This window comes from Pseudoxanthomonas sp. 97-1-1 (genome assembly GCF_057773125.1).
The window spans coordinates 1,292,301-1,349,971 of record NZ_JBYMTJ010000001.1 but is presented as its reverse complement, the minus strand read 5'-3'; the positions used below and the strand labels follow the sequence as shown (position 1 = coordinate 1,349,971).

Genomic DNA, 57,671 nt, shown 5'->3' with positions numbered 1-57,671 from the left:
AGTGCTGGCCTCGGTTTCGCCGTCGCCATCGGCCTGGTCGCCGACCTGATGTTCGGGACTCTGCTGGGCGAACAGGCGCTGCGGCTGCTCATCATGGCGTTCATCCTGCAGCGCTTCCGCGCGCGGTTGCGTTTCTTCCCGATGTCGCAGCAGGCGCTGGCCATCGGTGGCCTGCTGCTCAACGATCGCATCGTGACCACGGTGGTGCACCTGGCGTTGGGCGAACCGACGCTCCCGTGGGAATACTGGTGGGCGCCGCTGCTGGGCATGTTGCTGTGGCCGCCGCTGTTCGTGCTGATGGACGCGCTGCGGCTGGGTCGCCGCAAGCGGGGCTGAGCGATGATCGGGCCGCGCCGGCGCAGCAAGAACCCGCATGCCGAAGCCGACCAGTTCCGTCGGCGCGCGGTGACGGGCTTCGTGGTGGTGGCGCTGTGCCTGATCGGCCTGGGTGCCTGGTACTTCAAGCTGCAGGTGGTCGACCATGACGACTACGCCACGCGCTCGGAAGCCAACCGCATCCGTCCGCGCCCCGTCGTGCCCGGCCGCGGCGCCATCTACGACCGCAACGGACTGCTGCTGGCGGAAAACGTGCCGGCGTTCCGGCTCGATGTCACCCCGGACAAGGTGAAGGAACCGGCGAAGCTGGTGGCCGAGCTCGGCAGGATCATCGAACTCTCGCCCGAAGACATCGAACGCTTCGAGGCCACCCGCAAGACCACGCGCGGGTTCCGCCCGATCACGCTCAAGCTGCGCGTGGGCGAGGAGGAAATGGCGCGCTTCGCGGTGGACCGCTGGCGTTATCCGGGCGTCGAGCTGGTGCCGTACCTGACCCGGCGCTATCCCTACGGCGACCTGTTCGCGCACATCGTCGGCTATGTCGGCCGCGTGGACGAGAAGGACCTCGAGCAACTCGGCGAGATCAATTCCGCCCTGACCCACATCGGCAAGACCGGCCTGGAGCGCTACTACGACGAGCAGTTGCGCGGGAAGATCGGCTACGAGAAGGTCGAGACCAACGTGGAAGGGCGCGCGCTGCGCGTGGTCGGCCGCGTGCCGGCGCAGGCGGGCACCGACCTGCGCCTGAGCGTGGATGCGACGCTGCAGCAGGCCATCGTCGATTCGTTCGGCGAGCTGGAAGGGTCGGCCATCGCGGTCGATCCGCGCACGGGCGAGGTGCTGGCGATGGTCAGCCTGCCCAGCTACGACCCCAACCTGTTCGTCAACGGTATCTCCAGCAAGGATTTCAGGGCGCTCAACGAGAATCCGTCGCGGCCGCAGTTCAACCGGCTGGTGCTGGGCGGCGTGGCGCCGGGTTCCACGCTGAAGCCGCTGATCGCGCTGGCCGGCCTGGACAGCGGCAAGCGCAAGCCGGAGGACACCGTGGTCTCCACGGGCATGTTCTACCTGCCCGGTACGAGTCGCGGCTGGGGCGACGCGAGCCGGCGCGGCCACGGGGTGACCGATCTGCGCAAGTCGATCTCGCAATCCGTCAATACGTACTACTACCGTCTCGCGCTGGATCTGGGCATCGAACAGTTCGACCGGTACATGGAGCATTACGGGTTCGGCGAACCCACGGGCATTGACCTGCGCGGCGAGATCGGCGGGATCCTGCCGTCGCCGCAGGCCAAGCTCAAGGCGCGCAAGGAGCGCTGGTATCCGGGCGACACGGTGAACGTCGCCATCGGGCAGGGCGACTGGAAGGTCACGCCGCTGCAACTGGTGCGGGCCACGGCCGGCATCGCCAGCGGGCAGATGCGGCGGCCGCACCTGGTCAGACAGACGCGCGTGGGCTTCGATCGGCCATGGGAACCGACGCCGCAGCCTGCGCCCATCGCCATCAGTCCCAACCCGGCGAACGTGGAAGTGGTGCGGCTCGGCATGCAGGACACCATGCAGCCGGGCGGCACGGGCTGGCGCGTGGCCCAGGGTGCGTCTTACCTCATGGCCGGCAAGACCGGCACCGCGCAGGTGATCAGCCGTCGCGGTACTGCCGCCGTCGATCCGCGCAGCCTGCCGATGCACCTGCGCCATCGCTCGCTGTTCGTCGGCTTCGCACCGGCCGACAACCCCACGATCGCCATCGCCATCGCGGTGGAAGGTGGCGGCTACGGCGGCAGCACGGCGGGACCGATGGCGCGCAAGATCTTCGATGCGTACCTGCTGGGGAAGATGCCGGAGAAGGAAGCGGTGGAGGGCGGGGAACCGGGAACGGGGAACGGCAACGCTTCACCGAGCCCACCCGTGCCGCAGGCCACGCCCGCGGTGCCCCCTTCACCGGTGTCGCCGCCGGCGGGAGCGCCCGCTCAAAGCCCCTCTCCCGCCAGGAGAGGGGTAAGGATCGGCGAAGACCGGATGGGGGGAGACCTTCACGGGGTGGCCGCGCTCGCACCCGTTCTTTCGCGCATGCACGCCGCCGCGCCTGTCCCGACCCTCACCCCAACCCCTCTCCCGGCGGGAGAGGGGCTTGAAGCGGTGTCGACGGAAAGGCGTCCAGCATGACCGACCTGCTGCGCTGGGGCTTCGACCTGCTGCGCCATCTGCTGCGCACGCTCGATTGGCCGTTGCTGGGTGCGCTGGTCGCCTTGATGGCGATCGGCCTGGCGGTGCTGTACAGCGCCGGTGGCGAAGCGTTGGGTGCGCGCCTGATGCTGGCGCAGGGCGTGCGCTTCGGCGTCGGCCTGGCCGCCATGTGGGCACTGTCGCGCGTCACGCCGGTGCGGTTGCGCGCGTGGACACCCGGCGTGTTCGCGGTGGCGCTGGTGCCGCTGGTGCTGGTGCTGTTCATCGGCACGGGCAAGCACGGTGCGCACTGGATCGACCTGAAGGTCTTCTACCTGCAGCCCTCCGAACTGTTGAAGATCGCGTTGCCGATGATGCTGGCGTGGTACCTGCATCGCGAGCCGCTGCCACCGGGCTGGCGAACGACCTTCGTGTCGGCGCTGCTGATCGGGTTGCCGACCGGCCTGATCCTGATGCAGCCGGACTTCGGCACGGCGATGCTGGTCGCTGCGAGCGGCGTGTTCGGCCTGTACCTCGCGGGGCTGTCGTGGTGGTGGTTCATCACGGCGGGCGTGCTGGGCGGCACGGCGGTGGGCCTGGTGATGTTCGCGCCGATCTCGTGGTTCTCGTTCCTGCGCGAATACCAGCAGAACCGCATCCTGACCTTCCGCGACCCCGAGAACGATCCGCTCGGCGCGGGCTGGAACATCCTGCAGTCGAAGATCGCGATCGGCGGCGGCGGCTGGACCGGCAAGGGCTGGGGGCAGGGCTCGCAGTCGCACCTGGATTACCTGCCGGAGCACACCACCGACTTCATCTTTTCGGTGCTGTCCGAAGAATTCGGCTGGGCCGGCGTGGCCACGGTGCTGGCGCTCTATCTGTTCGTGGTGGGGCGCTGCCTGTGGATTGCGATGGACGCGCGCGACACGTATTCGCGCCTGCTCGCCGGTACGCTGGGGATGGCGCTGTTCGTCTACGTCATCGTCAACGGCGGCATGGTGTCCGGCCTGTTGCCTGTGGTCGGCGTGCCGATGCCGCTGCTGAGTTACGGTGGCACGTCCGCGGTATCGTTGCTCGCGGGCCTGGGACTGGTGATGGCGGTGCGCGCACACCGGCCCGTGCACGGGTATTGATGCCGCATCACGACGTGCTCTGTTCACCCTGCACGCAAAATCGCGTGCTACCCTCGCGCCGATGATGCGACACGCACTTTCCTCTCTGCTGGTGCTGGGCCTTGCGTCCTGCGCCACACCGCAACCGCCGCCGGCTTCTTCGGCGACTCCCTCCGCTCCTGCTCCGACGACGCCCGCCGAAACCTCGGTCGAGCGCGTCGCCGAGGTGCCCGCCGAGGTGCTGAAGCCGGTCGACTTTCCCACCGCGCGCGCGCAGTTCGTGCGCGATACCGCGGCGAAGTACGGCATCGCGCCCGCCGAGATCGAGGCCACGCTGGCCAAGGCACAGTTCCTGGACAGCGTGGTAGCCGCGATGTCGCGTCCTGCCGAACGCGTGAAGCCGTGGAGCGAGTACCGGGTGGGCTTCCTCACCCAGACGCGCATCGACGGTGGCCGCACGTTCATCGCCGAGCACCGCGACGAACTGGCCCGCGTCGAACAGCAATACGGCGTGCCTGCCGAAGTGATCGTGTCGATCATCGGCGTGGAGACCAACTACGGCGGTTTCACCGGTCGCCACAAGGTGCTGGATGCGCTGTACACGCTGGCATTCCGCTATCCGCGCAGCGGCAATCCCGAGCGCGCGGCCTATGAACACCGTCGCGAGCAGTTCTTCCGCGACGAACTGGCGCAGCTGTTCGCGCTGGGTCGCGAGGAGAAGCTCGACATCGCCTCGCTGACCGGCAGCTATGCCGGCGCGATGGGGCTGGGCCAGTTCATGCCATCCAGCTACCGCGAGTTCGCGGTGGATGGCAACGGCGACGGTCGTCGCGACCTGTTCACCACGTATCCGGATATTTTCGCGTCCATTGCCAACTACTTCCGCAAGAAGGGCGGCGAACGCGGCGGCTGGGTGCCGGGCGGTGCAGTGGTCGCACGTGCGCAGTTGCAGCCGGGCTTCGCCGAGTTCAATCCGGAAACGTGGACGCCCGACTACACGCTGGCGCAGCTGGCGGAGAAGGGCTATCGCCCGCTCGATCCCGTCGCCCCCGACGCCACCGCCACGCTGGTACAGCTGGATGGCGCCGACGGCAAGCAGTACTGGCTGGGCTTCCAGAACTACTACGCGATCACGCGCTACAACAATTCGAAGATGTACGCGATGGCCGTGCACCAGCTGTCGCAGGCCATCGCGGGCCGAGAGATCCCGTCGGCATGAAGTGGCTGGCATTGCCCGTGCTGGCAGTGGCCCTGGCCGCGTGCGGCACGGCGCCGAAGAAGTCCCCGTCGCCTTCCGCAACCGGCGGTGCGGTCCGGCCGTCGCCAACGGCGCCTTCGCCCACCGTCGCCGGCAAGGACTGCTCGCGTTACGCCCCGGCCCAGGAAAACCTGGCCACGCGCGGCGACTACACCGCAGGCGGTCTCTACAAGCCGGGCGTGTCGGATACCACGCCGGATCATGTGCCGGACCTGGACTGCATCCGCGAACCCGTCGTCACCGCCGAGGCGCGCTCGCGCGTGGGCAACAAGTCGCCCTACTCGGTGCTCGGCAAGCAGTACCGGGTGCTCGACCGCGTCGATGGCTACGTGGAGCAGGGCACGGCGTCGTACTACGGCAACAAGTTCCACGGCCGCCGCACCTCCAACCAGGAGGTGTACGACATGTACGCCTACAGCGCGGCGCACAAGTCGCTGCCGCTGCCCAGCTTCGCCCGCGTCACCAACCTGGACAACGGCAAGTCGGTGGTGGTGCGGGTGAACGATCGCGGGCCGTTCCACGAAGGCCGCGTGATCGACCTCAGCTATGCAGCGGCCGTGCGCCTGGGCATCACCCAGCGCGGCACCGGACGTGTCGAGGTGCGCGCATTGACGCCGGACGACAGCACGCTGGCCACCGCGCCCGCGCCTTCCGCGATGGATCACCTGGTCGGACGTTTGCCGCAGGACACCGCGCGCTACCACGTGCCTGCCAAGCCGGGTGATGCGCCGAGTGCGGCCGGCTTCGAAGCGTGGATGAAGGCCAACGGCGTGCGCGTGGCGTCCGGCAAGCCCGGGGCACCGGTTGCATCCCCGGTTTCCAGCGTCGCGCCGCCGCCGCAGCCGGTACAGGCCGCGACAGCACCATCTGGTGCCGCCGCGGAATCGGCATCACCGCCTTCCGCCCTGCAACTGCAGGTCGCCAGCTTCTCGAGCCGCGACAACGCGGACCGGGCACTGGCACGTCTCGCGGCGGCCGGCATCGTCGATGCGCGGCTCAGCGACGTCCCCGGCCAGGGCCGCACGCTGTGGCGCCTGCGCGTGGGCGCACCCGATGTCGCCACGGCGGAGGTCCTCGCCGGCCGGATCGCGAGCCTGGGTTTCGACCGCCCGCAGGTGGTCCGCGAGTAACCCTGCAAGCCGCCTGTTCGCCGGTTTTTACGTCTTTCCAACCCAACCCGCGGCCGGCCTCCCTACAATGATCGCCTTGAATCGTCAGGCCCACGGCCTCGCCAGGAGTTTTCCGCCGATGAAGTTCCGTTTCGTCCTTGCCGCGCTCGCGACCACCGCCATGGGCCTGGCCATCGCCCAGACCCCGGCGCCGACCCCGCAACCCTCCGCCGCACCGGCGTCCGCCGCCGTGGCCATCCCGCCCGCGCCCACGCCCACCGCTACTGCCTGGGTGCTGATGGACTACATCACCGGCCAGGTATTGGCGGGCGAGAACTACAACGAGCGCGTCGAACCGGCCAGCATCACCAAGGTCATGACTTCGTACGTGCTGGCGGCCGAACAGAAGAACGGCAAGATCAAGCCCACCGACCAGGTGATGATGAGCGAGCGCGCCTGGCGCGAGGGCGGCGCCGGCACTGATGGCAGCTACAGCGGATTCGCCGTCAACAAGACCGCATCGTTGCTGGACATGGAGACCGGCATGGCCGTCCAGTCCGGCAACGACGCCGCCATCGCGCTGGCCGAACATGCCGCCGGCAGCCAGGAAGCCTTCGCGGCACTGATGAACAACTACGCCGCGCAGATCGGCATGAAGGGTTCGCATTTCGCCAACGCGCATGGCCTGTCGGCACCGGAGCACTACTCCACCGCGTACGATCTGGCCCTGCTGGGGCGCGCGCTGATCCGCGAATACCCCGAGCAGTACGCCTTCAACAAGATCAAGGAATTCACGGTTGGCGCCATCACCCAGCCGAACCGCAATCTGCTGCTGTGGCGCGACCCCAGTGTCGACGGCATCAAGACCGGCCACCATTCCGCTGCCGGCTACTGCCTGATGAGCTCGGCCAAGCGCGGCGACCAGCGCCTGATCGCGGTGGTGATGGGTTCCACGTCCGAGAAGCAGCGCGCCGACGACAGCCTGGCGCTGTTGAACTGGGGCTTCCGCTTCTACGAGACGCACCGCCTGTACGAGCCCGGGAAGGCCATCGCCACCCAGCGCGTGTGGAAGGGCAAGACCAAGGACGTGCAGCTGGGTGTGGCGCAGCCGATGCTGGTCAGCGTGCCGCGGGGACGCTACGACGACCTGAAGCCGACCATGGACGTGCCGAAGACGCTGGTGGCGCCGATCACCGCAGGCCAGGCCATCGGCACGGTGAAAGTCACGCTGGACGGCAAGGTGGTCGCGCAGTCGCCGCTGGTGGCGATCACCGCCATCGAGGAAGCCGGCTTCTTCAAGCGCCTGTGGGACGCCTTCTGGATGTGGTGGGAGTCGGAGTGATCCGCCACGCGCCATGACGACGAAGAAGCCGGCGGAAGCCGGCTTCTTCATTTTCCGCTCAGCGCATGCCTGCGGCGATCAAGCCTATCGCCAGGATGGCCAGCGGGATGGCCAGTAGATTGAGGCGGCTCAGACGTTCGCCGAAACCGAGCGTGCCCACCAGCGTGCCCAGCAGCACCACGCCGATGTTCATCATCGAGAACACCACCGCCGGGTTCTCCGGCAATGCGCGGTGGGCCTTCACGTAGAACAGGATGTTGGCGAAGTTCAGTGTGCCCAGCAGCAGGCCGCTGGCAAGCGCAGCACCGGTCAGCGCGATCCGCCCACGCCAGGCACGCAGCATCTGCACGGTCAGCATCACCACGAAAGCCGCGACGAAAGCCACCTGCAGCGAGGCGGCAAACGGCGTGCCCGCTGCGGAAAGACGCTTCAACAGCACGTCGACGCTCGCGTAGCCCATCAGCACGAGAAGCGGCAGCGCCCAGCCGGTCCAGCCCGCGTCTGCATCGTTGGCCGGCCCGTGTCGCGGGCGCAGCACCAGCATGACGATGGCCGCCACGCCGAGGACGAGGCCGATGATCCTCAGGCTGTCCACGCGTTCGCCGAACCACAGGAACGCCGCCAACAGCGACAGCACCAGCGACATCCGTTGCGCCACGTCGGTGCGCACGATGCCCGCGGCGCGCACGGACGCCGACAGCGCCAGGAAGATGCCGGGCAGCAACAGGGCCAGCAGGGCCAGTTCCACGTGCGGCGCGCCGGCACGCGACAGGGCTGCCAGCGGCGGGTCCAGCAGCGCGAAGCACAACAACGACGCGGCCAGGTAGTTCCAGGTGATGCCCTGGGCGATATCGATGCCACGCCGCTGCATCAGCTTGAGCAGCACCGAGACCAGGACGCTGCAGACGACGCTGATGAGCAGGTAGGACACGGCCGGACTCGCGGGAGGGGAGCGGATTATGGCGCAAGGCGCGCATCGGCCATCACGCCGCGCGGCTGGCCGCAGCCAGTCACATTTCTCGTGCCTACCGGGGAACATGGCCGCCATGGCCTATCATCGAGGACGGGGACAACGGCACACGTGCCGTGGCGCCCCTGCATCGACGGAATGCCCTCGCATGGGGCGACAACCTTTCAAGGAGATAGACGAGTGAACAGGGGAACGAACAACACGCTCCGCATCGCGGTGGGCATGCTGGCCATCGCCGCCACGCTGCCTGCCTTCGCGCAGCGGCAGAGCGCGCAGGACCAGCGCAAGCAGCAGATGGCCGAGATCCCGACCTGCAGCAAGCCGCTGGGTTCGATCTCGGTGATCGAACCGGAGGACGGCGTGAACTGGTGGAGCGGCCAGCAACTGCCGGCGCCATCGAAGCTGATCAAGGTCTTCGTCAACAAGTCGCGCTGCTTCACCCTCGTCGATCGCGGCGTGGGCATGGGCGCCGCGATGGCCGAGCGCGACCTGGCGGCCAGCGGCGAGCTGCGCAACCGCTCCAACATCGGCAAGGGCCAGATCCGCGCCGCCGACTACGTGCTGGTGCCCGACCTGATCTCGCAGAACAGCAATGCCGGCGGCAACGCGATCAGTGGCCTGCTCGGGGGTCTGGTGGGAGGCAACCTCGGCCGCGCCGTGGGCGGCCTGGATTTCAAGAAGAAGACCGCCGACGTGGTGCTGACGGTCACCGACGTGCGCTCCTCCGAGCAGGTCGCCATGGCCGAAGGCAGCGCGAAGAAGACCGACATCGGCTGGGGTGCGGGTGGCAGCCTGTTCACGGGCAGCCACTGGGGCGGCGGCGGTGCCAGCGGCTACGCCAACACCGAGATCGGCCAGGTGATCACGCTGGCCTACCTGCAGGCGTACACCAACCTGGTAACCGAGCTGGGCGGCCTGTCCGGCAATGCGTCCGCTTCCAACGCCCAGCAGGCAGTGGAAATGACCAAGCCGGGTCGCCTGTTCGCCAATCCCAAGGGCACCGGCAAGGCCGTGCGCGACCTCGACCCGGGCATGCTGCTGTACCCCACCGGCAACAAGGACGGGATGATGTGGGAAGTGGAAGACGAACTGGGCAACAAGGGGTGGGTGTCGTCCAGCCTGGTGCAGCTGGCGCGCTGAACCGCCTGCCGGATGTGCACGAAGGGCCGCGAAAGCGGCCCTTCCTCGTTCCGGGATGCCCACGGCTTGGCTTTCCCGCCCGCCATCCCAATAATTCCCGCATGGAAATCAAATCCGACAACCCCGACCACGGCTTCCAGTTCCCCGGCACCTTCGAGCTCAGCGCCATGGGCACCGCCGGCACCGGCCTGGAGACCGAACTGCCCCGTCTGCTGGAAGCCTCCGGCGTGCCGGTGGTGCATGAAGACATCACCTGGAAGCACTCGGCCAACGGCAAGTACGTATCCGTGCGCATCCGCTTCCAGGCCAATGACCGTGCGCAGTACGACGCCGCCCATGAAGCGTTGCGCGGGCATCCCGAAGTGAAGTGGACGCTGTGACGTCGCCCTGCGTCGTCCGCGAACTGGGACGGCAACCGTATGAGCCGGTGTGGCGCGCCATGCAGCGCTTCACCGACGCGCGGACCGATACCACCCGCGACGAACTGTGGCTGGTCGAACACGACCCGGTGTTCACCCTCGGCCAGGCCGGCAAGCCCGAGCACGTGCTGGCGGCGGGCGACATTCCCGTCATCCACGTCGACCGCGGCGGCCAGGTGACCTACCACGGCCCCGGCCAGATCGTTGCGTACCCGCTGTTCGACCTGAAGCGCCTGAAGGTGGGCGTGCGCGACTACGTCTGCAAGATCGAGCAGGCGATGATCGACACGCTGGCCGAATGGAACCTCCATGCCGAGCGCAAGGACGGCGCCCCCGGCGTGTACGTGGCCGGTGCCAAGATCGGTGCGCTCGGCATCCGCGTGCGGCGCGGCTGCACGTTTCATGGCCTCGCGTTCAATATCGCGATGGACCTGGAACCGTTCCGCCGCATCAACCCCTGCGGCTACCAGGGCCTGCAGGTGGTTTCGCTCGCCGACCTCGGCGGCCCTACCGGCATGGACCAGGTGAAGCCGGTATTGCTGAAGCACATGGCGGACCAGTTCGGCCTGTCGCTGCAGCACGAAGCCGCGCTGCCGGACCTGTCGCAGGCAGCGTAATCCGCTTGTTGTAGGAGCGACGTCAGTCGCGACCGCACGGCCGGCTCGCCAGCGAGCGTGGAAGGAGTGCAAAGCATGCCCCCTGACATGAAGCGTCCTGACCAGGGTGCAATGCCGAGTCGTGGTCCGCGGTCGCGACTGACGTCGCTCCTACAACAGTCGTTGGCCCATGCCACAATCGGCCGCGATGAACGACGCGCCCCTCTCCCTCGATGCCGAGCTTGAAGCACTGACCGAACGCGGATTGGCGCGCCTGCGCACCGCGTCGCCGGACCTGGATGCCCTGCTCGGCGACGCGCGCAATGTCGATCGTGTGTCGCGCGTGATCGCGACCAGCGACTTCGCATTGGAAACGCTGCGCCGGCAGCCCGACCTGCTGGCGGCACTGCTGCACGACGATGGCGCCGCACCGTGGCCAGTGCCTGCGCTGGTGGCGGACAACGCCGTGCAATGGCCCGAGTTGCTGCGTCGCTACCGCACCGCCGAATCCACGCGTCTGGTGTGGCGCGATGTGCATGGCCTCGATACGGTGGACGACACGCTCGCGGGCACCACGCGATTGGCCGAAGTCTGCCTGCAGACCGCGCTGGAGGCATTGGAAGCCGAGTTCGCGCAACGCCATGGCGTCGTGCGCGCACGCGACGGCAGCGTGCAGCGGCTGGTCGTGTTCGGGCTGGGCAAGCTGGGCGGTGGCGAACTGAACTTCTCGTCGGACATCGACCTGGTCTACGCGTATCCGCAGGGCGGCGAGTCGGACGGTGCGCGATCGCTCGCGGCCGAGGACTACTTCATGCGGCTGGGCCAGCGGTTGGCGAAGTTGCTGGACGAGCCCACCGTCGATGGCTTCTGCCATCGCGTCGACCTGCGCCTGCGGCCGTTCGGCAACGCCGGGCGGGTGGCGCTGTCGTTCGCCGGCATGGATCAGTATTTCCAGCGCGAAGGCCGCGACTGGGAGCGCTATGCGTGGCTGAAAGCGCGCGCCGTGGCCGGTGACATCGAGGCGGGCGAGCGCTGGCTGGAATCGCTGCGCCCGTTCGTCTATCGGCGCTACCTGGACTACACGGCGCTCGACGGGCTGCGCGAGATGAAGGCGGCGATCGCCGCCGAAGTCGCGCGCCGCGAGTTGGCCGATGACATCAAGCGCGGACCCGGCGGCATCCGCGAGATCGAGTTCCTGGTGCAGGCGTTGCAGCTGATCCGCGGTGGGCGCGAAGCCGCGCTGCGCGAGCGGAGGCTGCGCATGGCCTTGCCCGCGCTGGTCGCCACGCGGCAGATGTCCGAAGAGGAGGGCGATGCGCTGGCGCAGGCCTACCGTTTCCTGCGCCGGCTGGAGAATCGCCTGCAGATGCTGCGCGATGCGCAGACGCATGCGCTGCCGGAGGACGCGATGGACCGCCACCGCATCGCGCGTGGCCTGGACTGTCCGGACTGGGATGCGTTGCGCGTCGCACTGGACCTGCAGCGTGCGCGGGTGTCGGCCGAGTTCGCCGAACTGCTCGCACCGCGCCAGCGCGATGCCGCGCCGGATGCGCTGGCGCTGTACTGGCGCGCGCTGCCCGATGGGGGCGATGTCCAGACGCTGGCCGCATCCGGGTTCGCCGACGCGGGCAGCGCCGACGGTGCGCTGCGCGAGTTCGCCCAGTTCAGTGGCGTGCGCGCGCTGTCCGATGGTTCGCGTGCGCGGCTAGATCGCGTACTGCCGGCCTTGCTCGACGCCTGCGCACGATCGTCGCAACCGGATGCGGCATTGCGGCGCGTGTTGTCGCTGCTGCAGGCGATCCTGCGCCGCGCCAGCTATCTCGCGCTGCTCGACGAACAGCCCAGCGCACTGGCGCGGCTGGTCAACGTGCTGGCGCGCAGCGCGCTGCTGTCCGAGCGGCTGGCGCAGTACCCCTTGCTGCTCGACGAACTGCTCGACACCCGCGTCTCCGGCCCGATGCCCGATCGCGACGAACTGCGCATGGAGTGCGAAGCGGCGCTGGTGGAGGACGACCCGGAAACCTGCCTGCGTGTCGTGAACGAGCGGCGGCTCGCGCTGAGCTTCCGCGTGGCGCTGGCCGCGCTCGATGGTCGCCAGGCGGCGCGCGACAGCGTGCGCCAGTTGGCGTGGCTGGCCGACGAGGTCGTCCGGGTCGTCGTGCAGGTCGCCGCGCGCGATGTCGCGTCGGCACATGGCGGTGTCGCAGGCGGCCGGTTCGCGGTGATCGGTTACGGCAGCCTGGGCGGCGAGGAGCTCGGTTTCGGTTCGGACCTGGACCTGGTGTTCCTCTTCGATGCGCCCGCCGATGCCGAATCCGATGGCGCGCGGCCATTGGAGGCGGGTCGCTGGTATGCGCGCCTCGCGCAGAAGATCGTCGCCCTGCTGGGCGCAGTGACGGCGGCGGGACGCCTCTACGATGTGGACGTACGCCTCCGCCCCGACGGCGCCAAGGGTCTGCTGGTCTCGTCGCTGGCCAGCTTCGGCGATTACCAGCGCGAGCGCGCCTGGACCTGGGAGCACCAGGCCCTGGTGCGTGCCCGGGGCATCGCCGGCGATGCCGGCCTGCTGGCGGCGTTCGAACGTATCCGTGCGCAAACGCTGTCCTCTCGGCGCGATGCCGCGAAGCTCCGGGACGACGTGATCCACATGCGCGCACGCATGCGCGGCGAACTGGACCGCAGCGATGCCGCGCGCTTCGACCTGAAGCAGGGCGCGGGCGGGCTGGTGGATCTGGAATTCCTGCTGCAGTACCTGGTGCTGCGCGACTCCGCCACGCACCCGGCGTTGCTCGCACCGCGCGACAGCAGCGGATTGATCATCGCGATGGCGGAGGCCGGCGTGCTGCCGCCCGAGGAAGCCGAGGCACTCTGCCGGGTGCATGCCACCTTCGTGGCCGAAGGGCTGGCCTGCACGCTGGACCGGCGGCCGCGACTGGTGGTCGAGAATGCCGCGCTGGCGACCGCCCGCGCGCTGGTCGTCCGTACGGCGGAGGCGCATGGACTGGTGTTCGCCCCGTGAAGGGCGCTTGCCTGTCGCGCGCGTCCGCCGCTAACCTGCACCCCCGCGTGACTGGCGCCTGGAGGGAGCACCCTCGGGAAGCGCGGGCATCGCCGCCGCGCGCCTGGGCATCCTTTCCTCCACCAGGAGATGCTGCGTGCCCGACGCTTCCCCGCTACTCGCATTCGCACTGATCGCGCTCGGCATGGTCCTGACACCGGGGCCGAACATGATCTATCTGGTGTCGCGCTCGATCAGCCAGGGCACGCGTGCCGGACTGATATCGCTGGGCGGTGTTGCCGCCGGATTCGTGGTCTACATGCTGTGCGCTGCCTTCGGCATCACGGCGTTGCTGATGACGGTGCCCTATGCGTACGACGCGCTGCGCATCACCGGCGCAGCCTACCTGCTCTACCTGGCCTGGCAGGCGGTGCGACCCGGTGGCCGTTCGCCACTGCAGGTGCGCGACCTGCCGGCCGATGGCCCACGCAAGCTGTTCCTGATGGGACTGCTGACCAATCTGCTGAATCCCAAGATCGCCGTGCTCTACCTGTCGCTGCTGCCGCAGTTCATCGACCCTGCGCGCGGTGGCGTGCTGGCGCAGTCGCTCGCGCTGGGTTCGGTGCAGATCCTCGTCAGCCTGGTCGTCAATGCGCTGATTGCGGTATTCGCGGGCAGTGTTGCCGCCTTTCTGGCGCAGCGGCCCTTCTGGGCCACGGCCCAGCGCTGGCTGATGGGCACGGTGCTGGCGGCGCTGGCGGTGCGGATGGCGACGGAAGCGCGCCGTTGACGTCAGGGCGCGAGGCGGTCGCGGAGTGCCGCAGCCACGCGCGCTGTTTCCCGCAGTGGTTCGACATCGAAGGCCTGCATTGCGCCATCCATCACGCGGATGCGCCCGCGTTGCAGCAGGGCGTCCAGGAACCGGCGCGGCCGGCCACTGACGCGGTGGGGATCGAAGACGTGCACGGGCACCCTGGTCGCACAGGCTTCGGACAGCATGTTGACCGAGTCCGGCGTGCAGACGATGCGGTCGGCCCAGGCCAGCAGGCCGGGGTAGGGGTTCGGGCCATCGTGTTCGCCGCACCAGACAATGCCGGGCGTGGCTGCATAGCGTTGGCGCACTGCGTCGATCACCTGGCGCGGCGTGCGCCGCGAGGTGGTCACCAGCACGCTGCCGCCCTCGCGCGCCAGCACCGCGTCCAGGTCCGCGGCCAACGCCAGGAAGTCCGCAGGGTCGAAGCGCGCATGCGCGCTGTCGCCGCCCAGCAATACGGCGGTGCGCGGCGATGGCAGCTGGGCGAAGGTCGCGAACTGCAGGCGCGCGTCCGCCAGCCAGGCATCGTCGACCGGGTTCAGGCTGCCTGTCAGGGTGATGACGTTGCGGCCATGCAGGCCGTCATGTGCCGGCGCGATGACCACGTCCCAGTGCATGGGGTCGATGCGAGGGGCAAGGATCTGCACCGCCTTGCTGCCGCGCCCGCGCAGCAGCCGCGTCGCCAGCGCAGCCTGCCGGCCACAGCCGACGGCCAGCGGAGGGGGGGTGCGTAGGGCAGCGGCGAAAGCGCTTCCGAAGGCCTGCGCGGATCCGGGCCAGAGGCGAGGGGCCGCCCAGCGCCACGGCGCACGCGGTTGCAGCACCCACTCGCACGCTTCACCGGCATCCAGCTCCTTCATCAACGCCCGGGCCTGCCGCACATTGCCGGCGTGGCCATCGGTCAGGGTCCAGGGGCGCGCCGAATCGGTCGTGGGAGGGCTCGTTCGTTCCACTGGTTAAAACAATCCGTTCCGGGTCGGTTGGATGTTGCCATAGTCAGGACACCCTACACTGCCCGTCCGATCCGCCGGCCCAGGCCGGCCGCTGCGGATGCTGTTTCCCTCTTCGCGACAGGTATGCCATGCCCCACGTTCTCGACGCCGCTTCGCTCGACCAGTTGTTCCGCACCGCCCGCACCTACAACGCGTTCGGCGGTGACGTCAGCGACGACACGCTGCGCCAGCTGTACGACCTGCTGAAGTTCGGTCCCACCCAGGCCAACACCACGCCGGCACGCTTCGTGTTCGTGAAGTCGGCCGAAGCCAAGGCCAAGCTGGGCCCCGCGCTGGACGAGGGCAACTACGCCAAGACCATGGCCGCCCCGGTGACCGTCATCATCGGCCGCGACGAGGACTTCCACGAGAAGCTGCCGTTCCTGTTCCCGCATACCGATGCCAAGGCCTGGTTCGACGGCCCGCGCGAGAACCGCTTCAAGCCCGCGCTGCGCAATGCCAGCCTGCAGGCGGGCTACCTGATCGTCGCCGCGCGCGCGCTCGGCCTGGATGCCGGTCCGATGACCGGCTTCAACGCCGCGAAGGTCGACGAGGCCTTCTTCGCCGGCACCGCGATCAAGTCCGACATCCTGGTCAACCTGGGCCATGGCGACCCGGCCAGCATTTTCCCGCGTTCCCCGCGCCTGGGCTTCGACGAAGCCGCGCGCATCCTCTGACACCCCACCACCCCGGAGATATCCCATGCGCAAGACCCTGCTCGTTGCTGCCCTGTTTGCCTTCGCCGGCTCCGCCTTCGCCGCGCCGGTCACCTACAAGATCGACCCCGGCCACACCAACGTGCTGGCGACCTGGAACCATTTCGGTTTTTCCAACCCGAGCGCCAACTTCGGCCAGGCCGACGGCACCCTGGTGTACGACGCCGACAAGGTTTCCGCGTCCAGCGTCCAGGTCACCCTGCCGCTGAGCGGCCTGAGCGCGCTGGCCGACCAGTTCTACGAGCACCTGACCAGCGACAAGTGGTTCGACGCCGCCAAGTACCCGTCCGCCACCTTCAAGAGCACCCAGGTGGAAGCGGCCGGGGAAGGCAAGCTGAAGGTCACCGGTGACCTGACCATCAAGGGCATCACCAAGCCGGTGGTGCTGGACGTGACCCTCAACAAGGCCGGCGAGCACCCGATGAAGAAGGTGCCGGCGATCGGCTTCGATGCCACCGCCACCGTGAAGCGCAGCGACTTCGGCGTGGGCGCGTACGCCCCGATGGTCAGCGACGAAGTGACGCTGAAGATCACCACCGAAGCCACGGCCGACGCCAAGAAGTAAGCACGCCTTCCCCGGCCTTCGCGCGCCGGCCGGATGCTGCCGGAAACGCCGCCCCGCTCGCGCCGGGCGGCGTTTTCCGTCATGGGAACCCCTTCCTTGGGCCGTCACGGTACCGGCTGGTAGACTGGCCGCCTCGTTCCAGCACGTCCCGCATTGCCATGACCCAGACCGCCACCGCGCCCGCCAACGCCGAGAAGCGCTACACCGTCTCGCGCGCCGACCTGCCGCTGAGCTGCCCGCTGCCGTCGATGGCGCTGTGGAATTCGCACCCGCGCGTCTACCTGCCCATCGAAGACGCGCCGGGTGGGGATGTGCAGTGCCCGTACTGCGGTTCGCATTTCGTCCTGGCCGACTGATCGCCTGATGCGGCCGAAGCGCGCGGCCCATCGCCCATGCGCCGCCTGACCGTCGTCCAGCTGCTGCCGGCGCTGGAATCCGGCGGCGTCGAACGTTCCACCCTCGAGATCGCGGATGCACTGGTGCGCGCAGGCCACCGTGCCGTGGTGGTGTCGGCGGGCGGGCGGCTGGAGCCGGCGTTGCGGGCGACGGGCGCGGAGCACGTCACGCTCGACATCGGTCGCAAATCACTGGTGACGTTGCGCCATGTGATCACACTGCGCCGGTTGTTCGCCGATGTCGGCGCCGACATCGTGCACGCGCGCTCGCGGCTTCCTGCGTGGCTTGGCCTGTGGGCGATCCGTGCGATGCCCGCAGCCGCGCGGCCACGATTCGTCACCACCATGCACGGTCTCAATTCGCCTGGGCGCTACAGCGCGGTGATGACGTACGGCGAGCGCGTGATCTGCGTGTCCGACACGGTGCGCGCGTATCTGCGCCAGCACTATCCGCAGACCGACGCCGGCAAGCTGGTCGTGATTCCGCGCGGCATCGATCCGGCGCAGTTCCCGCGCGCGCCCTCGCGCGATCCTGACGCACGTGCGTGGGCTGCCACCCAGCATCCTGCACTGGTGGGCGAAGGCCCGCTGCTGCTGCTGCCGGGGCGCGGCACTCGCCTCAAGGGCCACCAGGATGCCATCGCGCTGCTGGCCCGCCTGCGTGGCAGCGGCATCGATGCACGCCTCTGGATGCCGGGCACGCGCGAGGCGGGGCGCGAGCACTACGTCCTCGACCTGGAAGCAGACGCGCGACGTGGCGGATGCGCCGATGCGCTCGCGATCACGCCACCGACAACCGCCATCGCACGCGCCTACGCCGCCAGCGACCTGGTGTTGCAGCTGTCGCGCAAGCCCGAAGCGTTCGGCCGGACCGTGGTCGAAGCGCTGTCCGTGGGACGTCCCGTCGCCGGCTGGGCGCATGGCGGTGCCGGCGAGTTGCTGCGCGAGCTGCAGCCCGCGGGCGCGGTGCCGGCATTCGATGGAGACCGCCTGTTCGACGCGGCGCGTTCGATGCTCGCCCATCCGCCGCCGCCATTGGCTACGATGGACGCCTACACCCTGCGCGCGATGCAGGACGCCACGCTCGCCCTTTACCACGACCTTGCCGATGACCGCAGACTCGCCATCGATCCCTGACATGCCTGTCCGTGACCGCACCCACGGCTGGCGCTGGGCACCCGCGTGGGTGCTGACGTTCGTCGCCCTCTGGCCGGCACCGGGCTATGCCGAGGCCGTGATGGTGCTGGGCGCGCTGGCGGCCGTCATCCGGTTGCTGCTCGACAGGTTCCGTGGCGGCACGCGCCTGCTGAGCGGCGCGGCATGGGCGCTGACCAGCGCGCTGTTTGCCGCCTATTGGCTGCCCGAAGTCATCTCGGCCGTGGATGCCGTCGACGCACCGCGGGCATTTCGCGAGGCCGCGGTGGATCTTCGCTACCTGCCGTTCCTGTGGCTGGTGGCGGCCGCCGTGGCGAACAGGGAAGCGCGGCGTACCACCTTCAACGGTCTCGCCATCATCGTCGCGGTGTGGACGCTGGACGCGCTGGCGCAGGTCGTGTTCGGCACCAGTCCGTTGTTCTGGGGCCTGGACCAGCTCAAGCAACTGGTCAGCGGACGCCCGATGTGCACTGCGGAACAGATGGCCGGCATCGACAGGCTCAGCGGCTTCCTCGGCCCCTGCAACCGGAAGCTGGGCGTCGTGATGGCGAGCCTGTCGCCGTTCCTGCTGTTTGCAGCGGCGCGGCGCATGGATTCGCTCGGATGGATCTTGGCCGCCGGGGCCATCGGTCTGGTCATCCTGCTTGCGGGCGCCCGCGCGTCATGGATTACCTACGCATTGGTCCTGGTGGTATCCGGGTGGCGGTTGCTCGGCCTGCGCAGGCTGTTCGGTGTGCTGGCGGCGGGACTGCTGATACTGACGCTGCTAGCCATGTCTTCCACGCAGTTTCGGGAGCGCATCCGGCTCACCACGCATGCATTGACCGCCAACGAATCCGGCGTGGACACCGCATTGTCGGGCCGTGGGCAGATCTGGTCCGCCGCCGGTTGCATGATCGTCGAGCACCCCATCAACGGCGTGGGTGCGCGGGGCTTCCGCGAAGCATTCCCCGGGTGCGATGCAGGGGCCGGCGAGCGGCCTGCATGGGGCCAGGGTCCGGCGTTCCACGCCCACCAGATCGTGCTGGAAGTACTCAGCGAAACCGGCGTCATCGGCCTGTTGCTGTGGCTGGCGGGCGCAGCGCTGGCATGGCGTGCCTGGCGTTATGCCGCGCCGCAGGCGAAGGAGCGCGCGCGGCCGGCGATGCTGGCGCTGGCGGTGACGGTCTTCCCGTTCAACACGCACCTTGCGTTCTATTCCACGTTCTGGGGCGGCCTGACGCTGATGCTGGCGGCCTTGTACGCCGGCAGCCTGCTGGCGCGCGATGACGATTGAGCACGCGGCGGGCGCGCGCTGCTGGTTCGTGGCGCCCGCCAACCTGATCGCATCGGCGGTCGCGCGGTTGCCGCAGCGGGCGCTGCTGCGGCTCGGGAACCTCACGACGTGGTTGCTGTGGCCGCTGCTCGGCAAGCGGCGCCGTTACGCGGCGACCAACATCGCGCTGTGTTTCCCCGCACTGGATGACCGTGCCCGCGCCCGCCTGCTGCGCGACACCCTGCGCGCCACGGTGACCGGCATGTTCGAACTCGTGCGCGGCTGGTATGCACCTGCGCAGGCGCTGCGCGGGCTGGCCGACGTGCAGGGGCTGGAACACATGCGCGCCGCGCGCGCACAGGGGCGCGGCATCCTGCTGTTCGGTGGCCACATTCCGCACTCCGAACTGTGCGCGCGCCTGCTGGGCGACGCGCTGGGCGAACGGGTGAGCATCGTCGCGCGGCGCAACAACGATCCCTGCATCGAGCATCTGCTCGACACTGCCCGTCGCCGCGTCTTCGCCGATGTCATCGGCAAGAAGGATGTGCGCGGCCTGCTGCGCACGCTGTCGCGCGGCGGCATCGTCGCGTATTCCGCGGACCAGGATTTCAACTACCAGAATGCCTTCGTGCCGTTCTTCGGCGTGCAGGCCGCGACCCTGACCGCCACGCCCGATCTCGCACGCCGCAGCAATGCCGTCGTGCTGCCGTTCTGGTTCCACCGTGACGCGGCGGGTCGCTACCAGCTGCACGTCGAGCCGACGTGGGAAGGATGGCCGACCGGCGACCCGGTGCAGGATGCAGCACGCTACATGGCGGAACTGGAAGCCGTGGTGCGCCGGCATCCCGAGCAGTACCTGTGGGTGCACCGCCGTTTCAAGACGCGGCCCCAGGGCGAACCCGGCCTCTACCGGTAGAGTTCGCCGCGTCCGTCGGGCTGACGCTTGAAGCGGCGGTGGATCCACAAGTATTGCGTGGGGGCTTCGCGCACCATGGACTCGATCGCGGCGATCACGCGCGCAGTGTCCGCCGTGGCGTCCGATGACGGGAAATCCTCCAGCGCGGGCGACAATGTCAGCGTGTAACCACCGTCTTCGCGTCGGACGTGCGAGAACGCGATCACCGCTGCGCCCGACAGCCGCGCCAGTTGATGGGTGGACGTGAGGCTGTAGGCGGGGTGGCCGAAGAACGGAACGAACACGCTCTCGCCGCGCCGCGTGTCCTGGTCGGGCGCGAACCAGAGCAGCCCGCCCTGCTTGAGGTGTTTCAGTGCAGGGCGCAACTCTTCGCGGGTGAACATTGCGGTGGCATAACGCAGGCGGCCGCGCTTGACCGCCCATTCCATCGCGCCCTGGTTGTGCGGGCGATACATGCCGGCCAGCGGTGCGTGGTCGCACATCAGTCGTGCCGAGATCTCCAGTGTAGTGAAGTGTCCGGACACCACGATCACTCCGCGGCCGCCGGCACGCGCCGCCGCCAGGTGCTCCAGGCCCTCGACCCGCAATCCCCGCCGCATCGGTGCCACGCTGCCCCACCAGGCGCGCGCGAACTCGAACAGCCCGATGCCGAGCTCGCCGAAACTGGCGCGCGCCAGCGCGTCCCGGGCACCCGCGTCCAGCTCCGGGAAGCACAGGGCGATGTTGCGGCGGGCGACGTTCCTGCGCTCGCGCATCGCGGCAAAGAGCAGCGTGCCGATGAGGCGTCCCAGCACGCGCTGCAACGCCCACGGCAGGCGCGCCACCAGCCATGCGAGCCCGATGCCGAGCCAGGCCGGCCACTGTGCGGGTCCCATGGGTGGACGCTCGCGGGCGTCGGCGGATCGCTTCTCGGTTTCGGCCATGGCCCATTGTAACGGCGGCCCCGGGTATCCTTGTCGGCGATGCCGAACCGAACCGCCGAACGCCTGCTGCGCGCCCTCTATTCGGCGGTGCTGTACGTGTTGACGCCGGTCACCCTGTACCACCTGATCTGGCGCGGCTTCCGCTACCCCGAGTACTTCCAGCGCTGGAACGAACGCTACGGCAGCTACGACACACCGGGCAGTCCGGTGGATGTCTGGCTGCATGCGGTCTCGGTGGGGGAAGTGAACGCGGCCGCGCCCGTGGTGAACGCACTGCTCAGGCGCCATCGCGGCCTGCGCCTGCTGATCACCACCATCACGCCCACCGGCTCGGAGCGCGTGCAGGCGCTGTGGGGCGATCGCGTGCTGCATGTGTACTCGCCCTACGATCTTCCCGGCGCCGTCGCGCGGTTCCTGCGCCATTTCCCACCGCGGCTGGCGCTGATCATGGAGACCGAGCTGTGGCCCAGCCTGTTGTTCGGCTGCCATGACCGGAAGGTGCCGGTGTATATCCTCAACGCGCGTCTTTCAGCGCGTTCCCTGCGCGGCTACAGCGTGCTGCGTCCGCTGATCGCACGCATGCTGCGCACGGTGCGTCGCGTGGCCGCGCAGTCCGGTGACGATGCCGCCCGTTTCGTGCAGCTGGGCGCCGCGCCCGAACAGGTACGCGACGTCGGCAATCTGAAGTTCGACATCCCCGTGCCGGATACCGTGGCCGACATCGTCGCCGGTTTCCGCGGACACCTGGCCGCGCAGCGTCGCGTCTGGATCGCCGCGAGCACCCACGAGGATGAAGAGGCACCGGTGCTCGCCATCCATGCGCGGTTGCGCAAGCGCTGGCCCGACCTGCTGCTGCTGTGGGCGCCACGCCATCCGGAGCGCTTCCCGCGCGTGGTGGAGGCCGCGCGCGACGCCGGCTGGAAGGTGGGAACCCGGCGCGGAGATCGCTGGCCGTCGTCCGGCGATGATGTCTTCGTGCTCGACACGCTGGGCGAGCTGATGGCGTTCTACGCCTGCGCCGACGTGGCCTTCGTCGGAGGCAGCCTGCAAGCCATCGGGGGACACAACATGCTGGAGCCGGCTGCCGTCGGCACGCCTGCCGTCACCGGACCGCACCTGCACAACTTCAGCGAGATCTCCCGCCGCCTGAAGGAAGCCGAAGCACTCGTGATCGCGCCGGACGCGACGGGGGTAGCCGTCGCCATCGAAGACCTGCTCGCCGATGACGCGCGGCGCCACGACATGGCGGACCATGGTCGCGCCCTGGTCGAACACGGTCGCGGCGCACTGGCACGCACACTGGCGATGATCGCGCCGCACCTGCCGGCTCCGGTGGCATGAACGGCGTTGCGCCGCGCGCGCTGGCCGGCGTGCGCGTACTGGACCTGACGCGCGTGCTTGCCGGGCCATGGAGCACGCAGGTGCTCGCGGACCTCGGCGCCGATGTCATCAAGGTTGAACGGCCGGGCAGTGGCGACGATACGCGTGGATGGGGGCCGCCCTTCCTGCGCGACGCAGCGGGGAACGAAACCGCAGAGTCCGCGTATTTCCTGTGCGCGAACCGCAACAAGCGCTCGCTGACGGTGGACATCTCCACCGACGATGGCCAGGCCATCATCCGGCGGCTTGCGATGCAAAGCGATGTGCTGGTGGAGAACTTCAAGGTCGGCGACATGGCGCGGTACGGACTGGATGCCGCGACGCTGCGCGCCGCCAATCCGCGCCTGGTGTACTGCTCGATCACCGGCTTCGGCCAGGACGGTCCGTATGCGCAGCGCGCGGGTTACGACTTTGCCGTGCAGGGGCTCGGTGGCCTGATGAGTGTCACCGGCGCTGCGGAGGACGAGCCCCAGAAGGTCGGCGTGGCGGTGGCGGACCTGTTCACCGGCCTGTACGCCACCGTCGCCATCCTCGCCGCGCTTCGCCATCGCGATGCCACGGGCGAAGGGCAGGTGATCGACATGGCCCTGCTGGATGCGCAGGTTGCGATGCTGGCCAATCTGGGCAGCCACTATCTGGTCGGTGGCGACGTGCCGCCACGGCAGGGCAATGCACACGCCAACATCGTGCCTTACCAGGTATTCGTGGTGGCCGACGGTCACATCATCGTCGCCGTCGGCAACGACCGGCAGTTCGCGCGCCTGTGCCACCTGCTGGATGAACCTGCACTCGCCACCGACGCACGGTTCACCACGAACGCGGAGCGCGTGCGATGTCGCGACGTGCTCGTACCGATGCTCCAGGCGCACTTTCTGCAACGCGACCGGCGCGCATGGCTGTCGTTGCTCGAAGCCGCGGGCATTCCCTGCGGCCCGGTCAACGACCTGGCCGATGTGTTCGCCGATCCGCAGGTTCGGGCGCGCGGCATGGTCGTCGAGGCGCCGCACCCGCATGCCGGCGCATTGCCGCTGGTGGGCAGTCCGATCAGGCTGTCGGCAACGCCGGTCGAGTCGCCGCGTGCACCGCCACTGCTGGGGCAGCATACCGACAACGTGTTGCGCGAGGCGGGTTACGGCGACGATGAGATCGCGGCGCTGCGGTCTCGCGGCGCGATCTGAGTCCTGACTGCAGGAGCGACGCGAGTCGCGACCGCACGTCCGAACGACGTCGGATATTTGGCTGGAGACGGAAGGCTCCCGGTCGCGACTCACGTCGCTCCTACAGGAGACCCGAGGCCAGAAACGGCAACGGCGGGCCGAAGCCCGCCGTTGCCGTAACGCCAGGGGCGCGAGGGATTACTGCGAAACGGACTGCGACGACAGGCGTGCTTCGGCATCCGCGGTCAGCAGGCGGTTGACGTCCTGCACGTCGGCGCCGTCCAGCGTGCCGGCGGCCTGCTCCAGCAGCAGGCGGTTCTGCAGGAAGTTGTAGCGCGCCTGCGCGTACTCCACCTGCGCCTGGAACAGCGTGCGCTGGTTCTGCAGCACGTCCAGCACGGTGCGGGTGCCGACTTCCAGGCCGACCTGCGAGGCATCCAGCGCGCTTTGCGCGGAGACCACCGCCAGGCGGCGGGCTTCCACTTCGCTGACGCCGGCGACCAGTGCCTGGTAGGCATTGCTGGTGTTGCGGATCAGCGCGCGGCGGGTCTGCTCCAGGCCGTCCGACGCGCGGTCACGCTGGGCCAGCGCCTGGCGCACGCCGGACTGGGTGGCACCGCCGGAGAAGATCGGTACGGTCAGGGTCACGCCCCAGTTGTAGCCTTCGCCGTCCTGCGACAACGTGCCCGGCACGCTGTCCCAGGCGGTGCCGTTGGTGTAGCGGCCACTGAAGTTGAGGGTGGGGTAGTGGCCGGCACGTGCGCTGGAGACGCCATGCTGTGCGGATTCCAGCGAATATTCCGCCGACTTGAGGTCGGGATTCTGTTCCAGCGCGCGATCGACCCAGGACTGGGCGTTCTGTTCCGCCGGCAGTTCCGGGCGGAAGTCGTCCGGCAGACCTTTCAATCCGCTGATCGGCTGGCCGGTGATTTCAGCCAGTGCGCGGTAGCTGTCGTCCAGGGAATTGCGGGCCAGGATGGTGTTGGCGCGCGCGCTGTCGTACTGGGCGCGGGCTTCGTGTACGTCGGTGATCGGGGCCAGGCCCACGTCCAGGCGCTTCTGCGCATAGTCGAACTGCTTCTTCGATGCGGCCTCGTTGGTTTCGGCGGCCGCCAGCGACTCGATGCCGATCAGCACGTTGAAATACGCGGCCGAGGTACGGGTGATCAGCTCATTGTTCGCCGAGGCCAGATCGTAGTCGGCGGCCTGGCTGATGGCGCGCTGGCCACGCAGGTTGGCGATGCGGCTCCAGTCGAAGATCGTCTGGCTGACCGAGGCACCGTAGCTGCGGCTCTTCCCGTCACCCAGGGGATCGCCCGGCCGGCTGTCGTGGGTCAGCGTATAGCCCGCGCTGCCGGTGATCTGAGGCAGCAGCGCTGCACGTGCCTGCACCGCGCCTTCCTTGTCGAACAGGCGGGTGGATTCGGCGATGGACAGCTGAGGGTCGCCTGTGCGCGCCAGCTCATAGGTCTGCATCAGGTCGGTGGCACCGGCCGCAGACGGCAGGGCCAGGGCGAGCGCTAGTGCGAGGGGGCGACGGCTCATGCGGGTTCCTTTTTTTAATCTTCAGAAGACGAACTGGGGCGCCGGCGCGGCGCCGACCAGGTAGGGGAGGTCGGTTTCGAACAACGATTCGATGCGTGGGCCGTTGACATCGTTGACGTGCAGCACGGCTTCCATCACCGGCGACGTACCCCGCACGACGAACAGGCGGCCACCGGGGCGCAGCCATTGCACGAAGCGGGCAGGCACGCTGGCCATGGCACCGGTCACGCAGATCACGTCGAAGCGGCGGTCGGTGTCCCACGTCAGCGCGTCGAGGGTGTCGATGCGGACGTTGCTGCCCAGGCCAGCGGCATCGAGGCGCGCACGCGCAGCCTCGGCGAATTCGGGGTGGATTTCCAGGCTGACCACGTCGCGCGCCAGGTGGCCCAGGCAGGCGGTCAGGTAGCCGCTGCCGGTGCCGATCTCCAGCACGTCCTCATCGGCCTGCGGCTTCAACGCCTGCAGGGTGCGGCCCTCGACGACGGGCTTCATCATCGACTGGCCGTGGCCCAGCGGCAATTCCAGGTCAGCATACGCCAGCGCGCGGTGCGAGTCCGCCACGAAGACCTCGCGCGGCAGCGTGGCCAGCGTTTCCAGCACGCGCGCATCCAGCACGTCCCAGGGACGTACCTGCTGCTCGACCATGTTTTCGCGGGCCTGGGTGTAGTTGATCGTCATGGGGGTGGTTATCCGACGCGGGGGGCTGGGCCGGGCATTTTACCGGGCTGGCCCCGTCCGCGCTGGGCAAGGATCGGGGCAGCCCCCATGGCGGGCGCAGTGCCGGAAGTCATCGCCACCTCCGGCGCGCGGGGCTGGCCTTCAGCTTCAGCGCCGGCCATAGGCCCTCAGGAACATGTCCACGGTGGCGTCGATATGCCGCCGGGTGTCGAGCTGGCCGGGCTGGCTGCACAGGCCGCATGTCATGCGGGCATGCAATTCGCCCTTTATGAGGGTGAAGAACTGGATCGAGGCCGTCGCCACGTCGGGGATGTCCAGCTCTCCTTTGGCAACCTGCGCCTGCAACAGTGCCGCGAACGCTTCATGGGTGCGCTGCGGGCCGGCTTCCCAGAAAGTTCGCTTGAGTTTGTCGTCGATGTTGCCCGGGACCATCATCATGCGGTGCGTGCTGATGGCCTCTTCGCTGGTGATCAGCGCGAAGAAAGCCTGTGCGATGGCTTTCAGCTGTTCGCGCAGCGAGCCCTTCAGCTCGATCTGGAACAGCGTGTCGGGGAGCATTTCCTCGCACTTGGCCTGCACGGCGGCGGCGAACAGGGCGTCCTTGTCGCCGAAGTGGCTGTAGACCGTCAGCTTGGAGACGCCCGCCTCGGCGGCAATCTGGTCCATGCTGACGCCGTTGAAACCCTCGCGCGCGAACAATTGCTTGGCGGCCTCCAGGATCGCGGCACGCTTGCCGAGATCCTTCGGGCGGCCGGGACCGCTGGTGGCGGGCTTGGCGGGGGGCTTGCGACGGCTGGCGGAAGTGGGCGGGCTGACCATGTCTTAATACTAGACTACTCGGTTCGATATTTATACTATACCGCCAAGTCTACTAATTGAAGTCGTCATGGAGCGGTGTATGCGCCATATGCGCTGGAACGGAGTGTTCGGAATCGTGCTGCTCGGCCTGGCCGCGTGCGGTGCGGAGCAGCCTGTGGAATCGCCGCGCCCCGCGCTGGTGGTCCACCCTGGCGGTGGCGCCGAGGCCGCCCTCTCGGCGTATGCCGGCGAGGTGCGCGCACGCGAGGAGAGTCCGCTGTCGTTCCGTGTCGGCGGCAACCTGGTGCGTCGCAATGTCGACGCCGGTGCACGCGTGCAGAAGGGCGAGGTGCTCGCGCTGCTGGACGCGGGCGACTTCGCGCTGCAGGCACAGGCCGCGCAGGCGCAACTTGCCGCGGCCGACGCCGACCTTGTCCGTGCGCGTGGCGACCGGGACCGCTACGCGAAGCTGGTCGGCGACAAGTTGATCAGCCAGTCGGCGTACGACGCGCAGGTTGCCGCATACAAGGCGGCCGAAGGCCAGGCGCGTGCCGCACGTGCGCAGATGGACGTGATGCGCAACCAGGAAGGCTATTCGCAACTGCGCGCACCGCGCGACGGTGTGATCGCCAGTCGCCAGGCCGAAGCCGGCCAGGTGGTCGCGGCCGGGCAGACCGTCTTCACCCTGGCCGCCGATGGCGGACGCGAAGTGGCCATCGGCCTGCCGGAAAACCGCATCCGCGATTTCAGCGTGGGCCAGCCGGTGATGGTCGAGCCGTGGAATGCGCCCGGCCAGCGCCTGCCCGGGACCATCCGGGAGATCGCGCCCGCTGCCGACGCGCAGACGCGCACCTATGCCGCGCGCGTCAGCCTGGTGGGCGACGCGCAGCAGCAGGTCGAACTGGGCCAGAGCGCGCGCGTCTACGTGCAGGAAAACGGCAGCAAGGCCGCATTGAAGCTGCCGCTGTCGGCCATCCAGCGTGGAAGTGAGGGCAGGACCACGGTGTGGATCGTCGATCCCGCGACCGGCAGGGTGCGTGCGCAGGTGGTGCAGCTGGGGCGGTATGGCGAAGCCTCGGTGCCGGTGCTGGGCGGAGTGAAGGCCAGCGACTGGGTCGTCGCGGCCGGCGGACATCTCCTGCGCGAAGGGCAGACCGTGGTGCCGGTGGACCGCAACAACCGCCCGCTCCGGGTCGCCGCGGGTGGCGATGCGGCCAACATCGCATCGCGCCCGGAGTAACGGCATGCGCCGCTTCAACCTTTCCGAATGGGCACTGACCAACCGCAGCCTGGTGCTGTTCCTGATGATCCTGCTGGGCATCATCGGTGCGTGGTCGTACAAGCACCTGGGCCAGTCCGAGGATCCGCCGTTCACCTTCAAGGCGATGGTCGTGCGAACGGTATGGCCGGGCGCGACCGCCGAGGAAGTCTCGCAGCAGGTGACCGAGCGCATCGAGAAGGCGCTGATGACCACCGGCAACTACGAGTTCATCCGCTCGTACTCGCGTCCCGGTGAATCGCAGGTGATCTTCATGGCGCGCGACTCCATGAAGTCGAAGGAAATTCCGGACCTCTGGTACCAGGTGCGCAAGAAGGTCGGCGACGTCCGTGCCACGCTGCCGAGCGGCGTGATCGGTCCGTTCTTCAACGACGAATTCGGCGACACGTTCGGCAACATCTATGCGCTCACCGGCGATGGCTTCGATTACGCGGTGATGAAGGACTATGCCGACCGGATCCAGTTGGAACTGCAGCGGGTGGACGACGTGGGCAAGGTCGAACTCGTCGGGCTGCAGGACGAGAAGATCTGGATCGAACTGTCCAACACCAAGCTGGCCACGCTCGGCATTCCATTGAGCGCGGTCCAGCAGGCGCTGGAAGAACAGAATGCGATGACGCCGGCCGGCTTCTTCGAAACGGCGAGCGATCGCGTGCAGTTGCGCGTGAGCGGCGAATTCAGTTCGGTGGACGAGATCCGGGAGTTCCCGATCCGCGCCGGCGGCCGTACGGTGAAGCTGGGCGACATCGCCGAGATCAAGCGCGGCTTCGCCGATCCCGCCGCGCCGCGCATGCGTTTCATGAGCCAGCCCGGCATCGGCATCGCGGTGGCGATGAAGGACGGCGGCGACATCCTCAAGCTCGGCCAGACGCTGGAGACCGAGTTCCAGCGCCTGCAGAAGACCCTGCCGCTTGGCATGGAACTGCGCAAGGTGTCGGACCAGCCGGCCGCCGTGGAGGAATCCGTGGGCGAATTCGTCCGCGTGCTCGCCGAAGCGGTGATCATCGTGCTGCTGGTCAGCTTCTTCTCGCTGGGCCTGCGCACCGGGCTGGTGGTGGCGGTGTCCATCCCGCTGGTGCTGGCGATGACGTTCGCGGTGATGCACTACTTCGGCATCGGCCTGCACAAGATCTCGCTGGGCGCGCTGGTGCTGGCGCTGGGCCTGCTGGTCGACGACGCGATCATCGCGGTGGAGATGATGGCCATCAAGATGGAGCAGGGCTTCGATCGCCTGAAGGCGGCCAGCTTCGCCTACGAGTCCACGGCGTTCCCGATGCTGACGGGCACGCTGGTGACGGCGGCCGGCTTCCTGCCGATCGCAACGGCGGCGTCCAGCACGGGGGAGTACACGCGTTCGCTGTTCCAGGTGGTGACCATCGCGCTGGTGGTGTCGTGGGTCGCGGCGGTGCTGTTCATTCCCTACCTGGGCGACAAGATGCTGCCCGACCTGGGCAATCCGCAGCCGCCGAAACCGGGTTCGTTCGCGGCGCGCTGGCACGGGTTCCGTGCGCGGCTGGCCGATCGCTGGCCGCAGTATGGCGCGTTGCTGGCGCCGAAGCCGCATGACGCGCACGACCACAATCCGTACCACACGCCGTTCTACCAGCGGTTCCGTGGCTGGCTGGCGTTCTGCCTGCGTCGCCGCTGGCTGGTGATCGGCGTCACCGTCGCGGCGTTCGTCGCGTCGATCGCGCTGTTCCGCTTCGTGCCGCAGCAGTTCTTCCCGGATTCGGTACGCCCGGAACTGATGGTGGACCTGGAACTGGCCGAGGGCAGCTCGCTGAAGTCCACCGATGCGCAGGCGCGCAAGCTGGAGAAACTGCTGGCCACGCGCAAGGGCATCCAGAACTACGTGGCCTACATCGGCACCGGTTCGCCGCGTTTCTACCTGCCGCTGGACCAGCAGTTGCCGCAGGCGAATTTCTCGCAGTTCGTCGTGTTGACGGATGACGCCCGGGCCCGCGAGGACGTGCGCCGCTGGCTGATCGACGAGGTCGGCCCGCAGTTCCCCGAGCTGCAGTTCCGCGTGACGCGGCTGGAGAACGGGCCGCCGGTGGGTTATCCGGTGCAGTTCCGCATCTCCGGCGAGCACGTCGACCGCGCGCAGGCGATCGCGCGGCAGGTGGCGGAAAAAGTGCGCGCGAACCCGCACGTCACCAACGTCAACCTGGACTGGAGCGAGCCCAGCAAGGTCGTGCGGCTGGAGATCGACCAGGATCGCGCACGCGCGCTGGGTGTCAGCACGGCGCAGGTCTCGCACTTCCTGTCGGGTTCGCTGTCGGGCCTGAGCGTGAGCACCTATCGTGAAGGCAACGAACTGGTCGAGATCCTGTTGCGGGGACCGGACGAAGAGCGCGCCCGCCTGGACCTGCTGGGCAGCCTGGCCGTGCCGACCAGCAACGGCGGCAGCGTGCCGCTGTCGCAGATCGCCAACCTCGAATACGCGTTCGAGGACGGCATCATCTGGCACCGCGACCGTCTGCCGACAGTCACCGTGCGCGCCGACATCCGCAATGACGACGTGACGCCGCCCACGGTGGTGCAGCAGATCCTGCCGACGCTGGACGGGATACGCGCGCAGTTGCCGCAGGGCTACCTGCTGGAGACCGGCGGTACGGTGGAGGATTCCGGGCGCGGGCAGAAGTCCATTGCCGCCGGCATGCCGTTGTTCCTGCTGGTGGTCACCACGTTGTTGATGCTGCAGCTGCGCAGCTTCTCGCGGGTGGCGCTGGTGCTGCTGACCGCGCCGCTGGGCCTGATCGGCGTGACCCTGGCATTGCTGGTGTTCCGGGTGCCGTTCGGTTTCGTCGCCATGCTGGGCACCATCGCATTGGCCGGCATGATCATGCGCAACTCGGTGATCCTGGTGGACCAGATCGACCAGGACATCCGTGCCGGGCATGACCGCTGGCACGCGATCATCGACGCCACCGTGCGCCGCTTCCGTCCCATCGTGCTGACCGCACTGGCGGCGGTGCTGGCGATGATCCCGCTGTCGCGTAGTGCCTTTTTCGGCCCGATGGCGGTGGCGATCATGGGCGGCCTTACCGTGGCCACGGTGCTGACGCTGTTCTTCCTGCCCGCGCTGTATGCGGCATGGTTCAAGGTCAAGCCGGAGCAGGGCGCCGGTCCGTAACGCCCCGCGCGCGGCGGGGTTCAAAGAAACCCCCGCCGCAGCCGATACTGCACAGGTCGAAGACCTCCGGACCCGGTGCCGTGCGCTGCCTGCTGATCCCCGGCCTCTGCCTGTTGGCCCTGTTCGTCGGCGCGCCCGCGTGGGCGCTCGACCCTGCACGCAAGGTGGAGGAGTACACGCTTGCGCGCTGGACCATGGAGGACGGGTTGTCGCACAACCTGGTGCACGCCCTCAGCCAGGATGCCGACGGCTACCTGTGGACCGGAACATGGGAAGGCGCCGCGCGGTTTGATGGTCGCCGCTTCACCCAGTACGACGCGGGCACCGTGCAGGGCCTGGAAATCGAGGGCGTGCGTGCCATCACGCCCCATCCCGAGGGCGGCATGGTGCTCAGCCTGGGGCGTGTCGGCCCCGGCCTGCTGCGGTTTCACCAGGGCCGCTGGCAACGCCTGCCCGGACGGGCAGGCACCTTGCCGGACGTGTCGGTGCTGCGGTTCGGTCCGGACGGGGTGTTGTGGATCGGTACCGATCATTCCCTGTTCCGCCTCGACGGCGATGGTCGTCTGCACGACGTTGGCAGCGCACACGCGCGCCTGGCCAACGAGCGCGTGCTGGCGATTCTGCCGTTGTCCGACGGGCAGGCGCTGGTGGGCAACCGGCACGGCCTGTTCCGGATCGCCCAGGGCCGGGCCAGCGACTGGGGACGCGCGATGGGCCTGCCCGAGACCTCTGTGCTTGCCATCCAGCCTTCGCGCTGGGGCGGCATGCTGGTGGGAGGAAGCGGGGGTGCATGGCGGATCGAACGGGGTCGCGCGCAACAGATCACCGGTGCGCGTGCCGAGGCCATGCTGGAGGACCGCAACGGCAATCTGTGGATCTCCACCCTGGATGGCTTGCGCCGGTATGTGCATGGGCGCCATGAGACGCTGGGAGAGCGCAACGGCCTGATGGGCCGCCTGGCCCCGGCCCTGTTCGAGGATCGTGACGGCCTGCTGTGGGTGGGCACCACGAACGGGTTGTTCCGCATCTCCGACGGGCCCGTCTTCGGACTTGGACGCAGCAACGGTCTGCGCGACATCTACGTGCGCGCCATCATCGAACGGCCGGGCCAGGGCGTCTGGATCGGTCATCCGATGGGCGTGGACGCATGGGAGAACGGTCGCAGCCGCGCGGTGTCGCTGGCATTCGATGGCAAGCCCGACCCCTCCGTGCTGTCGATGGCCAACGCGCGCGACGGCGGGCTCTGGGTGGGAACCTACGACCAGGGCGTGATCCACCTGCCTGCTACCGCTGACACCAAACAGACGCTGCCCTGGCGCATCGACGAAGCACGGGGCCTGCCCTCCAACCATGTGCGCGCCCTGCTGGAGCGCGCGGATGGCTCATTGTGGATCGGCAGCAACGAGGGCCTGAGCGTGTACCGGGAGGGGCGCGTCGTGCGGCACTACAGTGCCGCCGACGGCCTGCCCGAAGGAAATGTCTACGTCCTGTACGAAACCGGCGAGGGCGGGATGTGGATCGGCACCAGCAACGGCATGGCGATGATGCGCCGTGATGGGTCGCTGCGGACATGGACGCCGGGCTCCGGTTTCCCCGCCGTGGCCGCGTTCGACTTCCTGGCCGATCCCGATGGCAGCCTGTGGATCGCGACCGATCGCGGCCTGCTGCACTGGCGGGACGGGCGGTTCGTGCAGTTCGATCATCGCCAGGGCCTGCCCAACAACCGTCTCTTCCGGTTGCTGGAAGACGACAACGGCGATTTCTGGGCATCGAGCAACCGGGGCGTGTTCCGTATCTCCCGACCGGCGCTGACGGCGGTGGAAAACCATCACCTGGCCCGCTTGCCGGTGGAGGCATTCACCCACGCCGACGGCCTGCCCAGCAGCCAGGCCAACGGCGCGAGCGCACCGGCGGGATGGCGCATGCGCGACGGCAAGCTGTGGTTCGCGACGGCAAACGGCATTGGCGTGATCGATCCCGACGACGCAAGGCGCCAGCGCGCCCAGGGCGTCACACTGGTAATGGAAGCCGTGGAAGCCGACGGCCGCGTGTTGCCCATGCAGGCGCGCCATGATCTGGCCGCAGACACGCGACGGGTGGTGATCCGTTTCACCGGCATCAACCAGCGTGCACCGGAGCGCCTGCGTTATCGCTACCGCATGCTGGGCTTCGATCGCGACTGGATCGAGACCGACGACGGCATCGCCCACGCCGCCGTGTACACCAACCTGCCCTCCGGACAGCTGCGCTTTGAGGTCCAGGTGATGAATGCGCCCGCGGATTGGAGCAAGCAGGACGCCGTGGTGACGCAGGCGGTGGCGTTCGACAAGGCGGCGCCGTGGTGGCAGCGCGCATGGGCGATGGCGGCTTACGCGCTGCTGCTGGCGCTGGCCGGCTGGGCCATCCTGCTGATAGCGATGCGGCGCCAGCGGCGCCGGCAGCGCAGGCTTGAAGCGCTGGTGGACGCACGCACCTCGGAGCTGAGCGACAAGAACGCGCAGCTCGAGCGGGCCAGCCAGGCCCATGCCCACCTGCTGGAACAACTGGCCTACCAGGCCGGGCATGATCCCCTGACCCGCTTGGCCAATCGGCGCGCGGGGGATGCGTTCCTGGCCGACGCGCTGGAGGCCAGCCGTCGCGAAGGCCGTCCGCTCTGCGTCGCCTTGATGGACATCGATCACTTCAAGTCGGTCAACGACCGCTATGGGCATGCGTTCGGTGACGACGTGCTGTCGCAGGTGGCGGCGCTGGCCGGGCAGCTGGCAGGCGATCAGGAAGGCGTGCTGATCGCGCGCTACGGCGGCGAGGAATTCCTGGTGTGCCAGCAACTGCCGTGGACCGTTGCGCGCGCGCGACTGGAGGCGCTGCGCGAGGGCATCGCGCAGGCCAGCATCGAGGCGCCGGACGGCAGCGCGCTGCGCTGCACGGTCAGCATCGGCATGGCCGAACTGCAGCCGGGCCAGGACCTGCGCGATCTGCTGCGCGTGGCCGACGAACGCCTCTATCGCGCAAAGGAGCGGGGTCGCGACCGGCTGGTGTCGAACTGACAGGCGCGGCGCATCGGATTGCTCAGTCGCGCAGTTCCGCCACGTAGCAATGCGCCTGCATCTGCTCGATGACCGCCTGCGCCGCGACCTGCGTGGACACGCCGCGACCGCCGGTGGCCAGGTCGTTGGTGAAGACCTGTGCGTTGAGCGCGCCATCCACGGCCCGCTCGATGCAGTCGGCCTCTTCGTGCAGGCCCAGCGAGTGACGCAACAGCAGCGCACAGCTCAGGATGGTCGCGTAGGGATTGGCGATGCCCTTGCCTGCGATGTCGGGCGCGGAGCCGTGGATCGGTTCGTACAGGCCGATCTTGCCGTCGCCCAGCGAGGCGGACGGCAGCAGGCCCAGTGAACCCGCCAGCATCGAGGCCTCGTCGGTGAGGATGTCGCCGAACATGTTCTCGGTGACGATCACGTCGTACTCGCGCGGTTTGGCCAGCAGGTGCATCGCCATCGAGTCGACCAGCTGGTGCTCCAGCTTCACGTCCGGGAATTCCTCTCGGCCGATCCGCGTGGCCACGTCGCGCCACAGGCGCGAGGTCTCCAGCACATTGGCCTTGTCCACCGACACCAGGTAGCTGCGGCGCTGGCGCGCCAGCCTGAAGGCGCTGCGTACCACGCGCTCGATCTCGGTGACGCTGTAGCTGCACAGGTCGCTGGCGCCGCGTGCATCGCGGGTCTTCTCGCCGAAGTAGATGCCGCCGGTCAGCTCGCGCACCACCACGATGTCCACGCCGGTGAGCAGGTGCGGCTTGATCGGCGATGCATTCAATGCAGCCGGGTGCGGACGCACCGGGCGCAGGTTGGCGAACAGGCCCAGGCCCTTGCGCAATGCCAGCAGGCCCTGCTCGGGGCGGACCTTCGCATTGGGGTCCGACCACTTCGGGCCGCCGACCGCGCCAAGCAGGACGGCGTCGGCCTGCTGGCAGCCCTGCAGCGTGGCCTGCGGCAGCGGCTCGCCGTGACGGTCGATGGCGATGCCCCCGATGTCGTATTCGTGGAAGTCGAAGGCATGGCCATGGCGCCGCGCCAGTGAGCGCAGCACGGTGACGGCGGCAGCGGTGACCTCGGGACCGATCCCGTCACCGGGCAGGAGGGCGATATCAGCGTGCATGGCGGGTGGCCTCGTAATGTTCGATGTCGTTGTGGCGGGCCAGCAGGTAGCCCAGTTCGTCCACGCCTTCCAGCAGGCAGGTCTGCGCGAAGGCATCCAGCGGGAACGTGAAGACGGAGCCGTCGGGCGTGCGCAGTTCCCGGCTCGCGATGTCGACGACCAGCTCATCGTCCGGCCGCTGCATCAGCGACTGCACGATCTCCTCCGGCAGCACCACCGGCACCAGGCCGTTCTTCAGGCTGTTGTTGCGGAAGATGTCGGCGATCTCGCTGCTGACGATGGCGCGCAGGTCGAGATCGGTGAGGGCCCACGGCGCATGCTCGCGCGAGGAGCCGCAGCCGAAATTGCGCCCGGCCAGCAGGATCTGCCTGCCGGCGTTCTCCGCCTGGTTGAACGGGAACGCGGGATTCGGCGAACCATCGGCCTGCCAGCGCCAGTCGTTGAAGGCGTTCTTGCCCAGGCCGGCACGTTCGGTCGTGGACAGGAAGCGTGCCGGGATGATCTGGTCGGTATCGATGTTGGTCTGCGCCAACACCACGCTCTTGGAGCGCAGTTCGCGGAAGCCGGGCATCACGCCACCTCCTTGTGTGCGGCGAACAGGTCGCGCGGATCGCTGACACGTCCGTTCACCGCCGCCCATGCGGCTGTCAACGGCGACGCCAGCAGCGTGCGCGCGCCGGGCCCCTGGCGGCCTTCGAAATTGCGGTTGCTCGTGCTGACGGCCAACTGGCCCGGCGCCACCAGGTCGCCATTCATCGCGATGCACATCGAGCAGCCGGGCTCCCGCCATTCGGCACCGGCAGCACGCACGATGGCATCGATGCCCTCGGCCTCGGCTTCGCGCTTGACGATCTCCGAACCCGGCACGACCAGCATGCGCACGCCCGCGGCGACCTGGCGGCCGCGCAGCACCTGCGCCACTTCGCGCATGTCGCGCAGGCGGCCGTTCGTGCACGAACCGACGAACACCACGTCCACCGGCGTGCCTTCCAGACGCTGGCCGGCGCTCAGGTGCATGTAGTCCAGCCCCTTCTGCGCGGCCGCATCGGCGGGCGCGGGAATCGGTGCGTCCACCGCGATCGCGGTGCCGGGGTGCGTGCCCCAGGTCAGGGTCGGGCGGATGTCGGCGGCCTCGATGCGTACCTCGGCATCGAACGCGGCGCCGTCCTCGCTGCGCAATGTCTTCCAGTAGGCGACCGCCACATCGAAGGCCTCGCCCTTCGGCCCGCGCGGCGTGCGCGCCACCCAGTCGAACGTGGTCTGGTCGGGGGCCACCATGCCCGCGCGCGCGCCGGCTTCGATCGACATGTTGCACAGGGTCATGCGCTGCTCCATGTCCAGTGCCTCGATCGCGCTGCCGCGGAACTCGATCACATGGCCGGTGCCGCCATTGACGCCGATCACGCCGATCACGTGCAGCACGATGTCCTTGGCGCCCACGCCCGGTGCCAGCGCACCGTCCACGGTGATCGCCATCGTCTTCGGCTTGCGCTGCAGCAGGCACTGCGTGGCCAGCACATGGCCCACTTCACTGGTGCCGATGCCGAAGGCCAGCGCGCCGAACGCACCATGCGTGCTGGTGTGGCTGTCGCCGCATACGATGGTCATGCCGGGCAGGGTGAAGCCCTGCTCGGGCGCGATGACGTGGACGATGCCGCGGTTCGGCGACGCCATGTCGAACAGCTCGATGCCGTGCTGCGCGCAGTTGCGTGCCAGCGTATCCACCTGCGTTTCGGCGGCCTGCGTGTAGTAAGGCAGCTTCCCGTCCGGGCCAGCCGGCAGGGTCGGCGTGGAGTGGTCCATCGTCGCCTTGGTGCGGTCCGGGCGGCGCGGCGACAGGCCGCGCGCCGCGAGCTCGGTGAAAGCCTGCGGCGAGGTGACCTCGTGGATCAGGTGCAGGTCGATGTACAGCACGGCGGGCGCCGCGTCGGTCTCGGGGACGACGACGTGGGCGTCCCACAGTTTGTCGAACAGGGTGCGTGGCGCGGTCATGCAGAGGTTCCCGTCATGCTTTTCATAGTGTGTCGAACAAGGCGATCCAACCCGTTTCCCGTCGTCATCCCGGCGGAAGCCGGGATCCATGTTGCCGTTGCTGTTGTCCGACTCGCTGAGCAAGAACCAACAGCGCACTGGATTCCGGCATTCGCCGGAATGACGGTGGGAGGTTCCTAGGCGGCCGCTGCTTCCTGCTTCTCGATGCGGCGCTGGCGCAGCAACCGGTTGGCCACGTCCAGCCAGGCCAGCGCGCTGGCTTCGATGATGTCCTTGCTGGTGCCGGTACCCTCGTACTCTTCGCCATTGCAACGCACCGACAGGCTGGCCTCGCCCCGCGCATCGGCGCCGATGCCGACGCTGTGCACCTGGTAGCTCTCCAACTGCAGCTGCACGCCGGTGGCGGCGGCCAGCGCGCTGAACAGCGCATCGACCGGTCCGTTGCCCTGCGCGGTTTCGGATACGCGGTTGCCATCCGGATCCGACAGTTCGACCAGCGCGTTGGCGCGGCTGCCGACATCGCTGATCGTCATCGAGGCCAACCGGTAGCCGTCGCTGACTGCGGCATCCTGCATCAGCGCCTGCAGGTCGGCATCGCCGACCACGCGCTGCTTCTCGCACAGCGCCTTGAACTGTTCGAATACCAGCTTCAGTTCGTCTTCCTCCAGCCAGTAGCCCAGTGCGCGCAGGCGCTGCTCGACGGCGGCGCGGCCGCTGTGGCGGCCCAGCACCATCTGCGACGACGGCCAGCCCACGTCCTGCGGCTGCATGATCTCGTAGGTACCGCGATGGCGCAGCATGCCGTGCTGGTGGATGCCGGATTCGTGCGCGAACGCGTTGGCGCCGACGATGGCCTTGTTGCGCTGGACCGGCATGCCGACCAGGCGCGACAGCAGCTGCGACGTGGGCACGATGCGCCGCGTGTCGATGCGCGTATCCAGGTTGTAGAAGGCATTGCGCACCTTCAGCGCCATCACCAGTTCCTCGATCGCACAGTTGCCCGCGCGTTCGCCGATGCCGTTGATCGAGCCTTCCACCTGACGCGCGCCGCCCTCGATGGCGGCCAGCGAGTTGGCCACGGCCAGGCCGAGGTCGTTGTGGCAGTGGGTACTGAAGATCACCCTGTCGGCGCCGGGTACGTTGGCGATCGCGCGCTCGAACATGCCGCGGATCTCTTCCGGCGTGGTGAAGCCCACCGTGTCGGGCAGATTGATGGTGGTGGCGCCGGCGGCGATGGCGGCGGCGATGGCCTCGTGCAGGAAATCCTCCTCGGTGCGGGTGGCGTCTTCGGCCGAGAATTCGATCTCGTCGACGTGGCCGCGGGCGAGGCTGACGTGCTTGCGGATCGATTCCAGCACCTGCTCGCGGGTCATGCGCAGCTTGTGTTCGCGATGCAGGGGGCTGGTGGACAGGAACAGGTGCAGGCGTGGCTTCGCGGAGGCCGAGAGCGTGCGCAGCGAGGTTTCGATGTCGGCGGGCAGGCAGCGCGACAGCACCACCAGCGTGGTCTCGCGCAGTTCACGCGCGATCAGCGCATGCGCTTCGCGGTCGGACTGGGAACTGGCGGGGAAGCCGGTTTCGATGGCATCCACGCCCAGATCGGCGAGGCCGCGGGCCATCACCACCTTCTGCTGCGGCGTCATGCTGCACCCGGGCGACTGTTCGCCGTCACGCAGCGTGGTGTCGAAAATGCGGATCTGCGCGGAGGGGGACGTGATTGGCGTATTCACCAGATGGTTTCCTCGTGTACTTCTGTTTCCAGGGCGGCGACCGGAATGCGGCGCACGCCGGTTTTGGCGGGAGATTTCGGGGTGGCCGCGCGCGCGGTGGCGCGGCCTTCGGCAAGCGCAGGCTCGCCCTCCACGGTGCGGCGGCGCGGCTTGCGCGGCGGCCGTGGGCGCACGTCGGACAATAACTGGGCCAGCACGGTGGCGTCGATGTTGCCGCCGGACACGACAGCGCACTTGCGCCTGCCCGCTACGCGTCGGCCCGCGGCCAGCGCCAGTGCGCCGGCGCCCTCGGCGATCAGGTTCTCTTCCAGCGCCAACCGCACCAGCGTTTCGCGCAGCTCGGCTTCGCGCACGATGACCACGTCATCCAGCAGCTGCGTGCACAGGCGGCGGGTGATGAAGCCCGGCACCTTCACGCGCACGCCGTCGGCCAGCGACGCGACGGGATCGACGGGCGACACATCGCCCTTCATGGCGCGGATCATCGAATCCACGCCTTCGACCTGGGCACCGACCACGCGGACGCCCTGCGACTTCAGCGCGAGCGCGACGCCGGAGGCCAGCCCGCCGCCCCCGATCGGCACGATGACCACGTCCGGTGCGTACGGTGCGATCTCGATGCCCACCGTGCCCTGGCCCGCGATCACGTCGGGATCGTCGAACGCGGACAGGAAGCGGTAGCCGTTCTGCTCGGCCAGGTCACGGGCGAAGGCGAAGGCCTCGTCGTAGCTGTTGCCGTGCTGGCGCACGGTGGCGCCCCAGTGGGCGACGCCGGCGATCTTGGTCGCCGGTGCGCCGTGCGGCATCACCGTGATGGCCTGCACGCCCAGCCGGTACGCGGCCCACGCCAAGCCTTGCGCATGGTTGCCGGCGGAGGCGGCGATCACCGGGCGGTGGTCGCCACGTTCGCGCGCGGCCAGCAGCGCATTCAACGCGCCACGCACCTTGTAGGAACCGGTGCGCTGCAGGTTCTCCAGCTTCAGCATCACGCCAAAGCGCTCGGCGTGATGCAGCGGCGTGGGCGGCAGGTACCGCCGCAGTCGCGCCTGCGCCGCCAGCACGTCGGCCACGGTGACGACGACGTCGCCTACGTCCGGTTCGTTGCTGGCGGAGGCGCGGCCGGCATCAGGCATCGCGGCACGCGAACGGCTGATGTCGAAGAAGACGCCTCCGGACCACGACGTCCGCGTTGGCGGGCGTGGCATTCATGCGGCGCGGTCCTGGTGGCGACGGTCCCTGCTCAGTTCCTGCACGGCACTGAAGGACAGTTCCTCGACATCGTAGATCTTCAGCAGCTGCTGGCGCAGGGTTTCCGGCGCGCGGGTACTGTCGATCACCAGCGCCAGTGCCCAATAGCCTTCGCCGTCGTGGGTGGCGTGTACCGCATGGGGCGGAAAACCACGGCGCTCGATCATGCCCAGGACGCGCAGCAAGGCGCCCTCGGCAGGTTTGAGCTTGAGTTCAAGCCGGTAACGCATTCTTCTTCTCCGGGCCGTCGGCCGTGACGGCAGGCTCGGCGGATTGTTTGGCGGGATTGGCATCCAGCATCGAGCTGTTGGCGTGGTTCGGCGGCACCAGCGGCCAGACGTTGGCCTTGATGTCGATGGTGACGTGCAGCAACGCGGGTCCGGGCTGGGCCAGCAGGTCGGCCAGGCCGTCCTCGACTTCGTCGCGCAGGCTGATGTGGCGTGCCGGGATGCCGAACACGCGCGCCAGGGCGGCGAAATCCGGGTTGTCGGACAGGTCGATCTCGCTGTAGCGCTCGGCGAAGAACAGCTCCTGCCATTGCCGCACCATGCCCAATGCACTGTTGTCGATCAGCACGATCTTCACCGGCAGCTTGCAGCGGGCGATGGTCGCCAGCTCCTGCACGTTCATCATGAAGCCGCCGTCGCCGTTGACCAGGATCACGGTGCGGTCGGGACAGGCGAACTGCGCGCCCATCGCCGCCGGCAGGCCGAAGCCCATTGTGCCCAGTGCGCCGCTGGTCAGGTGGTTGCGCGGATGGGTGAACCCGCAATGCTGCGCCACCCACATCTGATGCTGGCCCACGTCGCACGCGATGATCGCGTCCGCCGGCGCCACTTCGCTCAGCCGCTTCAACAGGCCGGGCGCATAGATGTCGGTGCCCGGCGCGTCGTAGCGGAAGCCGAAACGCTCGCGGTTGCCCGCGCAGCGCTTGCGCCATTCGTCGCAGGTGCTGCGTGCCGCCGTCAGCGTCTTCAGGCTGGTAGCCACGTCGCCGGGAACGGCGATGTCGGCCGTGCGCAGCTTGCCGATCTCGTACGCGTCGGCGTCAACGTGCAGCACGCGGGCGAACGGCGCGAACTCGGCCAGCTTGCCGGTGGCGCGGTCGTCGAAGCGCGCGCCGACCACGATCAGCAGGTCGCACTCCTGCACCGCCATGTTGGCGGCGCGCGTGCCGTGCATGCCCAGCATGCCCAGATAATGCGGATGGCCGGCGGGCAGGGCGCCCAGGCCGCGCAGGGTCAGCACGGTGGGGATCTTCGTCGCATCGACGAACTGGCGGAATACGTCCGCCGCATCGGCAATGCCGATGCCGCCACCGCCGTAGATGACCGGCTTTTCAGCGCTGGCGATCGCGGCCAGGGCCTCGGCCAGCTTCGCGTCCTCGGGAGCCGGCAGTGGATCGACGCTGGCCGGCACATGGTCGGGCAGGTGCGAGGCATCGGACATCTGCACGTCCTTGGGCAGGTCGATCAGGACCGGACCCGGACGCCCTTCGCGCGCGATGCGGAAGGCCTCGCGCACCATCTCCGGCAGGTCGTCCACGCGCCGGGCGATGAAGCTGTGCTTCACGATCGGCAGCGTCAGTCCGAACACGTCCAGTTCCTGGAACGCATCGGTGCCCATCAGCGTGGTGGCGACCTGGCCGGTCAGGCACACCATTGGTACTGAATCCAGCATCGCATCGGCGATGCCGGTGACCAGGTTGGATGCACCGGGGCCGGAGGTGGCCACGCACACGCCGACCTTGCCGCTGGCACGGGCATACCCGTTCGCGGCCAGCGCCGCGCCCTGTTCGTGACGCACCAGGATGTGCTTCAGCCTGGAATCCACCAGCGCGTCGTAGAACGGCATGATGGTGCCGCCTGGATAGCCGAACAGCGTGTCCACGCCCTCGGCTTCCAGGGCGTGGGCCAGCCAGCGGGCGCCATTGCGTGGGGCAGTGGCCGCGGCGGCGTTCATGCGGCGGCCTGCTCGTCTGTATCGGGTTGCGAGGCGTTGGCCTGCAGCCACACCATCTTCGCGCGCAGTTCCTTGCCGACCTTCTCGATCGGGTGGTCCTTGTCCGCCTGCTGGAACTTCTTGTAGTTCGGCAGGCCCGCGTCGTACTCGGCCTGCCAGTTGCGGGTGAAGGTGCCGTTCTGGATATCGGTCAGCACGTCCTTCATGCGGGCCTTGACGCTGGCATCGATGACGCGCGGGCCGCTGACGAAGTCGCCGTACTGCGCGGTCTCGGAGATGAACTCCAGCATGCGGGTGATGCCGCCTTCGTAGAACAGGTCGACGATCAGCTTCAGCTCGTGCAGCACTTCGTAGTACGCGATCTCCGGCTGGTAGCCGGCTTCCACCAGCGTCTCGAAGCCGGCCTGCACCAGCGACGACGCGCCACCGCACAGCACGGCCTGCTCGCCGAACAGGTCGGTCTCGGTCTCTTCCTTGAAGGTGGTCTTGATGATGTTGGCGCGCGCGCCGCCCAGGCCACCGGCATACGCCAGCGCGAACTGCTCGGCCTTGCCGCTCTTGTCCTGGTGGACGGCGTAGATGCACGGCACGCCACGGCCGATCTCGTACTCGCGGCGCACCAGCGCACCCGGGCCCTTCGGCGCGACCAGTACCACGTCCAGGTCGGCGCGCGGCTCGATCATGCCGAAGTGGACATTCAGGCCGTGCGCGAACAGCAGCACGGCGCCTTGCTTCATGTTCGGCGCGAGCACGTCGGCGTAGAGCTTCTTCTGCACCATGTCCGGGGTCAGCACGGCGACCAGGTCGGCGTCCTTCACCGCGTCGGCCGGCGCCTTCACCACGAAGCCATCGGCCTCCGCCTTCGCTTCGGTCGGGCCGCCCGGGCGCAGGCCGACGACGACGTCGAAGCCGGAATCGCGCAGGTTCAGCGCGTGCGCGCGGCCCTGGCTGCCGTAGCCGACGACGGCGATCTTGGGATGCGGAAGAGCGTTGGCGGTGGTCATTGCGAAGGTTTCCTGAGGGTTGATGGGAAATCGAAGGGGCTTAAACAAAAAACCCCGCACTTCTCAGTGCGGGGTTTTGCGAATCTGGCGTTTCTGCTGCTTACACGCCGGTCCGTCCCGCACTTGTGGGCGAGGTAATAAGGACGAGTACGAGGAAGGACGCCGCAGCGGATGCGGTGGGGTCGTTCGTCGTGGGCGTGTGGCGTTGCAACATGCGGCAAGGGAAACATGCCGCTCCGAAGCGTGTCAAGCAGTTTTCCCGCCTTTGCGACGATCGGATGATTTCAATCGATATGGTTGCAACTGAAACCGTGGAAACGCAGCAGAATCAAGGCTTCCCACGCCATCGCCGCACTGCTGGTTTTCATGCCCGAGTACCGCTCCAAGACCTCCACCCACGGCCGCAACATGGCCGGTGCCCGTGCGCTGTGGCGCGCCACCGGCATGAAGGATGCCGACTTCCACAAGCCCATCGTTGCCGTCGCCAATTCGTTCACCCAGTTCGTCCCGGGCCACGTGCACCTCAAGGACCTCGGCCAGCTGGTGGCGCGCGAGATCGAGCGGGTCGGTGGCGTGGCGAAGGAGTTCGACACCATCGCTGTCGACGACGGCATCGCGATGGGCCACGACGGCATGCTGTATTCATTGCCCAGCCGCGAAGTCATTGCCGACTCGGTCGAGTACATGGTCAACGCGCATTGCGCCGATGCGCTGGTGTGCATCTCCAACTGCGACAAGATCACGCCGGGCATGCTGATGGCGGCGTTGCGGCTCAACATCCCCACCGTATTCGTATCGGGTGGGCCGATGGAAGCCGGCAAGACGAAGCTGGCCGACCACAAGCTGGACCTCGTCGATGCGATGGTGATGGCGGCCGATCCGAACGCGTCCGACGCCCAGGTGGACGCGGTCGAGCGCAGTGCCTGCCCGACCTGCGGCTCGTGCTCCGGCATGTTCACCGCAAACTCGATGAACTGCCTGACCGAGGCGCTGGGCCTGTCGTTGCCGGGCAATGGCACGGTGGTGGCTACGCATGCGGACCGCGAACAGTTGTTCCTGCGCGCAGGGCGCGTGGTGGTCGAACTCTGCCACCGCTGGTACGGTGCGGAAGACCCCAGCGCTTTGCCGCGCGGCATCGCCACGTTCGAAGCGTTCGAGAATGCGATGACGCTGGACATCGCGATGGGCGGCTCCACCAACACCATCCTGCACCTGCTGGCTGCGGCACAGGAAGGGGAGGTGCCGTTCGACATGCGCGACATCGACCGCCTGTCGCGACGCGTGCCGCAGTTGTGCAAGGTGGCGCCGAACACGCAGAAGTACCACATCGAGGACGTGCATCGTGCCGGCGGCATCATGGCGATCCTGGGGGAACTCGCACGCGGCGGCTTGCTGCACACCGACGTCCCGACCGTGCACGCGAAGACGCTCGCCGATGCCATCGCGAAGTGGGATATCACCACCGTCGATGACGATGCGGTGCAGACGTTCTACAAGGCCGGCCCGGCAGGCATTCCCACCCAGTTGGCTTTCAGCCAGGCCACACGCTGGCCTTCGCTCGACACCGACCGGGCGGAGGGTTGCATCCGCAGCGTCGAACACGCGTTCTCGCAGGAAGGCGGGCTGGCCGTGCTCTACGGCAACATCGCGCGCGATGGCTGCGTGGTGAAGACGGCGGGCGTGGATGAATCGATCCATGTCTTCGAAGGCAACGCGCGGGTCTACGAGAGCCAGGACGCAGCGGTGGCCGGCATCCTCGGCGACGAGGTGAAGGCGGGCGACGTGGTGGTGATCCGCTACGAAGGCCCGAAGGGCGGGCCGGGCATGCAGGAAATGCTGTATCCGACCAGCTACCTGAAATCGAAAGGACTGGGCAAGCACTGCGCATTGCTGACCGACGGCCGTTTTTCCGGTGGCACCTCCGGCCTGTCGATCGGCCATGCGTCGCCGGAAGCAGCGGCCGGCGGCACCATCGGCCTGGTGCGCGACGGCGACCGCATCCGCATCGACATTCCGCAGCGCTTGATCGCGCTGCTCGTCGCGGACGACGAATTGGCATTGCGGCGCGCGGCGCAGGATGCGCGCGGATGGAAGCCCGCGCTGCCGCGCACGCGCAAGGTAACCACCGCGCTGAAGGCCTATGCCTTGCTGGCGACCAGTGCCGACAAGGGTGCGGTGCGCGACAAGACGCTGCTGGATGCGTTCTGATACACCGATGGTCCTGCGCTGCCTTCTTGTCCTCTTGCTCGCCTGCTTCGTCCTGCCCGCTATGGCGCATGACGAGGAGAGGAAACCCTGGGTCGTCGCCACCTATGCGTATCCCCAGCGCGACCGCATCGCGGCGATCCAGCCCTTGGCCGACTACCTCGCCAAGCGTGGCGGCCATCCGGTACAGGTGAGACTGTTCCCGTCGCCGACGGCATTGGTCGAAGCCCTGCGCGACGGTCAGGTGGATGTCGCGGTGCCCAGCCTGCACGCCTATCTGCAGACGCGCCGCTGGCATCAGCACGTGACCACCCTGCCGGTGCCGCAAGTGCCCCTGGCGCAGGCGGATCGTTACCGCGCGGTGCTGGTTGCGCGCGGCGTGCCCTCACTCGATGCGCTGGCGCGCGATGCGGCACGTCTGCGGCTGGTCCTGGTCGGGCGCGATTCGGCCTCCGGCGGATTCGTGCCGGTACACCATCTTCGTGCGCTGGGACTGGAGGCGGAGGCGGCGTTCGCATCCTTGCGCTACGCGGGTTCGCATGCGGCGGCCCTGCAGGCCGTGCTTGAAGGCGAGGCGGACGTTGCCGCGCTCGCGGCCGACGTCTATGACGCATCGCCGAAGCAGCAGGCCATCGTGGAACTGTGGCGCTCCGATCCCATCCCGCCGGGACCGCTGCTGTGCCGCCCGGCACCGGGGGTGCCCTGCCAGGCGATCACGGCGTGGCTGCTGGAAGCGCACCTGAGGGATCCGGCCGTGATGGCGTCCCTTCGCGCAGGCTGGCCGGAATTCGGCGATGCGGAGCGCCTGGTGCCTGCCGATATCGCCCGACTGTCGTCGCAGGCGACGCGCATCGACTGATCGGCGCGCGGCGCGGATCGTGCCTGCCGCCGGACGGCACCCTCAATTCGGCGCCTCCCCTGCCGCTAGAAGGAATGATCAGGGGAGGTGTGTCCATGTCAGTCACAGCGGACGCGGCAACAGCCGGCGTCGATACCCGCCATTGTTTGCCGGACGCCCCCGTCGGCCTGCTGAGGCTGGCGGCCGATGCGCGCGTGCTGGACGCCAACCGCGCGGCGCTGGACCTGCTGGATGTGTCGGCCGAACGCCTGCTGGGGCAGGACGGTGCGCATGTGTGGGGCCTGTCACCGGACGCATTGACCGGCGAAGAGGGCGTCTGGCAGGCACCGGGCGGCGACCCGGCGCGACGCGTCCGGTACCAGCGCGACCGCGACGGTGATGGCTGGATGCTCTCTCTGCCGCATCCCGAAACGGCCGCGCTGCTGCGCGAAGTGGCGGGTCTGGCAGCAGAATCTGCCGCGGTGGCGGCATCGCCGGCCTTGCAGCCGCTGGCGCAGCGCCTGTGTGAAGCGCAGGCGGATCGTGCGCTGCTCGAACGCATCGGCCTGCTGCTCGGTGCCTGCGACCTGGACCTGGTTCCCGCCGAGGGACAGGCCGCCGATCCCCTGTACCGGCAGATCGCAGCGGGTTTCGGCAACCTGGCCGAAGCCATCCGGCAGGCGGTGGCACTGTCGCATCAGGTGGCCGGCGACGTGCCGCACCTCGTGCACGAGAACGAAGACCTGCTGCGGCAATCCCAGTCCCAGGTGTCCGCACTGGAGGAGGTGCTGGTCGCGACGCGCCGCCTGTTGCAGGGGCTGCAGGGTGCCGGCGAGGAACTGCGGGCAGTGGTCAGCATCGCGGCACAGGCCGATGCCAGCGCACGCGAGGGTGTATCTGCCGCGCGCGAGCTGGGCGAAGCGATGCGTGAAGTGGAACGGCGTTCGGCCCGAGCGGGCGATGTCATCGCGGTGATCGACGCGGTCGCGTTCCAGACCAACATCCTGTCGATCAACGCCGGTATCGAAGCCGCGCGCGCGGGCGAAGCCGGGCGCGGCTTCGGCGTGGTCGCCAGCGAAATACGGCGACTCGCCGGACAGGCTTCCGCCGCCGCGCGCGACGTGCGCACCATGCTGGAAGAGAGCGGCCAGGCGTTGGCGGAAAGCGCGCTCTCCGCGCAGGCCACCGAGCAGGTACTGGGCAGCATCGGCGATCTGCTGGGCCGTGCGAGCCGGGCGATGGAGTCCGCAGGCGGCCGGGTGGCCGCCCAGGGCGACGAAATCGCTGCGATCGACCGTGCCGTGGAACAGGTGGTCGACCTGAGCCGCAGCAACCTGGAGCATGCCGGCCAGGTCGCGGCGCGGGGCGCGGCGCTGGCGCAGGGTACGGACACGCTGCACGACTGCGTGGGTCTGTTCCGGCTGCCACCCGATCCGCTGCGCGTGCGACGGCACGCACGCGTGCACGACCTCGCCTGCGCGGGCGCGGCGCGGATCGGAGCGGCGTTCGAGCACGCGCTGTCCACCGGACGGTTGGGGGAAGACGACCTGTTCGCGCGCGACTACATACCGATACCCGGCATCGAGCCGGCCAAGTTCACCACGGCCTTCGACACCCTGTGCGATGAGCTGCTGCCGCCGCTCCAGGAGCCCCTCGCCAGCCGGCATCCATGGATCGTGTTCGCCATCAGCGCCAACCCCGACGGCTACGTGCCTACCCACAACCTGCGTTTCAGCCAGCCCCTCACCGGCGACCGCGAGAAGGACCTGGTGGGCAACCGGACCAAGCGCCTGTTCACCGATCGCGTCGGCCGCAGTGTCGGCGCGCATACCGATCCGTACCGGTTGCAGGTGTATCGCCGCGACACCGGACAGATCATGTTCGATCTATCGGTGCCGATCCACGTTCACGGCCGGCACTGGGGAGGCTTCCGCATCGGCTACACGCTGGGCTGAACACGGCCGCCCGGCCGATGTGGTCTAATTCGCGCCGAAGCGGGGGTATCGCCGGCCTGGCCGGTGATTGAGACAGACCCTTCGAACCTGATCCGGTTGAGACCGGCGTAGGGAAGCTTCGCAGGCTGCGCCGTGTTGCTGTGTCGCCCCTCGCGGGCCCGCAATCCGTCCGTCGCCGCGCCGCCGCTTCGTCCGTGATGCGACCCCTCGCATCCCATTATGCGAATCCCTCGCAAGAGCCCGCACATCCATGTGCGGGGATTCAAAAGGACGATGCCGATGAATGCCATTCCCAAGCCCGCCGCCGATCTGCTGCAGCAGACCGGGCAACTTTCCGAATCCGTGACCCGGCCCATTCCCGGTTCGCGCAAGATCTTCGTGCAGGGTTCGCGGGCCGACCTGCAGGTGCCGATGCGCGAGATCACGCTGACGCAGACGCCGACGCTGTTCGGTGGCGAGGAGAACGCACCGGTCACCGTGTACGACACGTCGGGCCCGTATACCGATCCGGCGGCGACCATCGACCTGGCTGCCGGCCTGCCCGCGCTGCGTGCCAAGTGGATCGAGGAACGCGGGGACACGGAACAGCTGCCGGCGCTCAGCTCGGAATTCGGCCGTTCGCGCGAAACCAATGCCAAGCTCGACAGCGTGCGTTTCCCCGGCCGCATCCTGCCGCGCCGCGCGAAGGCGGGCGCCAACGTCAGCCAGATGCATTACGCCAGGCGCGGCATCATCACGCCGGAGATGGAATACGTCGCCATCCGCGAGAACCAGCGGCTGGATGCGGTGCGCGATGCGATGCTGCTGAAGCAGCATCCCGGCGAATCCTTCGGGGCCAGCATCCAGACGTTCATCACCCCGGAGTTCGTGCGCGACGAGATCGCCCGCGGCCGCGCCATCCTGCCCAACAACATCAACCACCCCGAAAGCGAGCCGATGATCATCGGCCGCAACTTCCTGACCAAGATCAACGCCAACATCGGCAACAGCGCGGTGTCCTCCGGTATCGCCGAGGAAGTGGAGAAGCTGGTCTGGTCGATCCGCTGGGGCGGCGACACGGTGATGGACCTGTCCACCGGCAAGCACATCCACGAGACGCGCGAGTGGATCATCCGCAATTCGCCGGTGCCGATCGGCACCGTGCCGATCTACCAGGCGCTGGAGAAGGTCGATGGCCGTGCCGAAGCGCTGACGTGGGAGATCTTCCGCGACACGTTGATCGAACAGGCCGAGCAGGGCGTGGACTACTTCACCATCCATGCCGGCGTGCTACTGCGCCATGTGCCGCTGACGGCGAAGCGCGTGACCGGCATCGTCTCGCGTGGCGGCTCGATCATGGCCAAGTGGTGTCTGGCACACCACAAGGAAAACTTCCTCTACACGCACTTCGAGGACATCTGCGAAATCATGAAGGCCTACGACGTGGCCTTCTCGCTGGGCGATGGGCTGCGTCCGGGCTGCATCGCCGACGCCAACGACGCCGCGCAGTTCGGTGAACTTGAAGCCCTCGGCGAGCTGACCAAGATCGCGTGGAAGCACGACGTGCAATGCATGATCGAAGGCCCGGGCCACGTGCCCATGCAGCTGATCAAGGAGAACATGGACAAGCAGCTGCGCGAGTGCGGCGAAGCGCCATTCTACACGCTCGGCCCGCTGACCACGGATATCGCACCCGGCTACGACCACATCACCTCCGCCATCGGCGCGGCGATGATCGGCTGGTTCGGCACGGCGATGCTCTGCTACGTCACGCCGAAGGAGCATCTGGGCCTGCCGAACCGGCAGGACGTGCGCGACGGCATCATGGCGTACAAGATCGCTGCCCATGCCGCGGATCTGGCGAAGGGCCATCCCGGTGCGCAGGTGCGCGACAACGCACTGAGCAAGGCAAGATTCGAGTTCCGCTGGGAGGACCAGTTCCACCTCGGTCTGGATCCAGAGAAGGCGAAGGAATTCCACGATGAGACCCTGCCCAAGGATGCGCACAAGCTGGCGCACTTCTGCAGCATGTGCGGCCCGCACTTCTGTTCCATGAAGATCACCCAGGACGTGCGCGACTACGCGGCCGAACACGGAGTGGAGGAGCGGGCGGCGCTGGAGGCCGGCATGGCGGAGAAGTCGGCGGAGTTCCTGGCGCAGGGCGCGCAGGTGTATCGTCAGGGCTGACCGGTCCGGGTGCCAGGCATCCATCCGGCGTACTCATGCGTAATGTTCACCGGGCGTCCGCCATCCTGGCGGCGTCCCGACAGGAGAACGATCATGGCCCGTTTCGCCCGTAATGCCGGCCGCTGGATGATGGCAGCGTGCGTCCTGCTGCTTGCGGCCTGCGCCACCGGCCCACGCGTCACCAGCGACGTGGACCCGTCCGCGAACTTCGCGCAGTACCGCAGCTTCGCCTTCTATTCGCCGCTGGCGATCGAGGCGCAAGGCTACGCGACCCTGACCAGCGGGCGTATCAAGAATGCGGCGCGGGCGCAGATGGAAGCGCGCGGCTATGTCTACGATGAGACTTCGCCCGACCTGCGGGTGAACCTCAATGCCTACATGCAGGAAAAGACCGATGTCGTGTCGATGCCGGAAGTCGACTACGACTACTACTACAGCTACCGCGCCCGTCGTTATGTATCGGTGCCCTATTGGCGCGACCGCACCGAGGTCTACCAGTACACCGAGGGCACGATGAACGTGGATCTGGTGGACGCGGCGCAGAACCGGCTGGTGTGGACGGGCGTGGCGGTCGGCCGCGTGGGCCGTGCCACGCCGGAAGAGCGGGCCGCGAAGATCGATGCCGCCGTGGCCGACATCTTCCTGCGCTATCCCTACCGCGCGGGCAGCGGCACGCCAGCGGTGTTGCCGTGAAGGGGGAGGGTGCGGGCCTCGCGAAGGCGGGCATAGGTTTCGGCACCGCGCTGGCCATCACCATCTCGTGGAGCGCCAACAAATCGCTGTTGTGGGCCGTGATCCATGGCGTGCTGTCGTGGATCTACGTGGTGTATTACGCCTTGGTGTACCACTTCAAATGAGTTTCGCCGCGTGACGAAGCCCTTGCTCTGGTTGCGCTGGCTGGTGACGGCGCGACGGCATCCCTGCGCCTTCCTGCTGATCGTCCAACTGGCGGGCATCCTGCTGTATCCGGTGATGGAAGACACCCAGGCAGGCCGGGCCCTGTTCGGCGCGTTCGGCATCCTTGTGCTCGCGCTTGCGCTGTGGGTGGTCAACCGCAGCGCGGCGGTGAACTGGATTGCATGGTCGCTCGCGGTGCCCGCCGTGCTGCTGTCGGTGTCGTCGGCCATCTTCGACCAGCCTGCGCTGGGCATCTACGCCCACCTGCTGGAGAGCGGACTGTACTTCTACACGGCGGGCAGCCTGATCGCCTACATGCTGCAGGACCACTCGGTCACCAGCGACGAACTGTTCGCCGCGGGCGCGACGTTCACGCTGCTCGCATGGGCCTTCGCCTTTTCGTTCTCGGTCTGCCAGCAGTGGTATCCGGGCAGCTTCACCGCTGCGGTGGATCCGCAGTCGCCGCGCAGCTGGATGGAGCTGCTGTTCCTGAGTTTCAGCCTGCTGTCGGGCGTAGGCCTGAGCGATGTCGTCCCCATCCAGCCCCAGGCCCGCGCGCTGGTGATGCTGGAGCAGTTCGCGGGCGTGATGTACATCGCCGTGGTGGTATCGCGGCTGATCGGCCTGACGATCCTCAAGCACCCGGTGCGCAAGGAAGGCTGAGCGTTTCAGGCAAAAAATTCGCGCCCGGGGGCGCGAATACTGGAGCAGGTTGTAATAGGACGTCGGCGAGAGAGAGAGGTTGCCTGTGATGTTCCCGTTCAGGGGGAACACGGCGGTCACTGTAAAATGCACCGCGACGGTGCGCTTTCCCCATGCTGTTCCTGCACTTTGCCGAATCTGCCGGATTGAACGATCCGGCCGGTGACAGGTATTCAGGCACATGACGGGACAAGGGCGCCGGCGCAGCATCCGCCCCCACATGCCCCGACCTGCCGAGCCCCCATCGTGCCCCCTGCCGAACACCTGAAGGTGGGCGAGTGCTTCGTCGACATCTCCCTGCGCGAGATCCGCGCGCCGGGTGCCCGCAAGCCCGCGCGCATCACGCCCAAATCGATGGGCGTGCTGCTGGCGCTGGCCGACGCGCCTGGAAGGGTCGTCACACGCGACACGCTGCTGGCCGTGGTCTGGCCCGACACGCTGCCGACCAACGATGTGGTCACCCAGGCCATCACCCAGTTGCGCAAGGCATTCGGTGAGCGTGGCGATGGTCCGCGCTATATCGAGACCATCGCCAAGAGCGGGTATCGCCTGCTGGCGTCGGTGGAGTGGTTGCCGGCGGCAGGCGACGATGCTTCGCCGCCTGCCGCCGATGAACCTGTCTCTGCTTCGTCCGCGCCAGCTGACGCCCCCGTCGTCGTGCCGGTCGACGATGCATCCCGACACGCGGCGGCGCCGGTTCCGGTGATGGCCAACGCAGGGCAGTCGCCAGACCCACGCTTGTTCCGTCGCTGGGCCTGGGGCATCGGGCTGGGCGCACTGGCGTTGGGTATCGCAGCGTGGGGTCTTTGGATGATGGGGACCCGCAGCGGCCCTCTTGCCGTGGAGCCCGGCGTGCAGACACTGGTACCTGCACCGCGTCCGTATCGCCTGATCACCTCGGCACCCGGATTCGAACTGTCACCGACGCTGTCGCCGGACGGTTCGCAGGTCGCCTATCTGTCCAGCCTGACGGAAGAACTGGCGGGCACCGCGGTCATGGTGCAGACCACCGAGCCGGCCCAGCCGCGCACCCTGACCGTGCCACCGGAGGGCGCATGGGACAGCAACCCGGAGTGGTCGCCCAGTGGCCGTGAAATCGCGTTCCTGCGCCGCTTCCCGGGCAAGGACTGCCGGATCATGGCGGTCCAGGCCAGTGGCGGGGAACCGCGCACGCTCGGGATCTGCGATCCGAACAACCGGCCCAGTTTCGACTGGATGCCTGGCGGCGATGGACTGGTGTTCAGCAGTCCGCTGACGGGGGCGGGCGAACCGGGCCTGCGCCTGCTGGACCTCGCCACGGGGCGCTGGCGTGCGCTGGACTACGGCGCGAGCGACGAAGATGTCGATACCGCGCCGCGCTATTCGCCGGACGGCAAATGGATCGCCTTTGTCCGCAACACGCCGCTGGGCGACCTGTGGCGCATTCCCGCAGAAGGGGGACGGGCGGAGCGCCTCACCCATCAGCGCGCGGAACTGCGCGGCTGGGACTGGACCCCGGACGGCAAGGCCATCGTGTTCGGGCGCCGCGTCGACAGTCACACGCGTTTGTATCGCCTGACCTTGCAGGATGGTCGCATCGAGGATCTCGGCATTGAAGATGCACAGACGCCGGCCATTGCAGCGCGTGCCGACCAGCTGGCGTTCGTGCAGCGCAAGCCGCAGTTCGGCGTCTACCGCATCAGCAGTGCGCCGGCGATGGACGGGAAGTTGCCCGTGCCGGAACGGCTGTTCCCTTCCACCGGTCGTGACACGTTGCCGTCGGTGGCGCCGGATGGCCGCCAGATCGTGTTCACCTCCGACCGCTCCGGCGACTACGCCCTCTGGTGGGCCGACATGGAACGCCCCGCGTCGTTGCGCCTGATCGAGGGCATCCATCCCGAGTCCCGCCACCTGCCTGCGTGGTCGCCGGACGGCAAGCGGGTGCTCGTCGTCGGGACGGACGGTGCCGGGCGCTATGGCCTGCACGAACTGGTCCCCGCCAGCGGCCAGCTGCAGTCGCTGGCGGTGCCGGTGGCGCTGGAGGACCTGCTGTTCGCGGCCTATTCGCCGGACCCGGCGCGGATCTTCGTGGTCGCGGGGCGCGGGGACAGCCAGCAACTGGTGCTGTTCGACCGGAGCAGCACGCCGTGGCGGCAGGTTGCCACCATCGAGGGCGTGTCGTTCGCGCGCCCTGACGGCGCACAGGGGCGGGTGTTGTTCACCCGGCTGGGCCACGACGGGCTGTGGCAGGCGGACCTGTCCCTGTCTCCCGCCAGCATTCGCCAGATCGATGGCAATCACCCGGCCAGCCAGCGTTACCGCACCTGGACGGTCACCGAGGACGGTCAGATCGAGTACCTCGAACAACGGGCCGGGTGCTATGTCAGCCTGCGCCACATCGGGGCAGGACGCTCGCATCCGCCCCCCCGATGCCTTGAGCCGGACCATCTCTCCACGATCAATGGTTTCAGCGCACATGCGCGCACGCGTGTGGCGTACGTCTCAATGGCGATCAACGACGGGTCCGACATCGGCCTGCTGTCGTTGCGGCGAACGGCGGCGACGCCCCCGGTGCGGTTCTGGTAAGTCGCTGATCCAGAAAAAGAAAACACTTTCGCAAGTTCTTCGGAAGTGGATTCGTGGAGATTTCGGCGGGTTTTCCGCGCAATTTCCTGCGCCGCCCGCCATGTTCCGGCACATCCACTGCTCCTGTTGCGCAAAGTGGAATGACCGATGGAGCAAACCTTGTGGGGGGACCGCGGACAAGTGGTCCGCGCCGATGCGGCCGATGGCCAGGATCCGAACGGCTGCATCGCGGTCTCGCGGTTGGGTGCCGTGCAGGCGGGTGCCGACGTGTTCACCGTGTGGGTGCAGCTGCGCGGTACCTCGTGGGTGGAGGCCAAGGAAGGACGCTTCCGGCTGCGCCGGGGGCACTGGATCGCACTGGAGCGCGACTCCAAGCCGTTGGTGCAGAGCGACCGCTATGGCCTGTGCTTGGGGGTGGCGCTGAGCGCGGATGCCCTGCGCGCGATGGCGCGATTCGCCGACAGCCCCTTGTATGCCGGTCGTGGGCGGTTGTCCCGACGCGATGCGCTGACCCTGCTGCGCCTGTGGCGCGCGGTGTCCCGGCACGCCCCGCAAGGCCCGGATTTCCTCGCACTCCGCCCCTTGCTGCTGCATATGGTGGCCATCCAGCAGGAGTTCTCCGACTACATCCAGCGTTGCCCGGGGCGTTCACGCAGCCGCAAGCGCCAGGTATTCGGCCGCCTGCAGCGCGCGCGCCTCTATCTGGAGGGCAATTGCGACCGCGTGGTGCGGATCAGTGAACTGGCCGAACTGACCAGTTTCTCCAGCTGGTACTTCTCGCGCACCTTCTACAGTCTGTACGACGAGAGTCCGCAGGCGGCCGCGGCACGGATGCGGCTGGAGCATGCGGCCGAACTGCTGCGCAACACCTCGATGATGGTGGGCGAAGTCGCCGCGGCATCGGGTTTCGACAATTGCTGCAGCTTCGCGCGTGCTTTCCGTGCGCGCTTCGGAACCTCGGCCAGTCGCTATCGCACGGCATCGACTGCGTCGAGGACAGACTCGGCAAAGTCATCGGCCCTCGTGCGCAAAGCGGCCGTGAAGACTGGAACGTAAGTTTGCAAGGCGTTTTAACACGCCCATAACGCAACACGTTCCCCTGAGGAGAGATTCAATGAACCATCGTAGTCCGCGTCGCGCGATGCGGGTCGGCTTGCTGCCGGCCGGCATTGCCATCGCACTGGTCCCGGCGTTCGCCATGGCGCAGGAAACCACCGATGCGCCCTCGAGCACCACCACGCTCGATCGCCTCGAAGTCACCGGCTCCCGCATCCGCGGCGCCGACATGGAAACGCAGCAGCCGATCATCACCATCGCGCGTGAGGACATCGAGAAGCAGGGCTTCACCTCGGTGGCCGACGTGCTGCAGAACCTGACCTCCGCCGGTTCCCCCGCGATCGCGCGTTCCGAAGCGCTGGCCTCGGGCGAGAACGTGGGTGGTTACTACGTCGACATCCGCAACCTGGGCGCGACCCGCACCCTGGTGCTGGTCAACGGCCGTCGCCTGGGCGCCACCACCGGTGGTTACCAGGATCTGAGCCAGATCCCGATGTCGGCCATCGACCGCATCGAAGTGCTGAAGGACGGCGCATCCGCCATCTACGGTTCCGACGCGATCGCCGGCGTGGTCAACGTCATCACGCGCAAGCGCTTCGAAGGCGCCGAGGCTTCGACGTACATCGGCCAGACCGGCGAAGGCGACGGCGACACCAAGCAGTACTCCTTCACCGTGGGCTCGGCCAGCGACCGTGGCGGCGTCACGCTGTCGGTCGAGTACTCGAAGGAAGACCCGATCTCCGCCGCCGACCGCTGGTTCTCCAAGGACGGCAACGCCGGTCCAAACTATCCGGGTTCGGGCTGGAGCCCGATCAGCCAGAACGGCTCGTTCTGCGATCCGTGCCAGACGCCCGGCCTGCGACCGGGTCAGCCCGGCTACGTCGCTCCGGCGGACGAGCTCTGGTATACGCTGCGTGACGGCGGTACTCCTGGAGTGCGTGGCGACTATGTGCTGCACACGGCAGCAGACAATGCCAATGCCAACCAGCAGATGTTCCTGTCCACGGGCATCGAGCGCCGTTCGGTGTTCGTCAATGCGAACTACGACCTGACCGACAACGTCACGTTCAACGCCGACGTGCTGTACAACCATCGCTCCACCCAGTCGCAGATCGCCGGCTATCCGTACCAGTCGGCCGCGTTCGGCACGCCGCTGTCCGCCGACAGTGCGTTCAACCCGATGCCGGGCGACACCACGTTCCGTCGTCGCCTGTGGGAAATGCCGCGCACCACCGACAGCGAGCTGGAAACCTACCGCTTCGCGGGCGGCTTCGCCGGCTTCTTCGACCTGGGCGGCAAGACCTGGGACTGGGATGTCGGTGCGCTGATCAACCGCAACCAGTCGACCAAGCGTGCGCGCGGCGACATGAGCCTGATCGCCTCGCGCCAGGCGCTGGGTCCGTCGTTCATCAACGCCGACGGTGTCGCCCAGTGCGGCAGCGCGGCCGATCCGACCCCGCTGTCCGATTGCCGTCCGTGGAACCCGCTGCTGCCTTACGGCGTCGCCGGCCCGGGCTCGCTGTCCGATCCTGAGCTGCAGAAATTCCTGTTCCCGTGGTTCACCGATACCGGCCTGACCCGTACCACCAGCTACACCGCCAATCTGGCGGGCACGCTGTTCGAATTGCCGGCCGGCGATCTGGGCATCGCGGTGGGCGTGGAGCACCGCAAGGAGCAGGGTCGCTTCGTGCCGGACGCGTTCGCGCAGTCGGGCCAGAGCACCGGCCTGGGTGCAACCACCACCGAGGGTGACTATTCGGTCGACGAGGTCTACGTCGAGCTGAACATCCCGGTGCTGGCTGACATGGCGTTCGCGAAGGAACTGACCTTCAACGTCGCCAGCCGCTACTCCGACTACAGCAACTTCGGCGATACGATCAACAGCAAGTTCGGCTTCACCTGGCGTCCGATCGACGAGCTGCTGGTCCGCGGCACCTACGCCGAGGGCTTCCGCGCCCCGACGATCGACAACCTGTACGGCGGCATCGGCACCAGCTTCGAGAACTACACCGACCCCTGCGGCGTCGGCGCGGTGAACAGCGT

At 68.1% G+C, this 57,671-nt stretch carries 46 protein-coding genes and 2 riboswitches (2 of these 48 cut by a window edge); of the genes, 32 read left to right on the top strand and 14 right to left on the bottom strand.

The annotated features are described in order from the left end of the window. The 6 genes from mreD to AC3DET_RS06365 form a co-directional block, all read left to right on the top strand. Nucleotides 1-336, top strand: the 3' portion of a protein-coding gene (gene mreD / locus AC3DET_RS06390) for a rod shape-determining protein MreD (protein ID WP_192200040.1). 150 nt of this gene lie to the left of the window's left edge; the window shows 336 of its 486 coding nt (coding positions 151-486); its start codon lies off the left edge, out of view; it ends in the stop codon at nucleotides 334-336. A gap of 3 nt (nucleotides 337-339) precedes the next feature. Beyond that, nucleotides 340-2,502 carry a penicillin-binding protein 2 gene (mrdA, locus tag AC3DET_RS06385; RefSeq protein ID WP_488391059.1) on the top strand — a complete coding sequence of 721 codons (2,163 nt, stop codon included), beginning with the start codon at nucleotides 340-342 and terminating at the stop codon, nucleotides 2,500-2,502. Beyond that, nucleotides 2,499-3,635, top strand: coding sequence for a rod shape-determining protein RodA (gene rodA, locus AC3DET_RS06380; protein WP_192200042.1), 1,137 nt, complete (start codon nucleotides 2,499-2,501; stop codon nucleotides 3,633-3,635). Before mrdA ends, rodA begins: the two co-directional genes overlap by 4 nt. Before the next feature lie 61 nt (nucleotides 3,636-3,696). After that, nucleotides 3,697-4,833, top strand: a complete 1,137-nt coding sequence (mltB, locus tag AC3DET_RS06375; protein ID WP_446537907.1) for a lytic murein transglycosylase B — start codon at nucleotides 3,697-3,699, stop codon at nucleotides 4,831-4,833. Further along, nucleotides 4,830-6,002, top strand: coding sequence for a septal ring lytic transglycosylase RlpA family protein (locus AC3DET_RS06370; protein ID WP_488391058.1), 1,173 nt, complete (start codon nucleotides 4,830-4,832; stop codon nucleotides 6,000-6,002). Before mltB ends, AC3DET_RS06370 begins: the two co-directional genes overlap by 4 nt. Before the next feature lie 118 nt (nucleotides 6,003-6,120). Then, nucleotides 6,121-7,323 carry a D-alanyl-D-alanine carboxypeptidase family protein gene (locus AC3DET_RS06365; RefSeq protein WP_488391057.1) on the top strand — a complete coding sequence of 401 codons (1,203 nt, stop codon included), beginning with the start codon at nucleotides 6,121-6,123 and terminating at the stop codon, nucleotides 7,321-7,323. A gap of 58 nt (nucleotides 7,324-7,381) precedes the next feature. Here the strand turns inward: AC3DET_RS06365 and AC3DET_RS06360 are convergent, their stop codons facing one another. After that, entirely contained in the window at nucleotides 7,382-8,254 is an 873-nt protein-coding gene (locus AC3DET_RS06360) for an EamA family transporter (RefSeq protein WP_488391056.1), read from the bottom strand. A 261-nt stretch (nucleotides 8,255-8,515) separates the two neighbouring features. Here AC3DET_RS06360 and AC3DET_RS06355 point away from each other — a divergent pair, with 261 nt between their 5' ends. The 5 genes from AC3DET_RS06355 (at nucleotide 8,516) to AC3DET_RS06335 (ending at nucleotide 14,236) form a co-directional block, all read left to right on the top strand. Further along, entirely contained in the window at nucleotides 8,516-9,433 is a 918-nt protein-coding gene (locus AC3DET_RS06355) for a CsgG/HfaB family protein (protein ID WP_337730895.1), read from the top strand. 101 nt (nucleotides 9,434-9,534) lie between these two features. Continuing rightward, nucleotides 9,535-9,813 (top strand): DUF493 family protein, encoded by a 279-nt coding sequence (locus tag AC3DET_RS06350; protein WP_488391055.1) that lies wholly within the window; start codon nucleotides 9,535-9,537, stop codon nucleotides 9,811-9,813. Then, a complete protein-coding gene (gene lipB / locus AC3DET_RS06345) occupies nucleotides 9,801-10,469 on the top strand; it encodes a lipoyl(octanoyl) transferase LipB (protein ID WP_488391054.1) in 669 nt (222 codons plus the stop codon). Before AC3DET_RS06350 ends, lipB begins: the two co-directional genes overlap by 13 nt. 187 nt (nucleotides 10,470-10,656) lie before the next feature. Next, entirely contained in the window at nucleotides 10,657-13,467 is a 2,811-nt protein-coding gene (gene glnE, locus AC3DET_RS06340) for a bifunctional [glutamate--ammonia ligase]-adenylyl-L-tyrosine phosphorylase/[glutamate--ammonia-ligase] adenylyltransferase (RefSeq protein WP_488391053.1), read from the top strand. A 37-nt stretch (nucleotides 13,468-13,504) separates the two neighbouring features. After that, a riboswitch (ZMP/ZTP riboswitch) is annotated at nucleotides 13,505-13,583 on the top strand. 20 nt (nucleotides 13,584-13,603) lie between these two features. Further along, a complete protein-coding gene (locus tag AC3DET_RS06335; protein ID WP_488391052.1) occupies nucleotides 13,604-14,236 on the top strand; it encodes a LysE family translocator in 633 nt (210 codons plus the stop codon). 2 nt (nucleotides 14,237-14,238) lie between these two features. On the opposite strand, the gene AC3DET_RS06330 is transcribed toward AC3DET_RS06335, so the two are convergent. Next, nucleotides 14,239-15,213 carry a mitochondrial fission ELM1 family protein gene (locus AC3DET_RS06330; RefSeq protein WP_488391051.1) on the bottom strand — a complete coding sequence of 325 codons (975 nt, stop codon included), beginning with the start codon at nucleotides 15,211-15,213 and terminating at the stop codon, nucleotides 14,239-14,241. Nucleotides 15,214-15,341: 128 nt separating this feature from the next. On the opposite strand from AC3DET_RS06330, the gene AC3DET_RS06325 reads away from it, so the two are divergent. The 6 genes from AC3DET_RS06325 (at nucleotide 15,342) to AC3DET_RS06300 (ending at nucleotide 20,254) form a co-directional block, all read left to right on the top strand. Further along, complete coding sequence (locus AC3DET_RS06325) at nucleotides 15,342-15,929, top strand: malonic semialdehyde reductase (protein WP_192200051.1); 588 nt, start codon at nucleotides 15,342-15,344, stop codon at nucleotides 15,927-15,929. Nucleotides 15,930-15,954: 25 nt separating this feature from the next. Then, nucleotides 15,955-16,533 carry a YceI family protein gene (locus AC3DET_RS06320; RefSeq protein WP_192200052.1) on the top strand — a complete coding sequence of 193 codons (579 nt, stop codon included), beginning with the start codon at nucleotides 15,955-15,957 and terminating at the stop codon, nucleotides 16,531-16,533. A 158-nt stretch (nucleotides 16,534-16,691) separates the two neighbouring features. After that, nucleotides 16,692-16,889, top strand: coding sequence for a zinc-finger domain-containing protein (locus tag AC3DET_RS06315; protein WP_192200053.1), 198 nt, complete (start codon nucleotides 16,692-16,694; stop codon nucleotides 16,887-16,889). Nucleotides 16,890-16,925: 36 nt separating this feature from the next. Beyond that, on the top strand, nucleotides 16,926-18,065 hold the full coding sequence (locus tag AC3DET_RS06310) for a glycosyltransferase (RefSeq protein ID WP_488391050.1): 1,140 nt from the start codon (nucleotides 16,926-16,928) through the stop codon (nucleotides 18,063-18,065). Further along, on the top strand, nucleotides 18,037-19,359 hold the full coding sequence (locus tag AC3DET_RS06305; RefSeq protein ID WP_488391049.1) for an O-antigen ligase family protein: 1,323 nt from the start codon (nucleotides 18,037-18,039) through the stop codon (nucleotides 19,357-19,359). The genes AC3DET_RS06310 and AC3DET_RS06305 overlap by 29 nt, the downstream gene beginning before the upstream one ends. Continuing rightward, nucleotides 19,349-20,254 (top strand): lysophospholipid acyltransferase family protein, encoded by a 906-nt coding sequence (locus tag AC3DET_RS06300; RefSeq protein WP_488391048.1) that lies wholly within the window; start codon nucleotides 19,349-19,351, stop codon nucleotides 20,252-20,254. The genes AC3DET_RS06305 and AC3DET_RS06300 overlap by 11 nt, the downstream gene beginning before the upstream one ends. Here AC3DET_RS06300 and lpxL read toward each other — a convergent pair. Then, nucleotides 20,245-21,177: an LpxL/LpxP family Kdo(2)-lipid IV(A) lauroyl/palmitoleoyl acyltransferase gene (gene lpxL / locus AC3DET_RS06295; RefSeq protein WP_446537895.1), complete on the bottom strand. Its 933-nt coding sequence runs from the start codon at nucleotides 21,175-21,177 to the stop codon at nucleotides 20,245-20,247. The two genes, AC3DET_RS06300 and lpxL, sit on opposite strands and share 10 nt — an antisense overlap. Before the next feature lie 39 nt (nucleotides 21,178-21,216). Between lpxL and waaA the strand changes: the two genes are divergently transcribed. Together waaA and AC3DET_RS06285 are read left to right on the top strand one after the other, a co-directional pair. Continuing rightward, nucleotides 21,217-22,518: a lipid IV(A) 3-deoxy-D-manno-octulosonic acid transferase gene (gene waaA, locus AC3DET_RS06290; protein ID WP_488391047.1), complete on the top strand. Its 1,302-nt coding sequence runs from the start codon at nucleotides 21,217-21,219 to the stop codon at nucleotides 22,516-22,518. Further along, nucleotides 22,515-23,735, top strand: a complete 1,221-nt coding sequence (locus AC3DET_RS06285; protein ID WP_488391046.1) for a CaiB/BaiF CoA transferase family protein — start codon at nucleotides 22,515-22,517, stop codon at nucleotides 23,733-23,735. Before waaA ends, AC3DET_RS06285 begins: the two co-directional genes overlap by 4 nt. Nucleotides 23,736-23,912: 177 nt before the next feature. Here AC3DET_RS06285 and AC3DET_RS06280 read toward each other — a convergent pair whose 3' ends face one another. From AC3DET_RS06280 to AC3DET_RS06270, 3 genes are all read right to left on the bottom strand, one after another. After that, the gene (locus tag AC3DET_RS06280) at nucleotides 23,913-25,259 is read right to left on the bottom strand and encodes a TolC family outer membrane protein (RefSeq protein ID WP_488391045.1); all 1,347 of its coding nucleotides are present in this window, start codon (nucleotides 25,257-25,259) and stop codon (nucleotides 23,913-23,915) included. 21 nt (nucleotides 25,260-25,280) lie between these two features. Continuing rightward, entirely contained in the window at nucleotides 25,281-25,937 is a 657-nt protein-coding gene (locus AC3DET_RS06275; protein ID WP_446537892.1) for a protein-L-isoaspartate O-methyltransferase family protein, read from the bottom strand. Between the two features lie 147 nt (nucleotides 25,938-26,084). Beyond that, complete coding sequence (locus AC3DET_RS06270) at nucleotides 26,085-26,756, bottom strand: TetR/AcrR family transcriptional regulator (protein ID WP_192200062.1); 672 nt, start codon at nucleotides 26,754-26,756, stop codon at nucleotides 26,085-26,087. Between the two features lie 79 nt (nucleotides 26,757-26,835). Between AC3DET_RS06270 and AC3DET_RS06265 the strand changes: the two genes are divergently transcribed. The 3 genes from AC3DET_RS06265 (at nucleotide 26,836) to AC3DET_RS06255 (ending at nucleotide 34,197) form a co-directional block, all read left to right on the top strand. Next, nucleotides 26,836-27,975, top strand: a complete 1,140-nt coding sequence (locus AC3DET_RS06265; protein ID WP_488391044.1) for an efflux RND transporter periplasmic adaptor subunit — start codon at nucleotides 26,836-26,838, stop codon at nucleotides 27,973-27,975. A 4-nt stretch (nucleotides 27,976-27,979) separates the two neighbouring features. After that, on the top strand, nucleotides 27,980-31,150 hold the full coding sequence (locus AC3DET_RS06260; RefSeq protein WP_488391043.1) for an efflux RND transporter permease subunit: 3,171 nt from the start codon (nucleotides 27,980-27,982) through the stop codon (nucleotides 31,148-31,150). A gap of 80 nt (nucleotides 31,151-31,230) precedes the next feature. After that, entirely contained in the window at nucleotides 31,231-34,197 is a 2,967-nt protein-coding gene (locus tag AC3DET_RS06255; protein ID WP_488391042.1) for a two-component regulator propeller domain-containing protein, read from the top strand. A 22-nt stretch (nucleotides 34,198-34,219) separates the two neighbouring features. Here the strand turns inward: AC3DET_RS06255 and leuB are convergent, their stop codons facing one another. The 8 genes from leuB to ilvC all read right to left on the bottom strand — a co-directional run bounded on the left by leuB (nucleotide 34,220) and on the right by ilvC (nucleotide 43,244). After that, nucleotides 34,220-35,308, bottom strand: coding sequence for a 3-isopropylmalate dehydrogenase (gene leuB / locus AC3DET_RS06250; protein ID WP_446537888.1), 1,089 nt, complete (start codon nucleotides 35,306-35,308; stop codon nucleotides 34,220-34,222). Then, a complete protein-coding gene (gene leuD, locus AC3DET_RS06245; RefSeq protein ID WP_488391041.1) occupies nucleotides 35,298-35,879 on the bottom strand; it encodes a 3-isopropylmalate dehydratase small subunit in 582 nt (193 codons plus the stop codon). The genes leuB and leuD overlap by 11 nt, the downstream gene beginning before the upstream one ends. Beyond that, nucleotides 35,879-37,300 (bottom strand): 3-isopropylmalate dehydratase large subunit, encoded by a 1,422-nt coding sequence (gene leuC, locus AC3DET_RS06240; protein ID WP_488391040.1) that lies wholly within the window; start codon nucleotides 37,298-37,300, stop codon nucleotides 35,879-35,881. The genes leuD and leuC overlap by 1 nt, the downstream gene beginning before the upstream one ends. Before the next feature lie 176 nt (nucleotides 37,301-37,476). Then, entirely contained in the window at nucleotides 37,477-39,030 is a 1,554-nt protein-coding gene (locus tag AC3DET_RS06235) for a 2-isopropylmalate synthase (protein WP_446537886.1), read from the bottom strand. Further along, nucleotides 39,027-40,163 (bottom strand): threonine dehydratase, encoded by a 1,137-nt coding sequence (locus AC3DET_RS06230; RefSeq protein ID WP_488391176.1) that lies wholly within the window; start codon nucleotides 40,161-40,163, stop codon nucleotides 39,027-39,029. The genes AC3DET_RS06235 and AC3DET_RS06230 overlap by 4 nt, the downstream gene beginning before the upstream one ends. A gap of 72 nt (nucleotides 40,164-40,235) precedes the next feature. Beyond that, on the bottom strand, nucleotides 40,236-40,508 hold the full coding sequence (locus tag AC3DET_RS06225; RefSeq protein WP_056879290.1) for an ACT domain-containing protein: 273 nt from the start codon (nucleotides 40,506-40,508) through the stop codon (nucleotides 40,236-40,238). After that, nucleotides 40,492-42,240 carry an acetolactate synthase 2 catalytic subunit gene (ilvG, locus tag AC3DET_RS06220; RefSeq protein WP_488391039.1) on the bottom strand — a complete coding sequence of 583 codons (1,749 nt, stop codon included), beginning with the start codon at nucleotides 42,238-42,240 and terminating at the stop codon, nucleotides 40,492-40,494. The genes AC3DET_RS06225 and ilvG overlap by 17 nt, the downstream gene beginning before the upstream one ends. Continuing rightward, on the bottom strand, nucleotides 42,237-43,244 hold the full coding sequence (ilvC, locus tag AC3DET_RS06215) for a ketol-acid reductoisomerase (RefSeq protein ID WP_192200072.1): 1,008 nt from the start codon (nucleotides 43,242-43,244) through the stop codon (nucleotides 42,237-42,239). The genes ilvG and ilvC overlap by 4 nt, the downstream gene beginning before the upstream one ends. 366 nt (nucleotides 43,245-43,610) lie before the next feature. Here ilvC and ilvD point away from each other — a divergent pair, with 366 nt between their 5' ends. The 10 genes from ilvD to AC3DET_RS06165 form a co-directional block, all read left to right on the top strand. Beyond that, nucleotides 43,611-45,452 (top strand): dihydroxy-acid dehydratase, encoded by a 1,842-nt coding sequence (gene ilvD, locus AC3DET_RS06210; protein WP_488391175.1) that lies wholly within the window; start codon nucleotides 43,611-43,613, stop codon nucleotides 45,450-45,452. 7 nt (nucleotides 45,453-45,459) lie between these two features. Next, nucleotides 45,460-46,308 (top strand): phosphate/phosphite/phosphonate ABC transporter substrate-binding protein, encoded by an 849-nt coding sequence (locus AC3DET_RS06205; protein WP_488391038.1) that lies wholly within the window; start codon nucleotides 45,460-45,462, stop codon nucleotides 46,306-46,308. Between the two features lie 95 nt (nucleotides 46,309-46,403). Beyond that, complete coding sequence (locus AC3DET_RS06200; protein ID WP_488391037.1) at nucleotides 46,404-48,242, top strand: methyl-accepting chemotaxis protein; 1,839 nt, start codon at nucleotides 46,404-46,406, stop codon at nucleotides 48,240-48,242. A gap of 31 nt (nucleotides 48,243-48,273) precedes the next feature. Then, a riboswitch (TPP riboswitch) is annotated at nucleotides 48,274-48,374 on the top strand. Between the two features lie 147 nt (nucleotides 48,375-48,521). Continuing rightward, nucleotides 48,522-50,408, top strand: a complete 1,887-nt coding sequence (thiC, locus tag AC3DET_RS06195; protein ID WP_337730728.1) for a phosphomethylpyrimidine synthase ThiC — start codon at nucleotides 48,522-48,524, stop codon at nucleotides 50,406-50,408. Nucleotides 50,409-50,501: 93 nt separating this feature from the next. After that, nucleotides 50,502-51,101 carry a DUF4136 domain-containing protein gene (locus AC3DET_RS06190; protein WP_337730727.1) on the top strand — a complete coding sequence of 200 codons (600 nt, stop codon included), beginning with the start codon at nucleotides 50,502-50,504 and terminating at the stop codon, nucleotides 51,099-51,101. Beyond that, nucleotides 51,098-51,265, top strand: a complete 168-nt coding sequence (locus AC3DET_RS06185) for a hypothetical protein (RefSeq protein ID WP_337730726.1) — start codon at nucleotides 51,098-51,100, stop codon at nucleotides 51,263-51,265. Before AC3DET_RS06190 ends, AC3DET_RS06185 begins: the two co-directional genes overlap by 4 nt. A 10-nt stretch (nucleotides 51,266-51,275) precedes the next feature. Beyond that, entirely contained in the window at nucleotides 51,276-51,968 is a 693-nt protein-coding gene (locus tag AC3DET_RS06180; RefSeq protein WP_337730725.1) for an ion channel, read from the top strand. A 285-nt stretch (nucleotides 51,969-52,253) separates the two neighbouring features. Continuing rightward, nucleotides 52,254-54,572, top strand: a complete 2,319-nt coding sequence (locus AC3DET_RS06175) for a winged helix-turn-helix domain-containing protein (RefSeq protein ID WP_488391036.1) — start codon at nucleotides 52,254-52,256, stop codon at nucleotides 54,570-54,572. Between the two features lie 147 nt (nucleotides 54,573-54,719). Then, nucleotides 54,720-55,628 (top strand): AraC family transcriptional regulator, encoded by a 909-nt coding sequence (locus AC3DET_RS06170; protein ID WP_488391035.1) that lies wholly within the window; start codon nucleotides 54,720-54,722, stop codon nucleotides 55,626-55,628. A gap of 58 nt (nucleotides 55,629-55,686) precedes the next feature. Further along, a protein-coding gene (locus tag AC3DET_RS06165) for a TonB-dependent receptor plug domain-containing protein (protein WP_488391034.1) crosses the window boundary here: on the top strand, nucleotides 55,687-57,671 show its 5' portion. The gene runs 910 nt beyond the window's last position; 1,985 of the gene's 2,895 nt are visible here — the first part of the coding sequence; its start codon is at nucleotides 55,687-55,689; the stop codon falls past the right edge of the window.

Coding starts and splice junctions, on each gene's coding strand:
- mrdA (WP_488391059.1), top strand. CDS start 340: ATGATCGGGCCGCGCCGGCGCAGCAAGAACCCGCATGCCGAAGCCGAC.
- rodA (WP_192200042.1), top strand. CDS start 2,499: ATGACCGACCTGCTGCGCTGGGGCTTCGACCTGCTGCGCCATCTGCTG.
- mltB (WP_446537907.1), top strand. CDS start 3,697: ATGATGCGACACGCACTTTCCTCTCTGCTGGTGCTGGGCCTTGCGTCC.
- AC3DET_RS06370 (WP_488391058.1), top strand. CDS start 4,830: ATGAAGTGGCTGGCATTGCCCGTGCTGGCAGTGGCCCTGGCCGCGTGC.
- AC3DET_RS06365 (WP_488391057.1), top strand. CDS start 6,121: ATGAAGTTCCGTTTCGTCCTTGCCGCGCTCGCGACCACCGCCATGGGC.
- AC3DET_RS06355 (WP_337730895.1), top strand. CDS start 8,516: ATGCTGGCCATCGCCGCCACGCTGCCTGCCTTCGCGCAGCGGCAGAGC.
- AC3DET_RS06350 (WP_488391055.1), top strand. CDS start 9,535: ATGGAAATCAAATCCGACAACCCCGACCACGGCTTCCAGTTCCCCGGC.
- glnE (WP_488391053.1), top strand. CDS start 10,657: ATGAACGACGCGCCCCTCTCCCTCGATGCCGAGCTTGAAGCACTGACC.
- AC3DET_RS06325 (WP_192200051.1), top strand. CDS start 15,342: ATGCCCCACGTTCTCGACGCCGCTTCGCTCGACCAGTTGTTCCGCACC.
- AC3DET_RS06320 (WP_192200052.1), top strand. CDS start 15,955: ATGCGCAAGACCCTGCTCGTTGCTGCCCTGTTTGCCTTCGCCGGCTCC.
- AC3DET_RS06315 (WP_192200053.1), top strand. CDS start 16,692: ATGACCCAGACCGCCACCGCGCCCGCCAACGCCGAGAAGCGCTACACC.
- AC3DET_RS06310 (WP_488391050.1), top strand. CDS start 16,926: ATGCGCCGCCTGACCGTCGTCCAGCTGCTGCCGGCGCTGGAATCCGGC.
- AC3DET_RS06305 (WP_488391049.1), top strand. CDS start 18,037: ATGACCGCAGACTCGCCATCGATCCCTGACATGCCTGTCCGTGACCGC.
- AC3DET_RS06300 (WP_488391048.1), top strand. CDS start 19,349: ATGACGATTGAGCACGCGGCGGGCGCGCGCTGCTGGTTCGTGGCGCCC.
- lpxL (WP_446537895.1), bottom strand. CDS start 21,177: ATGGCCGAAACCGAGAAGCGATCCGCCGACGCCCGCGAGCGTCCACCC.
- waaA (WP_488391047.1), top strand. CDS start 21,217: ATGCCGAACCGAACCGCCGAACGCCTGCTGCGCGCCCTCTATTCGGCG.
- AC3DET_RS06285 (WP_488391046.1), top strand. CDS start 22,515: ATGAACGGCGTTGCGCCGCGCGCGCTGGCCGGCGTGCGCGTACTGGAC.
- AC3DET_RS06280 (WP_488391045.1), bottom strand. CDS start 25,259: ATGAGCCGTCGCCCCCTCGCACTAGCGCTCGCCCTGGCCCTGCCGTCT.
- AC3DET_RS06275 (WP_446537892.1), bottom strand. CDS start 25,937: ATGACGATCAACTACACCCAGGCCCGCGAAAACATGGTCGAGCAGCAG.
- AC3DET_RS06270 (WP_192200062.1), bottom strand. CDS start 26,756: ATGGTCAGCCCGCCCACTTCCGCCAGCCGTCGCAAGCCCCCCGCCAAG.
- AC3DET_RS06265 (WP_488391044.1), top strand. CDS start 26,836: ATGCGCCATATGCGCTGGAACGGAGTGTTCGGAATCGTGCTGCTCGGC.
- AC3DET_RS06260 (WP_488391043.1), top strand. CDS start 27,980: ATGCGCCGCTTCAACCTTTCCGAATGGGCACTGACCAACCGCAGCCTG.
- leuB (WP_446537888.1), bottom strand. CDS start 35,308: ATGCACGCTGATATCGCCCTCCTGCCCGGTGACGGGATCGGTCCCGAG.
- leuD (WP_488391041.1), bottom strand. CDS start 35,879: ATGCCCGGCTTCCGCGAACTGCGCTCCAAGAGCGTGGTGTTGGCGCAG.
- leuC (WP_488391040.1), bottom strand. CDS start 37,300: ATGACCGCGCCACGCACCCTGTTCGACAAACTGTGGGACGCCCACGTC.
- AC3DET_RS06230 (WP_488391176.1), bottom strand. CDS start 40,163: ATGCCTGATGCCGGCCGCGCCTCCGCCAGCAACGAACCGGACGTAGGC.
- AC3DET_RS06225 (WP_056879290.1), bottom strand. CDS start 40,508: ATGCGTTACCGGCTTGAACTCAAGCTCAAACCTGCCGAGGGCGCCTTG.
- ilvG (WP_488391039.1), bottom strand. CDS start 42,240: ATGAACGCCGCCGCGGCCACTGCCCCACGCAATGGCGCCCGCTGGCTG.
- ilvC (WP_192200072.1), bottom strand. CDS start 43,244: ATGACCACCGCCAACGCTCTTCCGCATCCCAAGATCGCCGTCGTCGGC.
- ilvD (WP_488391175.1), top strand. CDS start 43,611: ATGCCCGAGTACCGCTCCAAGACCTCCACCCACGGCCGCAACATGGCC.
- AC3DET_RS06205 (WP_488391038.1), top strand. CDS start 45,460: ATGGTCCTGCGCTGCCTTCTTGTCCTCTTGCTCGCCTGCTTCGTCCTG.
- AC3DET_RS06200 (WP_488391037.1), top strand. CDS start 46,404: ATGTCAGTCACAGCGGACGCGGCAACAGCCGGCGTCGATACCCGCCAT.
- thiC (WP_337730728.1), top strand. CDS start 48,522: ATGAATGCCATTCCCAAGCCCGCCGCCGATCTGCTGCAGCAGACCGGG.
- AC3DET_RS06190 (WP_337730727.1), top strand. CDS start 50,502: ATGGCCCGTTTCGCCCGTAATGCCGGCCGCTGGATGATGGCAGCGTGC.
- AC3DET_RS06170 (WP_488391035.1), top strand. CDS start 54,720: ATGGAGCAAACCTTGTGGGGGGACCGCGGACAAGTGGTCCGCGCCGAT.